Raw genomic sequence first — 41,273 nt, forward strand, 5'->3', positions numbered from 1 at the left:
TCTTTAGGAGAATATATTCAGACCCCTGTTTTTAAACAAGGACAAAATATAGTAGAACCAGATTCTATTCGTTTTAACTTTGATACAGAAAAAGCCCTAATTTATAACTCTAGAACTGAGCAAAATGGGTTCAAAATCAAGAATGAGATTTCTAAACGTGAAAACGACTCGGTTGTTTACATGAAAAATGTAAAGTTTACCACTTCGGAAAACATAGAAGACCCTGAGTACTATTTTTATGCCCGTAGAATCAAATTTGTTCCTAAAAAGAAAATTGTAACAGGTCTGGTAAACATGTTTATTGCTGATGTACCTACTCCATTAGGTTTACCTTTCGGTTATTTTCCTCTAACAGAAGACAGAACCTCTGGTTTTATACTTCCTAGTCCTGGTGAAGAGAATAATAGAGGCTATTTTTTACAAAACGGAGGGTACTATTTTGCAATTAGTGATTACATTGATCTTACTATAACCGGGGATTACTATACTAATGGTAGTTATACCCTTGCTACAGAATCGGCATATGCAAAACGTTATAAGTTTAGAGGCAATTTGAGATTTAGGTATGAAAATAATTTGCAAAGTGAAAGAGGCTTTCCCGATTTTTCTAAATCAACAACATATAATATTCAATGGTCACATAACCAAGATGCTAAAGCTAATCCCAATTCAAGATTTTCGGCTTCAGTTAATTTTGGTAGTAGTGATTATTTTCAGCAGTCCACAAATCAACTTAATACCGGAAACTTTTTGAACAATCAATTGAGTTCATCTATATCCTACTCCAAAACATTTCAGGGAGATCCACAAGTTAATGTTAATGTTGCTGCTTCGCATAATTCTAATACCAATACTGAGGTTGTAAACTTAAAACTCCCGGTTGTAAGTGCTAGCGTATCCAGAGTATTTCCTTTTGCTCCCAAAGTAGGGGTCAAAAAGGGAATTATCCAAAACATAAATACGCAATATAATTTTAGTGGTGAAAATGATATTACTACTGTTGATAGCCTACTATTTAAACCCAAAATGTTTAATGATGCGAGAGTTGGAATGCGACACACAATACCAATAAGCACCAATTTTAAAATATTTAAATACCTAAGTGCCACAGCCGGAACAAATTTTCAAGAGAATTGGGTTTTTGAGACCATAGAACAAAGTTATGATGCTAGTGCTAATAATGGTGCCGGAGAAGTTGTAAAAGATACTATACAAGGTTTTGATTCTTTTCGAACGTATAACTTTTCTGCAAGTTTAGGAACTACAATTTATGGTACTTTTCCTTTTAAGAAAGGGAAGAAAATAGAAGCTATCCGACATACAATGAGACCTTCTATTAGTTATAGCATTAATCCTGCTTTTGATCAGTTTTATGACACTTATAGAAAAGAAAATGATGATCCTTCAACTCCTGATGTTGATGAAACTGAAGATGTAGAGTATTCTAGATTCGAGGGAGGATTCTATGGCGCTCCGAGTAATGTATTTTCAAGTAGTATTGGCTTTTCTCTTAGTAATAATGTAGAAATGAAGGTAAAAAGTAAAGATAGTACGGATACAAAACCCCGAAAAGTTACCTTACTTAATAATCTTAATTTTAGCACAGCTTATAATATTGCCGGAGATTCATTGCAATTAAGCCCATTATCAATTACAGGAAATGTTCCTATAATCCAGAATAAGCTTGATATAAATTTTAATGCCACCTTAGACCCTTATGCTTTGGATAACAATAACCGTAAGATCGATGTATGGAATATTGAAAACGGGGGTAGCTTGTTTAGATTAACAAGAGCTAGTGCCAATTTTGGATATTCTTTCTCTAGTAAAGATTTTGAGAAAGGAAAAACTAATGAAGATCCTTACGAAAATCAAAACTTTAGAAACGAAGGTAGACCAGATAATCTATTCGGCGGAAACACTGATTTTGGAAATGCCCAGTCCTACGATAAGACTAAGGAAAGTAAAGACGATAAGGATGTAAAACATTATAATTACAAAATCCCTTGGTCCCTTAGACTATCATACAATGTAAATTATAACAATAGTGCCAGGCAAAATGAAATATCATCACATTCGATTATGTTTTCTGGTGATGTAGAGCTTGCCCCGAGATGGTCTGTTGGAGTTTCATCTGGGTATGATCTTAAGAATCCTGGATTTACTTATACCAACTTAAGATTTCAAAGAGATTTAGAAAGTTGGGTTATGAACTTTAATTGGATACCTTTTAGTGATAGGACTTCTTGGAATTTCTTTATAGGTATTAAGTCATCAGTACTTAGTGATATTAAATGGGACAAGAGAAGAGAACCAGATAGACAACTCTAATAGATATATTATAAAATTTTGGACTAAGTGTTTATTTTTACAAGAAATAAAATTAACTAATAAATTCTTCTTCACATGAAAAAAATTGTTACTACCACCAAAGCTCCTGCTCCAATAGGACCATATAATCAAGCTGTTTTAACGGGAAATATGCTGTATACCTCTGGGCAAATTGCAATACATCCAGAAACTGGTGATCTTATTCTAGATGATATAAAAACAGAAACAGAGCTAGTTATGCAAAATCTTAAAGCTGTTCTTAATGAAGCTGGGATGACTTTTGAGAATGTGATTAAAACTACCATTTTTTTAAGTGATATGAATAATTTTACTGAAGTAAATGCCATCTATGGTAATTATTTTGATGATAATACAGCTCCTGCCAGAGAAACGGTTGCTGTCGCTGCTCTCCCGAAATTTGTGAATGTAGAGATATCGGTTATTGCAGTACAATAACTTATTCATATAATACAAAAAAGTCTGAGTCTTCTTATTGGATAACTCAGACTTTTTTCTTTTAAAAGTCTCTATTCATTATTTGATACTAATTTTTCTGCTTACCTTTAAGTCGCTTGTTTCTATAACAACAATGTAATTGCCTTTTTTTGTACTACTAGCATCAAAAGCAAGATTATAAATCCCCTTTTCCATTTGTCTATTTTCTAATCTCTGAATCATCTTTCCACTCAAATCGTAGAGTGAAACTAATACCTTTGTATTTTTATTAACCAAATAATGAATATTACCTTCATTCTCCATTGGATTTGGATATACTCCAATAATAATCAAACCTTCTTCGGAAATTATAGTTTTAGGATTTTTAGTATTTAATAATTCTTGATTAACATCTCTTGTTTGAGCTACTGCAGCAACAGAAGTTTTTCTTACTGTACAATTATCAGTATTCACGTACCAACTTCTAGATCTTCGTTCACCCAACACAGGCTTTGTTATATCATCAATATCAAACCAGTCTGCCTGCACTTTATCCTCTCTTACATCCAAAATAAAATATCCGTGGTTATCCATATCTACATCCTTGATATGTTTATTTAACAACTTGATGTAAAATTCTGATACACCAGCAGCAAATCCACCTAGAAAATCCAAATTTTGCGAAGTTATACTTGGAACAACAAATTCGCACATTTCGCACTCTCCTTTATATTTTACTTCTCCAACGAAAGTACTATGTATATCTCCTGTAAGTACAACAACATTATTTATTGAGTTTGTTTTTATATACTCTAGTAGTCGCTCTCTTTCCTCTGCGTATCCATCCCAAGCATCATTAGATGGTACCCCATTCCAGGGCATTACCATTACCTGATTGCCTATTATTCTCCATTTTGCATCAGAATTAGACAATTGATCTTTTAGCCAATTAAATTGTTCTGACCCTAATATTGATTTATACGTAGCTTTATTTTCTTTACTATTAAACTGCTTGTTATATACAATTCCTTTTTTTAATAGAGTTTCTAATTCTAATATCTGTTTGCTATTTGAGTTAGTAGTTTTCTTCTCTACGATTAGGTCTGTAAAACTATTAACGACCGTATTAAATTCTTTTTTTGATAACCCATTCTGATTTTTATTACTTTTATCAGACACCAAAAGTATCATTGGCAACACTTTAGCTAGTATTTCCTTAACATCAGTCTTACTCTCCAGATTTTTCTTCGCTATCGTGTTTTTTGCATATTTCTTAAACTCTTCATTAGAAGAAGCCGCACTAATTAAGTTTTTAGATGTACTAATTTGAGTTTCTCTACCTTCTATCCTAGTGTCTAACATAATAAGATCCATAAGCTTGCCGTAAGAAATAGTCCTATATAATCGATATTGTTCGATTGTATTTGCTCGTACTGGCATCCATTCAAAATAAGCTTTATATGCATTGCTTTTTCTAACTTCCCAACTACCTTCTGTTTCTGGATTATGATTTTCTGCTCCAAATTTATTAGCATCATTTGCAAATTCGTGATCATCCCAAATGTTAATAAAAGGATGTTTTTGATGTACATTACGGAGCATAGGATCTAATCGATAATACGAATAACGCACTCGATAATCATCTAATGTTATAATTTCATTTTCTGGAAGGTGTCCACGTCCTATTTCATCATTATATCCATATCCCCCAGACTCATATTCGTAAATATAATCTCCCAAATGAATCACTGCGTCTATATCGTTACGTTCAGCTATTTGATTATAGGTATTAAAATATCCATTTTGATAATTAGAACATGAGACCACGGCAAAACGTAAATTATCTACAATTGTATTTTTTGCTGGAGCGGTTCTTGTTTTACCAATAATTGACTTTACACCCAAGGCTTCAAACTGATAATAATATGTCTTAAAGGGACTCAATTCTTTTACGTCTACCTTAACCGTATAATCTTTATCCTGATTTGTAATCACCTGACCTTGTTTTACAGTTTGTGTCATTGCTGCATCAGTAGCTACTTGCCAGTCTACCAATACAGAAGTTACATTAGCTGTCACTCTTGTCCAAATAATTACCGAATCTTCTAAAGGGTCGCCAGAAGCAACACCGTGATAAAAAGGAGCTAGATTTGTATCAAAATAATTTTCAATTACCCCTTTTGTATTTCCGTGTTCTATTTTGGTTAATCTAGTTCCTATATCTTGGGCATAAAAACATTGAGTCATAAAAATGAATACTATAAATTTTTGTAAGAAGAATTTCATGTAATTTTTGTTTAGTTGGTTTACGATTGTTCACTACGAAATTACACTAACGACTATGCAAAAATCATGGGAGGTTTCTTATTTAATACAACCTTAATTTTGATAACAATATTTTTTTGTTTTGAAACAAAAAATAACTTTTTACTAATCAGTACACCAACTAATTTTATTATGCACGCATAGCTAATTGAATAATCAAACTAGTTAACCAAATTTCTCTGATATTTGGAATTGTTAATTTTTTCAGATCCTTTCCGTTTTTTTGAAGTTAAAAGCTTATTCAACTAACTACACTAATACTCTTTGAATAGAACCCAAACCGAAACCCCACCTCTTCTGCATAAACAAAACTTTGAAGCGTAAAATCATATTTTAATGGAGCATTCAATTCTTTCATTATATTAAGGATACGATATAATTTGGTTTTAGAAATTCTTAATCTATACGCAAAATCTTCTGGTGTACCTGTGGCCTGTAAACGAATAAGTTGATCCATTCGTTCTATAAGTTCTATTTGTCTGATAACACTATTCATAACTAAATATAGATTAAAGAATGAGGAGCTCTAATAGTCATTGTCTAATAGCAAATATGAAAGGAGTTAGTTATTTACGTGCTTTATTAATTCTGTAGAATGTACGACCCTTTTTTCAAGTTTATTAAATACGCTAGCAGTTATGAAGTTTCCTTTTTTAAAATTCCCACAATTATTTACATTACACTTTTTCATTTAGTCAAATGTAATAGTATCGATCAATCAAAAGCAAGAAAAGCAAGTCGGTTTTTATAAAAGTCGACCTGTTTAAAAACAACACAAAAACCTGATTAACAAAGTTTTAAATCCAATCCGTAGGTTTAAAACAAAACGGGACAAAAAATAAATATTTATCCCGTTTTTATGACTGTTACGAAAAGTAGTCATTTTCTATCTCTTTAGTTTCTTTTCGTATTTAATCAAAATCTATTATTATAGTTTAATAAGTTCTTTTCTATAAAACATCACTTGCTTATACCCTATATAAAACAATAAAAACAATTTAATAACTTCTAAAAACACATACATACGATGTTCTGTATTTGATGGTGAAGAATTTCCATTTATGACAAGTTCTGCGTAACCATCCAAAATAGGTAATAGATAAATAGATTGAAACCCAACGATCGCAAAAAGAATAAGCAAGCCAACAAAAAGTTTAAAATCTGTTTTTTGAACATATCTTATATGACTCAATAAAAACACACTAAAAACAACTTCAATTTTGTTAAGCATATTAAATACTATTATTCCAATTTCTACTCCAATCGCGGTTGTTACGGAAGGTGCCCTAAATTTTAATGGTGCTTCCATAAAGCTTATTGCCAATACAAATCCAATCCAAATAAATACTAAAACAAAGCTATAGTTATATACTGTTTTCATCAATAGATAATTTTAATTCCTAATCGATCTTTTTAAACTACTTATCATCCTTAGCAAAACACTTTAAGGTTTCTTTAATAGTAAACCAGCAAAAATATCCGATCCCTACAGAAAAAATTACGTCTCCTATAATACGTAACCATTTAATTACCTGAAATATTGGAGAATACAATAACTCTGAACTTCTTGCATACCAATACCCATGTTTAATAGAGGCCAAAGCTTGTATGATACCTTGTGGTAATAAACTAAATACAACCATAGCCATTAAGCCTATATTTAAAGACCAGAACGAAATTTTCAATATTTTATCGCTCCAAACAGTTTTTGATATCATTCTTAAACAGAAAAGTATTAACCCCATACCAAGTATACCGTAAACTCCAAACATTGCAGTATGTGCATGTACCGCAGTTGTATTTAACCCCTGGATATAGTACAAAGCAATAGGAGGATTTATCAGAAAACCAAATACGCCGGCTCCTAACATATTCCAGAAGGAAACTGCTAGAAAGAAATAAATAGGCCATTTGTACTCTTTTACCCATTTTTTTGCTTTTAATAAACTCCAATTTTCCCATATCTCATATCCAATTAATGTTAATGGCACCACCTCTAATGCACTAAATGTTGCTCCCAAAGCTATAGCATGAACAGGTGTACCTGAAAAATAGAGATGATGTAATGTTCCTATTATCCCTCCAGAGAGAAAAATGATAGCGGACAGAACGGTTACTCTACCTGCTGTTTTACCTTTAATCAGTTTCATCTTTGTAAATAGGAAAGCAATAACTACCGTGGCAAAAACCTCAAAAAAACCTTCTACCCATAAGTGAACTAGCCACCATCTCCAGTAGTTTATTACAGACAAAGATGAGTTTTCTCCATACATTAATCCTGAAAAGAAAAATGATCCAATAGCAATAACCGAAATCAAAAATAAAATTAGTAGGTTTCTTGTATTATCTTTTCGTCTAATACCTATCATAATATGCCTTCCGACTAGAAATACCCATAACACTAAACCTACCGCCAATAAAATTTGCCAAAACCTACCCAAATCCATATACTCGTATCCTTGATGACCAAAGAAGAAGTTAGTTGTCAACTCCAGATATTGCTTTACGCCTAACCATTCTCCTACCATAGACCCGAGAACTACAATTAATACAGCGATAAACAAAAAATTGATTCCAAATTTCTGGAATTTCAATTCTTTATTACTGACTAATGGCGCTATAAACAAACCTGTCGATAACCATGCCGCTGCAATCCAAAAAATAGCTAGTTGAGTATGCCAGGTTCTACTTATAGAATAGGGAAGGTATTTGGATAATTCGAATCCAAAAAATGCCTGCCCCTCTACACTATAATGAACAGTAACGATACCAAGAACTACCTGTAAAGCTATCAAAAGACTAATAACAAAAAAGTACTTTAATGTTGCTTTTTGAGAAGGAAATAGTTTGATTTTTTTCAAAGGGTTAGTCTCCGGAATTTGATCATTATCATTTTCACTATGACTACTTCTAATATGATACCACACCATAACAGAAATAAATAGTAAAAGTAAAATAATAGAAAAACCAGACCATATTTGAGCATCTACGGTGATATTATTGTCTATCAGCGGTTCGTGTGGCCAATTAGAGGTATATGTAATAGTATCACCTATCCTATTGGTTGAAGCTGCCCATGAAGCCCAAAAAAGAAAAGCGTTTAGATCATTAAGTTTTGATTCATCAACGAGCATATCTTTAGGTATTGCATATTTCTCATGCCCTTTTGAAAATATGCCTTTATAATATCCAGAATTAGAAAAAATAGCTTCCTTTCTATCTTCAGAAATCAATATGTTTTTTGTTGTTGTATTGTAAGTATTGGTTTTAATCTGATCTACTAAACGACCTTTTAACAGTCCTTTATTTTCTACTGATAAATCTTCATATTTCTTGTCATAGGATAACGCCCATTTTTCTAATAAAAACACTGCTTCTTTATGAATCCAGTCAGCTGACCAATCAGGAGCAACATAACTTCCGTGCCCCCATATTGATCCTACTTCCATTCCTCCTATTGATTCCCAAACGTTTTGTCCTCTTTGAATATTTTCTTTTGTAAATATTACTTCATCTGTTCCTGTGACCAATACTTTTTCGGGTATTGGAGGCTTTTCTTGGTAGATTTTGACTCCTACCCAAATCAGTGCTGCAAACGAAAGCACTATTACCGTAATAAACCCTATCCATATTTTTTTCATTGTTCTAGTTTTGATTTCTATAAATTTTAGAAGCAAAACTACTATGACAATAACTCCATATTTTATGATTCAGATCATGTTATCTAAATCGAGTCTAAATAATTAATCTCCTCCTATGATTTCTATCTGCATCTTATCAAGATCTTCATTCAAAAGAACTTGACAAGCTAATCTACTATCGGGGTAATTATCTAGCTGGCTTTTCAACGTTTCTAACTCTAATTCTGTAGGATGATGACTTAGAATAGTTGATGATTTTATCCGAATATGACATGTCCCACACAATCCTCTCCCTTTACAATCCCCAATATCGTCAAATAGTCTTTCTACTAGTAACTCTATCAATGTTGGATACTCAAATTTTTTAAACTCTAAGACATGCTGAACTCCAATAGAATCGATAACAAATATGCTGTACATTTTACAAATTTTAATTGGCAAGCTACTATCACATGTTTATTTTGCTTTATGATTTAACTCATAAAACAAAAAGAAAACAACACTTAATTTTGTAATAACTTAAAAATAGAAAATCATGCAATTAACCTCATTATCTAAAGACCTTACATACGGAGATAAAAAACCGGTAATAACAAAATTAATAGAAAACGATGCCACGAAAGAGATTAGAATAGTCTTTAAAAAAGGGCAAGAAATGAAAGAGCATAAGACTATGTTTCCTATAACAGTTGAGATTTTTGAAGGCGAAATAGGTTTTGGAGTTAATAATGTTACACATATCTTAAAAAAAGGCGATATTATATCATTAGACCCAAATATCAGTCATAATCTAGTTGCATCTGAAGATAGTATTGTAAGGCTTTCTCTTTCCAAAAATGATTCGGTTCAAAGAGTAAAAAACGTAAACAAATAATTATGTTCTACAATCCTTTAAGCAATAACTCTGCTGTCGCTGGGTTAGTAGCAAGAGGTACATCATAAACATCACAGAGTCTCATTAACATAAAAATATCAGGCTCATGAGGATGCTTTGCCAAAGGGTCTCTAAAAAAGATAACCATATCTACTTTTTTCTCTGCTACCGCTGCAGCTATTTGTGCATCTCCTCCTAATGGTCCTGATAATAGCGCTTCTACTTCAAAGCCTGCTCTTTTTGCCTTTTCACCAGTGGTGCCAGTGGAGATTAGTTTTATATTTTTTGAGTGAAGTAATTGGTTATGTTCATTAAGAAACTGAACCATCTCTGCCTTCTTGCCATCATGTGCTATTATTGCTATTATCATATGTGTGCGTTTACAAGTTTGTTAGTTTTCAATAATTTAGTGGGCTTAAGTAGAAAGAATATCTGAAATTCGTAATAGTTCCTTGTTAATTTCATGTGCTTCTTTAAAATCTTTATCAAAACTTGTAAAGGTAATTCTATTGTTTACTATTCCCACCATTACATTTTTTTCACCATCCAGAAGTAACTCTACAGCTTTTACACATAGCCTACTTGCTAATGTTCTATCAAAACATGAAGGAGTTCCTCCTCTTTGCATGTGCCCTAAAACAGTAACCCTCACATCATAATCTGGTAAATTCTCTGTCACATAATCGGCTAGTTCATATACATTTTTTCCTATTTTATCACCTTCACTAACAACGACTATACTAGAAGATTTTCCTGAGCGTTTACTACGTTTTAGGGATTCTAATAGTCGATCGAGTCCGAGATCTTCTTCTGGAATAAGAATCTCTTCTGCTCCTGCTCCAACTCCACTATTTAAAGCTATAAATCCAGCATCTCTCCCCATGACTTCAATAAAAAAAAGTCTATTATGCGAACTGGCAGTATCTCTAATTTTATCAATAGCATCTACTACAGTATTTAAAGCAGTATCATAACCTATAGTAAAATTAGTACCGGAAATATCATTATCAATAGTTCCAGGAACTCCTATAACAGGAATATCAAATTCATCACTAAAAACTTTACCTCCTCTAAAGGTTCCATCACCCCCGATTAACACCATAGCATCTACCCCAGCTTCTTTAAGGTTAGCCGCCGCCTTTTTTCTACCTTCTACTGTCCTAAAATCTGCAGATCTTGCAGATTTAAGTATGGTTCCGCCCTTACTAATAATATTACGAACACTACGGGCAGTCATCGTGCAATAATCTCCTTCGATCATTCCTTGATAGCCTCTATAAAAACCAATACATTTTACATTATAGTATGCACAAGCTCTTGCAACTGCTCTTATGGCAGCATTCATACCAGGTGCATCACCTCCTGAGGTCATGACACCAATTGTTCTAATTTCTTTGGCCATTTAATGTTTTATATAGTATAAAAATTACTCCTTCTTATTGGTAAAGTTAATAAAACTTGGAGTATCAATTTTGGTAGTATCCTTTGGCTTAGGAATAGAATCTTTTGCCTTTTTATTTTTGAAAATCTTTGTCCAAAGTTCATTAAAATTATCAAAATCTACTGAGTAAGACAATCCTATTCCTTGTTCATATCCTTGATTTCCTGTACCGACAAATTGAATTGTATTTTCTCTATTAAAAATTTTACCTCTCAAGGATCCATCTTTATTAAAAAGATATTCTACCTCTACATCTCCAACGACATTAGATTCATTAACTCCTCCTATCGGAACTCCTACCCTGCCATTAATAAGAATACGATTACTAATCTGGGTAGAGAGTGTCAAACCAAATTGGTCGGCATCTTCTTGATCCAAAGAGCGCACTCCTTGCACATAATTTAATCCCACTTGAAACTTATCATCTTCGTCAGAAAATATTCCATTAAACAAGCTAGATGCTCTTTCTGCAACCAAACCACCTGTAAGTGCATTAGCATCAAAAGTTCCGTTATAAAATTGCCCTGAAGAAACCAAAGAAAGCGCTTGTAGCTCCTTATTAGATTGATCACTCAATATATAATCCAATTCGCTTTTTATTACAGAACTCAAGTTAGGAAACTCTATATTAAAATTAACATCTGGTTGAATTAATTCTCCCTGTAGATCTATAACTACTTCTATAGGTATTTTTCGATTTATTGAGGAATTCTCCAACAATATAGCTGGGTTAGCTTCAGTTTTATATACAGCACTAAGATCCAAAACTGCTCTGGTTGGGCTTCCGTCCCAGTTAATTGTTCCACCATCTCTTACGGTAAATAATTTCTCTACAAATGCTCCATATCTAAAATTATATGTTCCTTGGTATGCCACAAAATCCCCCCACATATTAAATTTTCCATTAGTATTGATTTCTATAAGTAGAGTCCCAGCTCCACGCCCTTTTAATGAACTACCTGTATTTTTATCAACAACAATCTCTACCTCAGCATTATCATTAACATCCAAATCAAATTTCAACTCTAATCCCTTTATATCGTCAAGTACAATTTCTTTTCCTTCTAATCTAGCGCGTTTTTCTTCTGGACTTAGAAAATGTATATACGAGTTATCACCAATGGTTTCTAGTTCATTAAGTGGTATTTTAAACACTGTTCCTTTTTCTGTAGTAGCATTTACTTCTATTACTAATTCATCAGTTAACCCTTTAATAGTTGCCTCCCCACTAATAAACCCTGTACCATAATATAAAGATTCTTCATCTTCTTGTGTATCTAAAACCAATAATCTATCACTAGCTAATAGTTCTAAGCCGAGTTCCCATTTAGAAAAACGATGATGTCTTATATATCCCCCGAGCACCCCTTTTGTCATATATTTTGTATCAGTGATATTGATATTGTCAAAATTAAAGCTCTGATTTTGTAAAATTACTCTGGAGTTATTATCAAAATCAAGATCTACATTAAGATATGGCACCATAAGACCAGCCTTATCCAAATTAAGAACACCATCAATCGAGGGGTTTTTATAACTCCCAGAAATTCTAGCTTTTCCCGAAACATATCCTCTTATATCTGAAAAAACCCCAGCTGCTAGGGGACTAAACTCCGAAATATCAAATTCATCTAACTCTAGATCCACATCAATAGAAGAATTATCTTTTGAAACATTAATAATTCCTATTGTCGATAACGTTTTATGTTTTTCATTGTTAATCAGTCGAGTATTAATATTATATTCTGTAAGGTCAGCGTTTCCGGCAACATTAACTCTTAACTCTCCCAAAGGTGTTTTATTAATCCCCAAATCTTTAATAATAATTCGAGAACTAGGAAAATAATTACCATTTTCTTGAAGAACAGATAAATCCCCATCTATTCTACCATTAAAATTCAAACTATCAATATTGGGAGTAATCTTATTAAGATCAACATTCTCAAAGGTAGCTTTTAGATTCTTATAATCATTCCCTTCTGTAATACCATTGACCTTTATTTCTTCATCCATATAGCTAAGGATTATTGACCTTATATCTATACTTTTAAAATCATTATCAAAGATAATTTTATTGTTATCTTTTCTTTTGTCTTTATTGGCATACCAAGTATATCCTTTATAGGTAAAATCTGATTTTCGCAAACCAACTACAGAATTATTATCCTGATTTATGGTATGATAAAATTCGAGATTAAAATTATCCTTATTGTTTTTTCCTCCTTTAAATTCTGAGTGCATAAACAAAGTATCCTTCAAGGTAACATTGATTAAGCTAAATTCAGAAACATCATAAAACTTAGAATCAATACTATCAATGGCTATATAGGTATTAAATAATGGGTTTTTATTGTCGATCTGAACATCGACATCTTCCATAAAATTATCAAACGCCTTGATAGAGGGAGACTTAAAAGTAAGCTTAAACTCTGATTCATTACTCTCTACTCTTCCTTTTATAATAGTATTGGGAGCGAATTCTATTTCTGGAAAGAATACGTCGACAATTTTATTATAAATATTAAAATCAAACTCCATAAACTCATCATCCGTAATTTCTGTAGCTTCAAAATTAGCATATAAACTTCCTATAGAGTTTCTAAACAAATCATAAACATTTTCGAATCTAAAAATTCCTTTTACACTTCCTTCTACAATATCAGTACTATTAATAGTGATTGTTCGTATGTTATTTTGGTCAAAACTTGAGGTTATGTCAAAATCTTCAAAATAGTATCCTGCATCCCCGTTAGCATATAAGGTTTTCTCAAAAGAAATGGTTCCAAAGGCATCATTAATCCCAGTACCTTTCATATTCATATATACATCTCCATTAAAAACAGAAACTTCGTCTCTTGTAAATAAGTTAAGTTGGTGAAGATCCATATGATCAACATAAGCAACAAAATTATAATTATGTATTTCTTCTGACAGATCAGCAACTCCATTAAATTCAAATCTTATATTAGGATCATCAGAATTCAGCTTCCCATCAAATACTCGCTCTTTAAGATTCCCTATTGCTTTTAGATTTGTATATGTATATTCATTAAATTCTAATTTACTTATATCACCTTCGATCTTTGTATCTAGGCTCTCCAATGTAAACCCACTTCCATCTACATGGATATCAAAAGAAGCATTTCCTATTGATTTCTTACCTATTAATTGACCAATATTAAAGTTATTAGAAATTACATTTCCATTATATGTTGCATTTCGGTCATCATTTAAATTTTCTAGTAATACAAAGGCGTTAATTTTGCCTAATTGAGAAGACAGATCCATATCGATATCGACTGCTTCTCGGGTAACAATTGCATTACCAGTTCCTCGTACACTTCCGAATTGATATAATTGTCTTGGCAAAGAATTTCCTAGTACATTAGGTAATAGGTTAACCAGGTCATAATAATTACTTGTTAAGTTTTCAAAATCTCCTTCTAATTCAAATTCTGAAACATTAGATACGGCATTTTTAATTCTGATATCTCCTTTTACAAGAGACCGATCCAAACCAAAAATATCTGCATTAATTACCTTAAAATCGTTTAATGTCCCAATTACAGAAGTATTCTTTAGTTGTAACCTTTGATTTTCTCCAAACTCTCTATAAAAAGGAATCAAATCATTTGTAGAAACGGTAGCATTATAAAAATCTGCCTTAATATTTACTTTATTCTCAAAATCTTCAAGTCCTCCCACGGCGTAAGAAAATAGTATCTCACTTTCAATTCTAGAATCTTTGGTTTCTATAACAAGCTCCTGAAGGTACATACTATTAGGAGTTATCGAGAAACAAGTTTGTAGATTCGAAACATTTAATCCTCTAAAATCTTTAAATGATAATGCGTCTATATTTATATATACATCACCTCCATCAACCAAAAGACTTTCAGCATCAAGAGTTATATCACTATAGTCAACTGCCTTTGGGTTGTTTAAATTTTCATTCGTAAAACTGTACTTCCCCCTTATGATTCCAATATTTTTGGTGGATAACACGAACTCATCATTAGAAGAAGTTTTTTTTCCAGTATTAAATTTTCTAACAAATGTCATCAGATTATCACTGGTCTCTTCTTTATAGATTTTCATTTTAAAATTAAGATCCTCTATAGTCACCTGTCCCAATTCTGGTTTCCCTTTAGCAATCTTAGAAATACCAAGAATAGAAGTTTTTATGTTACCTGCATATATCAAAGTATCCCGGTGATGATCCTTTATCAAAACCTGTTTGATACCAACATTGCCGGCATAGGTCAATCCTATTTTTTCAATATGGATATCAACACCATAGGTTTCATTAAGGTTATTTGTTACTTTTTTGGCTATATATGTTTGAACTGCAGGAATAGAAAACACCACAAACAAGAATGCAACTAGTGACAAAAGGACAAGAAATATCCTCCATAATATTTTCCTAAATTTCCTGATATGTTTTATTGTTTTAACTTTGTTGACAATATTAACAATTTCTATGCCCTTTTCCTCATAATGAATCCACAAAAAATATACATTCTAGGTATTGAATCCTCATGCGATGATACTTCTGCCGCTGTGTTATGTAATGGACAGGTTTTATCCAATGTTGTTGCATCTCAAAAAATACACGAATTGTATGGTGGTGTCGTTCCCGAATTAGCGTCCAGAGCACACCAACAAAATATAGTTCCTGTAATTGATCAAGCTATCAAACAAGCAAATATTAAAAAAGAAGATTTGCACGCTATCGCTTTTACCAGAGGGCCTGGTTTAATGGGATCATTATTAGTAGGAACTTCTTTTGCTAAATCATTAGCTCTTGCCTTAGACATCCCACTAATTGATGTTAATCATATGCAAGCCCATATCTTAGCTCATTTTATTGAAGAAGACGAATCCGATATTCCTAATTTTCCATTTTTAGCTATGACTATAAGTGGAGGACATACACAGATTGTTAAAGTAAATAGTCACTTTGATATGGAAGTCATTGGAGAAACAATTGATGATGCTGTTGGTGAGGCCTTTGATAAAAGTGCTAAAATATTTGGATTACCATACCCTGGCGGACCATTGATTGATAAATATGCTCAAGCTGGTGATCCAAAAGCTTTTCAATTCCCTAAACCTAAAGTTGGCGAACTAAACTTTAGTTTTAGTGGTCTTAAAACTGCGGTATTATATTTTGTTCAAAAGAAGATAAAAGAAAATCCTAATTTCATAGAAGAGAATCTTAATGACATTTGCGCCTCTCTTCAATATACCATTATCAATATTCTTATTGACAAATTAAAAAAAGCTTCGAAACAAACTGGTATTAACAGCATTGCTATTGGTGGTGGGGTTTCTGCTAATTCTGGTATCAGAAAAGCGCTAAAAGATGGTGAGTACAAATATGGATGGAAAACATTTATCCCTAAATTTGAATATACCACCGACAATGCTGCTATGATAGGGATTGTAGGCTACTTGAAATATCTGAACAAAGATTTTACAGATATGAATGTTGTTGCTAAAGCAAGAATAAAATTCTGATAAAAAAGCAAATAAGGCTAAAACAAAAATTTTAATATCTGGAAGGAAAAAATGCAACTATTTTATAACAATACGCTAACAGAATCTGATACCGAATTAAAATTTTCGAGGGAAGAAAGCAAACATATCAATAAGGTATTAAGAAAAAAAGAAGGAGATATTCTACACATTACCAACGGATTAGGATATTTATTTACCGCTTGTATTACTTTTTCTAGTCCATCTCAATGCTTTGTTAAAATTGAAGATTGTAAAAAACAACCTCAAAGAACACACAAATTACATCTTGTGGTAGCTCCGACCAAAATGAATGATCGCTATGAATGGTTCTTAGAAAAGGCTACCGAGATTGGTATAGATACAATTACTCCAGTTATTTGTGATCATAGTGAAAGAAAAGTTATCAAACCAGAACGCTTTGAACGTATATTGCAAAGTGCTATGAAGCAATCCTTGCAATGTTATTTACCTAAGCTAAATCCAGTAATTTCCTTTGTTGATTTTATAAAGAAACAACCCGAGGGACAATTACTTATAGCACATTGTGAAAAGAAGCAAAAAAAAACGTTAAAAGATATAGTAATCCCCGAATCAAACGTCACTATCCTTATAGGTCCTGAAGGGGATTTTTCTACAAAAGAAATAGAATTGGCCTTATCTTATGGATATATCCCAATCACATTAGGAAATAACAGATTACGAACAGAAACAGCAGCCATTGCCGCCGCACATAGTGTTTCTTTTATTAACTTATAAAAACTGAGCTACCTCAATATTAAAATATTTGAGGCAGCCCAATTCCAATAATCAAATTACACAAATGAATCTTACTATTTTTTTAGGAATTTTATCATATTGATTTTACCGTTTTCCATTTTTATTTTAGCAATGTATACTCCTGGACTTAAAGCTTCTGTCGACAGAACCACGGTTCCTTTTTGGTCTACATCTATATTATGCATTACCATCTTTCCTTGCATATCAAAAACCTCAACTTGAGTTACTGAAGATGTTTTTCCAATATTAAGGGTAAGAAGGTTATTTACCGGATTAGGAAACAACGCTACGCCAAAATCTTTTTCAGGCATTTTAATATCTTCTGCTTTAAAACCAGCTCCTTTTCCGCAGAAGTCTACAGGATATTCTATTCTCTTCACCGGGCTATCAATCCTTCTATATTCATCCACAAAAATCTGCTGCGCACTTTTGGTAACACAAGGTTCTTGTTTTATTTCTTTTAAATCTATTTTTAACTCACAGATAGTTCCTGTTTTACCTGTATCTGTAGTTTCTACCAAATAAATGTCTGTTGCTCCTGCTCCTAATGAAGTGGTGTAACCTGTAAAGGCAAAACCATTATTATACTTATCGGTTACCATTTCTAGCCCTCCTTCTTGACCATTTTTTCCATATTGGCGCGCCCATAACAAAGTCCCTCCTGCGTCTGTTTGAAACATTATTGCTTTACGTGTAGAGATCGCTTGTTGCCCGACAACTGTATACATAGAGTTTCCATTAGAATCAAAAGTCTCTTCTAAACTAGCTCCTAACTCTGTTCTTTCTGTTCCATATGTTTTCATTCCTAAAAAATTACCACCTCCATCGAGAAATAATAAAAAGGCATCATGTGAATTATTGATCCCAAAACTATTGGTATATCCTGTAAGCACATAATTTCCTTGTCTATTTTGCTTCACACAGGTAGCTACATTTCTATACCCCATAGTAGGATCCAAATCCTTTGGATACCCAAAAATCCTGTTCCACTCCATGGTAAGGTCTGGTTTCAATTTAATCACAAAAAGATCTGTCGGTGGATTTGCCAATGCTGTACTTGCACCACACCAATAATTAGTTGTAGAGCCCGCAATAATATATCCTCCATCTTTGGTTTGTTCTATCCACATACCTCGCTGATCACCATGTCCACCGATAACAGTTGCTTTAACAAGGTTTCCTTGAATATCTGTCTTTACTACATGTATATTTGTTCCTGGAAAAGCCGTGTAACTTCTTGTTTCTCCTACCAGAATATATCCTGGTTTTCCTGTTACATCTTTGTTATTCTGTACGCAATGAGCTATATCATATTGATTACGACCATATACTGTAGAAAAAACTGGAACACCATTAACATCTACTCCTAGGAGGTACGCATCTCCTCCTCCAAAACCATAACTTCTGGTAATCCCTGCCGCAACATAAGCAACTTTATTATTAGGACTATAATAATTAGATTGTCTTACAGAATTAAAATACTCATAATCTTGTCCTCCATATACCCGAGACCAAACTTGGTTACCAGCAAGGTCGGTCTTCACAAGTGTAGCTTCAAGACTTCCAAAATAATTTTTGGAGGTATAACCTGCGATTAAATATCCACTCTCTACATCTCTGAGTTGAGTTAAAGATCTACCAACTTCTGATTTTTCAGTACCAAATGTGTGTTGAAATTGTGAGAAGCCCAAACTTATCATAAAGCAAAAGACTACACTACATAAAATAGTTTTCATGATGATTTGTATTTAAATTGGTTAAAAAAAATATTTTCACAACTAGTTGTAGCATATATATTCATAATCTACAATCTATATTCATTCATTTTTTTATATCACAAATAGAGTAAGCCAAAGGTAAATCCTAGTATTTCACTAGAATATTACATAACTCTAATTTACAAAATAACACTATGATTATCAAGAGGTTACACCTTTAAAATAGAGAGGAAAAAACTTGTTTATCGTTATGGATTTACCATTATTACTCAACGTTCATTTGTGTGTTGATAAGATCAAAATTTCAATTCAAATCAATATCTTTATCAATAAATGAGAATCATCATGATACAGATGCTTAAAAATTTCTTTCTTTTTGTTTTGGTTTTTTGTAGTTGTTCATCAACTAATAATGACTCAGAAACGAATATAGATACTGACCCAACTCCTACTACACCTGTTAATGAGCAAAGCACAATTAGTTCTTTAGAATATATTGATGAATATATAATCCCAGATCAAGAAATAGGCGGTGTGCCAATTGGTGGCTTCTCTGGTATTGATTATCAAAATGGTAAGTGGTACATCATTTGTGATACCTCTACACCTCCTATACGGTATTATGAAGCAGACATCACTTATGATAAAGATGCTTTTATGAATGTTGATATTACTAAAATGATAGAGATTAAAGATGAATCTGGATCTCCATTAACACAAAACATTGTTGATCCCGAGGCTATACGATTAGACAATAGAACCGGTACCATTTTATACACTAGTGAAGGTCCCGTAAGCAATGGTATCGATCCTGCTTTGTTTGAAGTTTCACTAACAGGTACTCAAATAAAAAAGTTTACATTGCCTGATAATTTTAAAGCCAATACTATTGATGATACATCTGGACCTCGAAACAATGGAACCCTAGAGGGTTTATCATTAGGTTTTGAACAAAAGGGATATTGGATATCTTTTGAGCTCCCTCTTATCGAAGATGGTCCTGAACCAACGACTACAGATACGCAATCACCTGTGCGCATTACTTTTATTAACAAAACCTCTGGCTTAGCCGAACGACAATTTGCATATGAACTTGATCCGGTAGCGCGTGAGCCTTTATTAGGAACTACTTTTGCTGTAAACGGTTTGGTAGAAATACTAGAATATGATACAAATATGTTTTTGACCTTAGAGCGTTCTTTCTCTTCTGGCCATCTTGATGGAGGTAATACCGTTAAGATATATAAAGTAGATGCTACCAATGCAACCAATACCCTTTCTGTGGACTCACTTATAGAAGCTAATTACGTTTCGGCAAAAAAGACTTTACTTTTTGATTTTGATACTATTAGAAATCAATTAACAAACATAGATAATATTGAAGGAATTACATTTGGTCCTAAACTAAAAGATGGAAGCAGAACAATCGTAGTGATCTCCGATAATAATTTTAAAGCATTTTTTCCACAAATTAATCAATTGATTGTTCTTAAGATAATCCCATAATAACCTTTCTGTAGTACAAAAAGGTTATTGTGTTTCATACATTCATTTTTGTATTCATTACATCCTGTTATTTTTTTCTCTAACAAATTGCATTGTTAATTTTTTCATAACACTATAGTATCATGCTATTTTTTTTTAAACGCCTTACCATATACGACAATTTAAAACTAATTTTTCTTCATTTTTAGTCTTTAGATTAGTAAAAGAGAAAAAGTACAACTGCTTCATAAGAAATTTTAAATCTTTAGTAGTATAATTTGTCGTTTAACAAAATGAAACATGTTATTTGTAGTAAAAATCACGTTGTTTGCAGATATTATTTGCCATAAATCCAGTTAACAAATATATTTATATCTCTATTTCTTATCTCATATTTATTTATTATTTAGAATTAGTCTTAATAAAAACAAATTGTTACCATTCTTTAATTCAGCAGATTAAAGAATACCCCTAACTTTCGAGATAAGATTGGGTAATCACATTTTTTTTAATTAACCCCCCTTGAATTATGAAAAAAAAATTTCTTTATGTACTAATAAGTATAGGAATACTTTCATGTACAACAGATAGCATTGATGAAAATGCTACTGATTTGTCCCCAAAAGAACAACAAGATAAAAAAGAAGTGTCTTTAATCTTTAAAGATGATGACCCCTTATCGAATTCAATAGTAAACATTAGTGAGAATACAATAGAATTTAAAAAGGATACTGACATCGATTTTAGTAAACTAGAATATATCGTTTCTGGTCAAATTAGTAAAGCCCCAGAAGGCTTTCTAAGAAAAATAGTTGACATTACCCATACTGACGATAAGATTATTGTAGGTACAGAATCAGCAGAACTGAATGAATTAACACCTCATGTAGAATATCAGCATATTTATAATTATGATAATTACGATCAGAATTTTAAAAGTAAAACTGCTAATGGAGATTTAATAGAATATAGCCTAATATCGGATAGGACTAAAAAAGATATTTCATTAGGTACATTTAGCATTAGTCTTGATAGAGTGATCTATGATGCTGATGGTAATCATTCAACTACGTACGATCAAATAAAGGCTCGAGGAAATGTAACAATACAACCTTCGCTAGATCTTAAATTAGACGTTTTTTTTGGTCATCTAAATGAGTTTAAAAATGTAGTAACTTTTAAAAACCAAACAAATTTGGATTTGATATGGTCCGCTAATCATAGTTTATTTAGTCAGTCAATTCCCATTGCAAATTTAAACCTTCCTCCTACTACGATTTGGGCGGGATGGGTTCCCATAGTTGTTACTCATACTATAAAGGTAAGCTTAGATGCATCTGGAAATGTTAGTGCTAGCATATCAGCAGGTGTTGTAGGAACCATGACAGTTCGTAAAGGAATGCATTACAAGAATGATAACTGGAATGTGATTCATGATTTAGATGTTTCCGAAATCAAATTCAAACCTATTACTGCAACTGCAAACTTTAACGCCTCATTAGTAGTTAATGCAGGTTTTGAATCTGCTTTTTATGGCTCGATAGGGGCTGGAATCAAAGGAGGTGCTGGTTTATATACTGATGGAAGTATCAGTGCCAATACTAATGGTGTTGCACAGATAGATTGGTTCGGTGGTATCAAAGCTAGTATAGGTGTCTATGCTAAGGCTGGATTGTTTGACATTCCGGGATTAACGCTTAGGTACGATTATCCAATTTATGATTTCAAACATGTTTTATCTGAAGGGAGTATTCTTTTAGACTAAAGCTTGATAAACCTTATTAGGCTTAATCATAGGCTTTACTAAAAGCACATTTACCTTTCTGTTTTTCGATTGAAATTTATATTAAGAACAATTACAATATCAATCATAAAACGATGATAAGATATAGGCTTGCTAAACTCCTTTTTATACAAAATAGATTTTGATTCCATCTCAGGAAAAAAATAATTTATACACCATCTTTGTGATTATCCATTGTAGTTTATAAAAGGAGTTTAGTATGCTAATATTATTAAATAAGGAAGCCTAAATAACATCCTTTAAACAACATTATTGATACATCCATAAAATAAGAATGTATCCAAAAACTCTACTTCTCTATATAAATTAGAAACTCAGAACACTCCACTTAAAAAGGAATGTGTTACTACTAATTTTGAAAGCAAACTCTTTTTTAAAACATTTATAACTCATAATACCTAACTAAAATAAAAATGAAATCAAACAATAGATTTTTAATAATCACACTTGTGATAACTACCTTAATTGCTACATCATGTACCAATAATGATGAAATCATCGCAGAAGGAACGATAATAAAAACATTAGAATATACAGATCTTGATTATTCCTCTATAAATTATGAAAACGTAAATCCAGAGGATTTAGTTATTACTAATCTGGATACAAGTCCATTACCACCCGAAATACAATATAAAGAAGGATATATAGGCACAAATAAAATTCATTACCAAACTAATGATCATGGAGAACATGTAATCAATGGAGATATAATATTGCCAAAAAGCATAACGATTACCAACAAACCAGTGCATACAGCCAAAGGGGCAATAGCCATTAGAATTAGACCTTGGACCAATGGTGTAATCCCTATTCGAATTCATCCAAATGTTCCTAGAAGAAATCGAAATAGTATTATTAAAGCTGCTGGAATATGGGCTGAGCGTTTAGGTGTCCGTTTTGTAGAGTTTAACTCTTTTGTTCATCGTGATTTTATTCATGTAGTTCGAGGAAACGGAGATAGTTCCTATCTTGGAATGGTAGGAGGAGAACAAATTCTAACAACTTATGACCCATATGTACCAGTTGCGGTTCATGAATTGGGGCATGCTTTGGGTCTTGTTCATGAACATCAAAGGTCAGATAGAAATAGGCACATTGTTGCATATGTAGGTGGACCAAATATTAGTGCTCAACATTCTCATAACTTAACTCCTTTTGATTGGTCATCAATTATGCTATATTCTTCTAGATATTTGGGAAGAGGAAAATATGATATGGTAAGAAGAAAAGATTACAAGCCTTTTATCAATACTATAGAATATGGTAGAAGAAATGGAATAATTTATGGTCCCAGTCAATTCGACGTACAAGCACTACGCAGATTTTACCAGAATTAATCATTTTTATTAAAAGAATTCGCTCTAAATTAAGTACCATAGAATTCTATAAAAGTTTTTCAAGACCATTCACTTAGCAGTGAATGGTTTTTTTTATTAGTATGAAATATGATAATATTTTTAATAAAATGAATCTTCTTCTACTACAATTGTGGTTAACTCTACAGTATGACCATCAGGATCTTTGGTATAAATAGAATGAAAATAAAAATGATCTTGAAAATTATACTCTACTCCTAATTCTTCATATCTGCTTATTGCTTTTTTAAAATTCTCTCTGGTAACATTAAAAGCAAAATGATCAATCTTTATGTTTTTGGATTTTATCTCTAACTCTGGATCATCAATCTTTGCAGGAAACAAAGCAACACCAGATTTATTGGTGAGCATAAAAATTGGGAAATCCCCCCATTCAGGCATCTTATACCTCTTAAGACCAAGGACTCTTTTATACCAATCGGCTGAAGCCTCTATATCTTGCACTCTTATTGCTACATGATCCAAAAATTCAATTTTAAACTCTGACATTTTAATAATTATTTCTTCATTATACATTTTTATTAATAAATACAATACTTATAAAGATAGTTTGCAAAAAACAAAAGACCTCATGAGTTTGCAAAAATCTATGAGGCCTATATAAAAAAGATAAAGATACTCTTACCGGCTATTGGCTATGTCATCCAAAAATTAAGAGTAAGAAAAATTCATTACGCTTTATTCATTATTTAAACTGTTTATTTTTTGTAACGCAAACCTTGGGGCGATTCTGGTTAATGCATACAATATTTTGACTCCTCCAACTTTTATTTCTGCCTGACCTTTCTCTAATCCTCTTATCATTTCATTGACAGCTTTTGAAGTAGAAATAGCTATTTTGGGAGGGTTTCCTTTATGCCATGGGGTATCAACCGCAGGATACATAACTTCGATTACCTTTATTTTGGTTTTTGATAATTGCATTCTTAATACTTGGGTAAATGAGTGTAAGGCTGCTTTTGTTGCGTTATAAAACGAGTAATCTACTCTTGGGGCATAGATCAACCCAGTAGTAACATTAATAATGGTCGGATTACTATTTCTTTTTAAGATTGGGTACATATATTTTATTAATCTTAGAGGGGCTAAAAAATTTACTTGTGTCTCTAGTTCTGCTTTTTGTATAATATTATCTCCTTCCAGAAATGGGGTAACATGCACAATAGCTGCATTATTAATCAAAACATTAAGATCACTATGGTTTTTTTCTATCCAGTTAGCCAAATCAATACACTGATTATTTTCTGATAAGTCGCACTGAAATATCTCTAACTCTGGATGTTTCTTCTGGGCTTCCAGTAGTTTTTCTTTTGTACTACCACAGATGATTACTTTATTTTGTTTGTCTAATAGTCGTTTGCTTAATTCTAATCCTAATCCCGAACTTCCTCCTGTAATCAAGACCTTGTTGTTTGAAAAATTCATTCTAATTTACTTTTATATATTGCGATATCGCAAATGTAAATCACCAAAACTCCTCGGGCATTGATCTATGTTAAGCCTGTATTTTTCTTTTTATTCTACTTAACGATTCTGGTTGAATCCCCAAATATGATGCAATTATATTCTGCTTTATTCTACTTTCTAAACCTGGATATTCTTTCAGAAAATTATAGTACCTCGTTTCTGCATCAAGCAATAAAAATTCTCTTTCTCTTTTTTCTTTGATACAAAATCCTTTTTCTAATATTCTTATTAAGAAACTATTCCAAAAAGGGCTTTTTTCTCTTAGATCGCACCACTCTTGATACCCTATTTCCAGGATTTCAGACCTTTCTAACGCTTCAATAAAAAAATGTGATGGTGTTTTGGATATCATTGCAGAATAAGAGGCCAAAAAATTATACTCGGTTATAATTCCTTTTGTAAACTCATCTCCCTTGTCATTTATATATACGTATCTAAAAAGTCCAAACCCAAAAAACCCCAATTTCTTTGGTACTTCTCCTTCCCTAATAAAATATTCCCCTTTGCCAATAACTTTATACTTTCCGATGGCAATTAATTCATCAACACGCTCTTGAGGCATGATTTTCTCTAGCTTCTCTCTCATTAGTCCATTTATACTTTTTATATCATTAAGTTAATTCTTGTATACATGAATAATCTATGTTGTGTAAAATAGCGGTTTTATCTTATTTCAGGAATAATACTTCAAGGTTTATCATATTATTTTTTTTATTTCCTGTACCAAATAAGGAAATGTCGTATAACCATCTCTATCGATAAAATGTTTTCCTTCATCTAATAAGATACATTGTGCTTCTAGTCTTTCTGCTAAAGTTTGTGAATAGTAATATGGAACGATATCATCATCTTTTGCAGTAATTACCATTCTGTTTATTGTAAGTTTCTTTATTTTATCGTAGTTCAACTTAGGCAGGATAAACTCTTCCAGTTCAGTAATTGGGGTCTTTTCGACAAATCCAGAAATTAGAAAAAGCCCTTTAATTTCTTTTGAGTTTAGATAATTAAGAATAGTAACACATCCTAGACTATGACCTATAAAAATAGAATTTTGATCATATAATCCTATTGATTTTTCTATATGATCAATCCATTCTTTAAGAATAGGTTTATGAGAGTTAGGCATGTCCAAAACGATCACTTCTACCTTTTCATTATCTAATTCATTCTTTAGATATGAATACCAATTCGCTTCTGCAGAAGCCGTATATCCATGAATAACATATATTTTGTGTTTATTTACCATTGTTTTGTTTCTATTACATTTCAATAAACCTGAAGATTCTTTTTTTGGTTTTTAATTCATGATCTCTAATTTCTTTAATTCTTATCTAAATGTATTGTCATATCTTTTTTAAGATAATAAAAACTAAGGTATCATACCATAACAATACTATTGCACGATGACTTGAACGTTTCGGCATTTGCCGGAAGCTCTTGCACAGTGACTTGAACATTTCGGCACTTACCGGAAGCTCTTGCACAGTGACTTGAACGTTTCGGCACTTGCCGGAAGCTCTTGCACAGTGACTTGAACGTTTCGGCACTTGCCGGAAACTCTTGCACAGTGACTTGAACGTTTCGGCACTTGCCAGAAGCTCTTGCACAGTGACATACGAAGTTTTGCAAGACTTTTCTTTTTCTTAACAATTTCTTGAAAACATTTTCATAGATTCGTAACTTCTTAAAACCTATACAGATATGAGTACAATCAAAACTGCTCTCACCGTTAAATACAGAAACGGTGAAATGATTCAATTCTTAGATGATATTTTAATTCTTACACAAAAAAGAGGTCCTGTTCATCCAAAATTAGTTACAAAATACGATAAATTACATACTGCTACCAGAAATGCTTTTAATGCTTTTGAACCTAGTAGAAAACTAATCAATACAGAAGTTCTTATTGCTACTGATAAGGAACGTGATGAACTTACTGTTGGTCTTCGAGCTACATTATTAGGGCTTAGCAAGCATCCAGACATAGTACACCAAAAGGCTGCAAAATTGTTATTAGAAAAGCTTGATAGCTATGGCAGGAGAGTGTATCGTTTAAATTTTCAATTACAGACGCATGTGACCAGAGGTTTTCTGGACGCTGTAAAAAACGAGCCTGCTTTGGATACTGCTGCCGATACATTACTAGTAGTTAAAGTGTTTTTAGATGCATTACAATCTGCCAATGATCAATTTGCAGATCAATACTTAATGCGTACGCAAGAAAAAGGGCAACATATAGAAGCCGAAATGGAAACTCTAATTAAAGAAGCCGAAATCGCTTATCGCGAATTTATCACACGACTTAATGCAATTGTAGAGATAGATGAAAGTGGTAATTATGACAACCTTGTCAGAGACATCAATGCCTCTATTGATCAATATAACCAAGTAGTTCTAGATCGTAGAGGAGTTAGGTCTATAGAACCAGATGATGAAGAGGAGGATATTATAGATCAACTAATAGTAGAGTGATCTCATATATTTTATTAAAAGTTGAAAGCACCTTGTATAGGTGCTTTCAACTTTTAATAAAATAATGATACCAAAATTTGAATAAATACTACCTTTACAGTATAAATTTAAACCACCAAACCCTCGTTATCTGGTCAGTTCTCTATATTAAAGTCTAAAAAATAAACTATATTAGTAAGTATATCTATAACTCTTTGACCAAATAGCTAAGTAAAACATTGTATAATCTATTTTTTATATATGAAGAAACTACTACTTTTTTTTATGGTCATATCTTATCAAATGTTGTCAGCCCAAATAGATGCAACCTCGGTAATGGTATTGCCCGTTCTTACTAATGCAGAGATGAATAGTGTAATTACCCCAAATCAAGGAAGTATAATATATAACAGTACCGATGATTTAATCTATAAACATGATGGTACAAATTGGTTGCCTTTGCAATCAGTAATATCTACAGTCGAAGAGCTTAAAATTATTCGGGGAAATGTTAATGCCAATGGAACCATTGCTCAGGGATCTGGGTTTACGGTAACCGCTCTTACAAATGCTAGATATCAAATAGATTTTACAGTACCTTTTAGCACTATACCCAGTGTAACGTTTACCACAGGTGAGCCTACTGCATTAGCCGGAAACACTTATGAAGATAATACTGCCAATATAATCTTTATTTCTAATAGTAGAGTCGTAATCGTCACTATGGACGCTCCTAATGAAAATGGTCGAGAAACTTCATGGTTCTCTTTTATTGCAGTTGGTCCTCGTTGATACATTGCTTTTAGTTTGATAAAAAAGGGTTGTCTCAATAGTACATAGTGTATTGCTTCCTTAATTCCATATTTCATTTGATTCAGTAAGAATTATAGGTTTATGATCAGTGATCAATATGGTATGCTCGTGCTGGGTTACATATCCACCCTTATTACCAATGAGGGTCCAGCCATCGGCTAATTCGATAGCTTCGGTAGAATTAGTTGAAATAAATGTTTCTATTGCTACAACAGAATTTTTCTTAAATCGTTCTTTATTAGAGCGAACTCTATAATTCAAAATGTTTTCTGGCTCCTCATGTAAACTTCTACCAACTCCATGACCTGCCAAGTTTTTAATCACTTTATATCCTGTCTTTTTTGCTTCAGTTTCAATAAGGTGTCCAATATCGGCAATTTTAACTCCTCCTTTGATATTATGAATTGCTTTATGTAAAATTTGCTTAGAGGCATCAACAAGAGGTTGATGATTGTATATATCTTCTCCCAATACAAATGATCCTCCATTATCAGACCAAAACCCATCTAACTCTGCAGAAACATCTATATTTATTAAATCTCCGTTTTTCAACGTTTTTTTGTTTGAAGGAATTCCATGAGCCACTTCTTGATTTACACTAATACAGGTATACCCAGGGAAATCATAAGTTACGTAAGGGGCTGATTTTGCTCCAAAGCTTTTTAAAATATTTCCACCATATTCATCAAGTTCTTTGGTTGTCATGCCAATCTTGGCATATTCTCTCATTTTTTTTAAGGTTTCCCCTACAATTTTACTTATATTTTTCATTCCGATTAATTCGGATTCTTTTGATATTGACATCTATTCTTTTTTTTATAATTAAATGAGCTCTTCTACAGAATTTTGTCTGTTCCTTTTTTTGAAGGTACTTCTATTTTGGTTTTTATACTTCAAATTACAAAATTAGATTATGCTTTACTCAATTGGAATACATAAATCTACAATACATTTTCTTTGAGGGTGTTTATTATAATCATTATAATAAATCTCAAACGGGTTTTGCTCGGATTTTGTATATCCTTTTTCGTTCATCCATATAAATAAGCTACTCCATGATTTTTCAAACTCGCCAAGTCCTATCTCTAGGCGTGCGACAATGTGCTTTCCTTTTTTGATGGTTGTTAAACCAACTTCTCCACTAACTTTTATAGGCTCATCCAGGATTATACAGGCGCTCATTCTTATTTTATCGGCTGCAGTTACTTTATAGCTATCATAATAAATTGTAGCCATTTTTAGATCAGGGTTATCCATAAGCCCCTTTGGTGTTGCCCATCTAATCAATTTGTTAAAGGTATTATTTAGACCATTCTCACCAATATGTGTAATATATGCAAGATCTAATTGAGGTATTTCTTTAATTTGTACTGTAGCATTCATATTAATCCATTTTTTGTGATTATTAATGTTGCAAATGTACTCTTCAAAGATGGGGCGTTCTTGCCCATTCTTGCTTTCCGTTTTACATATCTTGCTATATTTACTCGGGCTTATTTTTCGAAATTCGGTAGGAGATACTCCATAAAACTTTTTAAATGCTCTGGTAAAGGAAGAGCTACTGGTATACCCAAATTTTAACGAAATTTCAGAAATCGGAATCTCTTTTCTTCTAAACAAAATCGAAGCTGTTTTCTCTATTCTCTTTCTATTTATATATGAATTTAAAGTTTCGTTAGTAATAGCTTTAAAAATTCTATGAAAATGAAATGGAGAATAACAGGCTATTTTAGAGATCGTTTCTAATGACAGCTCTATATCCAAATTATTGTCTATATAATGCAATGCTTTATTAACTCTACTGATATAGTCACTTGTCATCTTAATTTTGTAGCCTTTATTGTTTTACATTAAAATATTGGTAGGTTATCCTATTTTTTCAATATGATACATTTTCATCATCTGTTTTTTCATAATACTTTGGGGAGCATTCTTTAAAACAAAATTCCTTAATCCTTTTCCATATTTCCAATGGGCTATTTTACCCATACTCCAAGATTTTTTTACAATCTGATTTACTTTAGTTTTTCTTTTCTGTTGGAATAGTCGAAACGTATTTTCTCCTGCTTTGTCATTAATAAGATTGCTCAAATAGTATGCATCTTCTATTGCCTGTGCTCCTCCCTGTCCCATATTTGGCGTTGTAGCATGACCCGCATCTCCTATTAAACAAATACTATTTTTGTACCAATTATCCAGCGGCGCCAAATCGATGATGTCGTTTTTTACTATTCTTTCATGGGGTGTACCACTAATCAACCTCTCGATCAATGGGTCAAAATCAGAGAATTTTCTTAATAATGTATCCTTTGTTAGCTCTTTCTTATCTTTTTTATTAACGTTACTTAGCACTACTGCGAACCAATATGTTTTATCTTTTGCTACTTTTGATATCCCAAAACGAATTTGATTTCCCCATAGTTCTATTCCTCTATGTTCAAAATCAGGAGGTATTTTATAATCAGAAATTCCTCTCCAACAGGTTTGACCAGAGTATCTTGTTTTACTTTCCGGAAAAATCTGATTCCGTACTTTAGAATGAATCCCATCTGCTCCAATAACAAAATCAGTTTCAAAGGTAGAGTTATCATCAAAAGTTATTTCTATTCTGCCAGAATTTAGCTCTTTGGACTCTTTAAAAGCTTTTCCTAAATGGATTTTTTCTTGAGGAAGTTTTTCTATAAGTAATTGCTGCAAGGTTGCTCTATGAATAGCAATAGTAGAATATCCAAATGTATCTTTTACTTCATTCTGCAGCGTATCGGATAATGATGATAAATCTGGTTTTCCTATAGTTATTCTATCAATAGAGTTTCCTTTGGTTTTTATTTCCTCTAATATATCAAGATGCTCCAGTACCTGCAAAGCATTAGGGGCTAGCCATATTCCCGCTCCTACTTCGTTTAATGCGGGTGCTTTCTCAAATAATTGATATTCTATACCATATTTTTCGAACGCTATGGCTGTGGTTAACCCTCCTATTCCTGCTCCGATTATTGTGTATAACATATTTGATTGATATTTAGCGTCATTTATTATGCTTGTTCTAATTTAAATAAGGTTATTTCGGGTCGAACATTAAATCTTACTTGCCACAAATGCCCTAAAGCTCGATTTATGTATAACGTTCGTCCATCGCCTAGGTCAATCTCTCCAGATGAGTATTTTTTATTTTTTACAGGTAGCATCGGTGGGGTAAGAAATGGAGCTTTGCATTGTCCTCCATGGGTATGTCCTGCCAAAATCCATCCTTCATAATTATTCCAAACATCTAGATCACACACATCAGGGTTATGGCACAATAGAACATTTGCTTTATCGCTTTTGTATTGGCTCATTACTTTTTCGGGGTTAAAATTAAGTCCCCAATAGTCATCCAGTCCAATAAAATTTAACCCACTAATTTCTTCCTGATGATTCTTAAGTACGGTAACACCTGCTTTTGATAATTGATCAGATATCTTATCAGCTACATTCTGTTCTTTCCAGTTTTCGCCATAGTCATGATTTCCTAAAACACCAACGGTTCCTATTTTACCTTTTACAGTGTATTGAAGAACTTTGTCTAATTGACCAAATTGTTCTTCATTTTCATAACTCACATAATCTCCTGTATACACTACAAAATCAGGGTTTAATTTCTGAGCCTTTTTAAAAGAGTCAATGATATATTGATAATCAAATCGATTACCTACATGAACATCACTTATCTGCATTAAACTTTTTCCAACCAAATCATTGGGTAAGTTTTTTATTGGCATTTTTTTGTTTACAAATTCGAGCCAAAAAGGCTCTACCTGCCATGTATATAATCCTGTAAATAGGCTTACTCCAGCCAGTCCTAAGAAATTTTTTTTAAGAAATTTTCTTCTTTTCATTTTTTATTATGGTATCAAGTAATTACTTATATCAATCTAAAATATTTAGATTTTTTGGTACTATAATTTTAATAGGGTTTCTTTATTATAATCACATCTTGTGTTTTCCTTTTTCTATAACTTCTTCAGAAGTCAAGCCAAATATAGGCGGTGTTTTGATATCCAACATTCCTAAATAGGTATAGATCCCCCTCTATGATGAATTTCATGCTCCACCATAGCTCTTATCAATTTCCATATCGCTATTTTGTGTCCACCGGGAGCCTCACATTTTTTATATAAATCTTCTTTGGTAAGTAATGACAGGATTTTTACTGATTCTTCATGTAATATATCATATAAATTAATGCTTTCTTTATATCCTTTTGCAAAATTCTCTCCGCACCCCTCATACAAACTTGGTCTTAATTGAACATTTTCTACATACATATATCTTTCTGTAAGAGCCAGATGCCGTATTATATCACCTATAGTAAACTTTCCTTTTTTATAAGTCCATTCAATTTTATCCTCAGGAATATATTGAAATAATGCTCTGGTTCTACCTTTTATCCTAGCGTAGTAGGTCAAAAAAACATTTATGTCTTGTATTTCCATTTTACCTATGGTTGAGTTACACTACTATAATATAGCATAAATCTGTTAAGTAATGCTCCATTTAAAAATTCCTTTAATATCTAATTGAGCCCCTAATCTCTTATAAAAATTAATAGCTCCTATATTGTCTTTTTGTACTTCCCAACGTATTTTATTTACTTCTTTATCTTCACAAATCTGCTTTGCTTTTTGCATTAAGGCTTCTCCTATTTTTTTGCCACGATATTCATCCCATACAAACACATCATCAATATTCATATACTCGCCTCCTGCCCAAATTGAATAGTTCCATGTGTAAGAAACATAACCGGTAACTTTTCCATCAAAACGAGCTATTAAGGCTCCAAACTTAGAAGGTTCTTCAAACCCAGACTTTAACATTTCTTCTTTATTAGTCAAAACATATTGTTCCTGATGATGATACTTTGCAATGCCGATTATCAAATCATATAGTGCATCAATGTCTTTTTCTGAAGCTTTTTCTATTTCTATCATTGTATATTTTGTAATCCGATATCTTACAATAATACAATGCAGAAAAACATATCACTCTTAATTAAGTTATAAATTTATGATCTACGTTTTTTTATTGGAAGCAATATTACCTTTTTTGACATATACCATTATAGCATATATTTTTAATTATTTCTTTAATCGAAATACACTTTTTGATCACCTTTGATTACACTAGTATGCAGCTGTTCTATTTGGGATTGTAGAATTCTGTCTTCAGAAAGCTCTGGTAATTTATCAATATCAAAATAACGAGCTTCTTCAATATCAAAACTGGTATCTATCCTTCCTTCTATTACCTCACATAAGAACACCATTTTGTATACATAAAATGGTTGTGGCGGATGTGGGTGACATTTTTTATCATATAGGGCTAAAAGCCTGGACACCTTTGATTGTAAACCCGTTTCTTCTTCAATTTCTTTTATAATCACTTCTGATGGTGAAAAACCAATATCTCCCCAACCACCAGGTAGTGACCATTTTTGATCTAATTTTTCTTTAACTAGCAGTATTTGGTTTTCTTTATTCAGTACTATCCCTCTAATATCGATTTTTGGAGTAGGATAGTCTTTATTAGGCATAAAAAAGTCATTTAATGCTACCAAGGGTTTATTGGATATAATACCAAGAAGTTCAAGACTTATTGAGTGCAGCTCTTCATAGCGTTCTTTATCATATTCATCTTGTGCATATACTAGTCCGATTTCTGATAATGATTTAACTCTTTTTATAAGTTCAAGTGAATTCTGCTCAAGCATATTTGATAAGGTTTATTTTATCAAATTTACTGTTTTGCACAAAATATGAATGCTCAAATTGTTAGTTATTATAGCATAATTTGGATTGCTCCTGTAATTTTTAATGCTTTTCCCTGAGTATATGCAATTATAGAAAGTTCATCTTGTTCTCTAACCCAATCAGCAATTGTAATTGATACCTTACCAAAGTTTTCTTTTCTTACCAGACGATTGGCAACAATATTTGTGTTTTTTAAAGTTCTGCTACGATTTTCTCCTTTAGATATATTAGTAGTGCGATCTGACACCACCAAAGCCAAAGTAAGATTATCAAACTGTTCTCCTTTTATATTATAATCGAAAGAAATTGCACTTCCTTCTTTTCGCACATTTTTTATAGCAATCATAGTACTGGCCTTAGTTTTTGAATATTTTTCTAAGGCGCTATCTGTTTTGTAACGATTTGATCCTGTAAAATGTTCACTACCATTGACTACTAATTGAGGAGTGTATATTGATCTGATATCAAATCTTTTGGCGTATTTCCTTTGGTAATCACTGTATTTAGATGAACTAAAAGGGTCTTTCCATCCTAATCTATTCCAATAATCTACATGATATGATAATACATAGACATTTTGTTTTTTATACTTTTCTTTAATTTTATTCAGCAATTTATCTGCAGAAGGACAGCTACTACATCCTTGAGAGGTAAATAATTCAAGTACTACTACGGGGTCATAGTTTTGTTGAGCATTTATATTAACAGAAAGAATAAGCGTTAATAGCATCACAAGCTTCTTTATCATGTGCATAATTTTAGTACTTTTAGGCTTAATTTTTTAGACGGGTATTATGATGAAACTTACGGGCTTCGCTTTCTTTTTTTTGATTTCTATATCGATCTATAGTCAAGATATTGCTATTCTACAATATAAAGGAGGCGGGGATTGGTATAGTAACCCTACGGCTTTACCCAATCTTATTTCTTTTTGCAATCAAAATATAAACACTACCATAAGTGCTAAACCCAAAACAGTAAAACCAGAAAGTGTAGATATATTTCAATATCCATATATTCATATGACAGGACATGGCAATGTTTTTTTTACAGATGTAGATGCCGAAAACCTAAGAAATTATCTGTTAAGTGGAGGTTTTTTACATATAGATGATAACTATGGGATGGAGCCTTATATTCGAAAAGAGCTTATTAAAGTTTTTCCTGATAAAAAATTAGTAGAGTTGCCTGCAACGCACCCTGTTTTTTCTTCTAAATACAATTTTCCTGAAGGTCTACCCAAAATTCATGAACATGATGGAAAGCGCCCAGAGGCTTTGGGTATAATACATGATAATAGGTTAATATTGCTTTTTACATTTGAAAGTGATCTGGGTGATGGATGGGAAAACCCCGAAGTACACAATGATCCCCAGGAGGTTCGTACAAAAGCGCTTAAGATGGGGGCAAATATTATTAAATACGCTTTTGAGAATTAATGGCTAAACAATTATACCACGATAACACCCGGTTTGTTAAAAAACAATTTCCGATTACCATTATATGTGATCGTGTAAATTCTCCTGCAAATATTGGAAGTATCTTTAGGATTGCTGATAGTTTTGGCATTGAACAAATTTATTTTTGTGGAGAAGATATTACTGTGATTAGCAAACGAATGCAGCGTACCTCAAGATCCACTCATGAGAGTATTGCATATTATCAAATAGAAGATGTTATTGATACGGTACAATCATTTAAATCTAAAGGATACACCCTTTTGGCTTTAGAGATAACAGATGATAGTATTCCAGTTTTTAGATATAAACCTGAAGTCGATGAAAAAATAGCACTTGTTATTGGAGAAGAGAGTTCTGGCGTATCTGATGAGGTATTAAAATTGGTAAAAAAGAGCATCCATATTAATATGTATGGTAATAATAGTAGTATGAATGTAGCTACGGCTACAGGAATAGCTATCTACGAACTAACAAAACAATTATCTTTGTAATATGAACTCTAAAACAATTGCATACGGTATTCTAAGGGCAGTAGCAGTACTTATTGGTATTCTACTATTACTATGGTTTCTTTATAAAATACAATCTGTTCTTATTTATATTGCTTTTGCAGCAGTGATTTCATTAATGGGACGACCATTGGTATTGTTTCTTAAAAATAGGCTTAAGTTTAAAAATTCTTTGGCTGTAGTTGTAACTCTTTTAATAACGATAGGGTTGTTTTTAAGCATTTTTATGTTATTTGTTCCTATTGTTAGTGAGCAAGGGCAATTGATAGGTGAAATAGACATCAATAAAGTGGGAGATGATCTGGATAGACTTACTCAAGAAGTTAGTAATTACTTTAATATACAGAAACTAGACTCTATCGAGTTAATCAAGCAAACAGATTTAATGCAGTTCTTTGACCTAAAAGCTATTCCTAATGCTATTAATACTTTTTTAAGTGGTTTTGGAGCTCTTTTGATTGGATTATTCTCTGTGCTATTCATCTCTTTTTTCTTGTTAAAAGATAGCCTCCTTTTAGAAAACAGCTTATTGGTTTTTGCTAAAAAAGAAGATGAGAATAAATTCATGACGGCATTTACAAAAATCAAAAACTTACTCTCTCGGTATTTTGTTGGTTTACTACTACAAATTTTCATTCTGTTTGTCTTATATACCATTCTTTTATTAGTATTTGGCGTTCATAATGCGATTGCTGTGGCTTTAATTGCCGCAATTTTTAATCTAATACCATATATTGGTCCTTTATTTGGTGGAATATTTGTGCTTATACTGGCTACAACTAGTAATCTTGGTCTGGATTTTCAAACCGTCATTTTACCCAAATTATCTTATATTCTAATAGGTTATCTGATTATTCAGTTAATAGACAATTTTTTAAATCAACCACTAATTTTTGGCAACAGTGTAAAGTCTCATCCGTTAGAAATATTTTTAGCTATACTTATTTTTGGACTTCTTTTTGGTATAGGAGGACTTATTGTTGCGGTACCTTTTTATACTGCTATTAAAGTGATCGCTAAAGAATTTTTATCAGAATATAAGATTGTAAAAAAATTGACCAAAGATTTATAATTGAACACATTACTGTTACATAAAGAAGTTCAGGAGTTTATTACTGAAAAATCTCAAAGCACAATAGATATAAGTACTTTAGTCTTAAAAGGAAGTCCTTTTAAAGATATTACGGCAAAAGAACTAGCACAACAAGTTATTGGAAAACGTAAAGCAAAAGAAAAACTTTCACTGTGGTATAATACAACCAATATCTACTACCCTCCTACACTTAATCTTGAGCAAACTTCTTCTGAAGCTACTGCTTTGTATAAAAGTAAACTCGTATCAGGAGAAACTCTAATAGATCTGACTGGTGGTTTAGGGATTGATGACTATTATTTTTCGAAAAAAGTAAAAAATGTAATCCATTGCGAGCTTAATACAGAACTAAGTGAAATAGCGAAGCATAATTTTGGTATTCTCGATCAAAAAAATATTAAAACTATTGTCGGAGATGGAGTGGTTATACTAAAAGATCAATCTACCATAGATTGGATATACATAGATCCTTCGAGAAGGCATGATAGTAAAGGAAAAGTGTTTTTTTTGGAAGACTGCCTACCTAATGTTCCGGCGAATTTGGATTTTTTGTTTAGTAAGTGCAATAATATTTTGCTTAAAACCTCTCCGTTATTGGATTTACAAATTGGAATTAAAGCCCTTCAAAATGTAAAAGAGATCCATATTGTTGCAGTAGATAATGATGTCAAAGAATTGTTATGGATTCTTGATAAATCATTTACCGGAGATATAACTATCAGGACTACTAATATCCTAAAAACGAACAACCAAAGTTTTTCTTTTTTATTAAAGGATGAAGTAGATCAATCTGTTGATCTTGGATTACCAATGAAGTATCTTTATGAGCCCAATGCTGCAATTCTAAAAAGTGGTGGTTTTCTATCTGTATCTGAAACCTATGGAATAAAAAAACTTCATATCAACTCACATCTATATACTTCTGATCTTAAAATTGATTTTCCAGGAAGGAAGTTTGAAATAACGGCTATATACCCCTACCAAAAGAAAGTGCTTTCTAAGACAGGTATTACCAAAGCTAATATTACAACACGCAACTTCCCTGAAAGTGTCGCAGCACTTCGCAAAAAGTTCAAAATAAAGGATGGAGGCGATAACTATCTCTTTTTTACTACAGACTGTGAGCAAAATAAGAAAATAATTGTTTGTAAAAAGCTTCTTGTATAAAGTATCCTTTAGGTTACTCAGCCAGAGATATTTTAAGCAATAAGTTATTTTTTTTGCCATCAGAAACCTCCATGATCATATCCTTATTAGGTAATGTAGCTGCCTTGGTAAGTTCTAAAATATCTAAACGAGAATTTCTAATATCACTTCCTGTAAGAATTGCTTCTTTAGTTGTTTCTCCCGTAACATCATCAATTACATAAGAGGTTAGGTAAATAAATTCTTTTTTACCATCAAAATAACGTCTGGGAGTTTCATCAAATGATCGCTTAAGATTGGTAAAATCATCTACATAAAACAGGTAGTGTTTTCCTTTATCTTCAAAATTCAAATAAGACATACTGCGTTTACTACTGGTACCTATTTGGTTTTTGGGTAATTTATGCATCCACCCGATTGTATTATTTGACAATAGTTTAAAGGCAAAAATATCTCTATAGTAATATTTATAGGTAGTTCGGGAACCCGAAGAGCTCGATGTAGTAAACGACTCTACATAGCGCTGTTCTCCAAACAAAGTTGTGCTACCATCAGCGTTAAACATAATATCATTAACCCTAAGTTTCTCGAAATCTTTTAAATCTTTTTCCTTTTGTGTCCCTTCATTTATTCTTTCTTCTCTTTTTAGAGCCAAATCCTGCAGGGTTTCAAGAGGAATATCGCTCTTTATTACCTTGTCTATCTCGCCATTATCCGATAGTGTGGCAGTAAAAACACCAGAAACTTCAGCCTTATTGCCAGAATTAGCATAAAAACCTGATACTTTTATTTTACCATTTTCATCTGCTTCTATAGCAGCATCTGTGATAGATCTACCAGGAATATCAATTCTACTACTAATAACTTCACCACGATTCTCCGTGATCTTAAAAAATTCTGTATGATAGGTATCTTCTAATTTATTTTTGTTATCCGACCCAGCGTTAAAGATAGATGCTGTCATATAAAAATTGCCATCATTACCTATCGCAAAGCTTTCATTTTGCATCTTATCAGATGCATATGGCATGGTAGCTTTTCTTTTCCAGAGAAGGTTTAGATCATCACTATATACAGCAATTCCTACTTTATCGCCTTTATTATCTCCTGTTTGCACTCTAAATACCACCGCCAAATATTTACCATCAGCAGATTTTTTAAAAGCAAATTTGTTTATTCTTCCTCCTGCATCAAAACCATATGTACTTTTAAAACCAAAATCTCTATTAATATTCTCTTTATCATTAACAAGTTGAATTGGTTTTTCTACTACTATCCCTGTAAGTGATACTTTTTGAGCATATGCCCTATCATTAATAGAGTAAAACACCACCGCTTTTTCTCCTAGTTTCATTACAGTCTCAAAATCTCCTCTATCTTCGACGATTTGTCGCTTCTTTACATCCTCTTTAAGATTATCTAGAGAATATCGTTGTATGGTCATCGAATTACGTCCTTTTTTTATAGAAACCAACCTATTTCCCGAAGCAACATGATATGTGTTTATACTTTTTATCCTTTTGTACTTTTCTCCTACCTTAAAATCAAAATCTTTAAGCAGAATTGGTTTTTGGGCGTAGGTATATCCAGATGTGAACAGGATTAAAACAAGAAGAAATTTAAAATTCATCTTTACATTATTTTTATAGGTCTCCATAATAAGCAATAATAGGTCAATTGTATACAAATATATAAAAGAAGTATTTAAGGCTTCTGTTACTTAACGAGCATTTTTTTTTGTTATTTTTCTTAATTGAAAAAAACTGATTTTCAAGTTTTTAAAAAGAACCTTGAATTAAATAAAAAATAATGCTAAAAAAATGTTGCATTGTAGATTGATAAAACCTACATTTGCATCCGCATTTGAAACAGTAGTGCGACGTTCATAACAACATTTTTAGGAGAGGTGCCAGAGTGGTAATGGAGCAGATTGCTAATCTGTCAACGCGCAAGTGTTGCCTGGGTTCGAATCCCAGTCTCTCCGCTTTATTTTATTTAGATTTTTTATTCTAAAGAATCGGGGTGTAGCGTAGCCCGGTTATCGCGCCGCGTTTGGGACGCGGAGGTCGCAGGTTCGAATCCTGCCACCCCGACAATAAAATAAAGATACATACTGGTCGCGTAGCTCAGCTGGATAGAGCATCTGCCTTCTAAGCAGACGGTCACAGGTTCGAATCCTGTCGCGATCACAAGGATAACAAGGCTTTCAGGAAACTGAAAGCCTTTCTTGTTTTTGATTCTTATGATAACTTTTATTCTAGTGATCCAAAAAATAAAACCCTCTAGTTAGGGCTCTAGAGGGTTTTACTAAGATCACAACAATCACTTAAATAACAATTAAACTAAATCATATTGTAAATATAACTCGTATTTGAATGCCAATGTTACGGGTTTCCTCAGGGAGTATATCTTGCAAGAAGATCTTATAAGGAGATGATTTATTACTATACTTCTATTTTATAATTAGATACTAAGCTATATAACAAAACCCTCTAGACGGGGTTCCAAAGGGTTTAGTTAATATCGTAATCTCTTAAAAATACATTATAGCATAAAATTAGTATGTTTTTAAATACCGATGTTACGGATTTCCTCAGAGGGTCAATTGCCTCTATTTTATATTCTCAAAGCATCGTATTCTTATTATTCTTTCCTACTAAATGAAAAGATAAACATGATAAGGCTTTAAACCTGAATTCGACGTAAGAAATTGAGTTTTAAATCATAGAAAAAGCAGAATATTTAGTAAATTAAGGCATTGATTTTCAACTCACTAAAATTATTCTGCTTATGATTTCTAAAGATAAAATTACTG

General features: G+C 32.3%; 36 protein-coding genes and 3 tRNA genes (1 of these 39 cut by a window edge). 17 read left to right on the plus strand and 22 right to left on the minus strand.

Annotated features, from left to right (window positions below):
- Together C1X07_RS04330 and C1X07_RS04335 are read left to right on the plus strand one after the other, a co-directional pair.
- Window positions 1-2,331: the 3' portion of a putative LPS assembly protein LptD gene (locus C1X07_RS04330; RefSeq protein WP_103068716.1), read on the plus strand. The gene continues 453 nt to the left of window position 1, outside the view; 2,331 of the gene's 2,784 nt are visible here — the last part of the coding sequence; its start codon lies beyond the left edge, outside the window; the stop codon is at window positions 2,329-2,331.
- A gap of 75 nt (window positions 2,332-2,406) precedes the next feature.
- On the plus strand, window positions 2,407-2,787 hold the full coding sequence (locus C1X07_RS04335) for a RidA family protein (protein ID WP_103068717.1): 381 nt from the start codon (window positions 2,407-2,409) through the stop codon (window positions 2,785-2,787).
- A 78-nt stretch (window positions 2,788-2,865) separates the two neighbouring features.
- Here the strand turns inward: C1X07_RS04335 and C1X07_RS04340 are convergent, their stop codons facing one another.
- From C1X07_RS04340 to C1X07_RS04360, 5 genes are all read right to left on the minus strand, one after another.
- Window positions 2,866-5,052 (minus strand): alkaline phosphatase D family protein, encoded by a 2,187-nt coding sequence (locus C1X07_RS04340; protein ID WP_128755194.1) that lies wholly within the window; start codon window positions 5,050-5,052, stop codon window positions 2,866-2,868.
- Between the two features lie 280 nt (window positions 5,053-5,332).
- Window positions 5,333-5,587 carry a hypothetical protein gene (locus tag C1X07_RS04345; protein WP_103068719.1) on the minus strand — a complete coding sequence of 85 codons (255 nt, stop codon included), beginning with the start codon at window positions 5,585-5,587 and terminating at the stop codon, window positions 5,333-5,335.
- 432 nt (window positions 5,588-6,019) lie between these two features.
- A complete protein-coding gene (locus C1X07_RS04350) occupies window positions 6,020-6,472 on the minus strand; it encodes a hypothetical protein (RefSeq protein ID WP_103068720.1) in 453 nt (150 codons plus the stop codon).
- 37 nt (window positions 6,473-6,509) lie between these two features.
- Window positions 6,510-8,732 (minus strand): nitric-oxide reductase large subunit, encoded by a 2,223-nt coding sequence (locus C1X07_RS04355; protein WP_103068721.1) that lies wholly within the window; start codon window positions 8,730-8,732, stop codon window positions 6,510-6,512.
- A 102-nt stretch (window positions 8,733-8,834) separates the two neighbouring features.
- The gene (locus C1X07_RS04360; protein WP_103068722.1) at window positions 8,835-9,152 is read right to left on the minus strand and encodes a 2Fe-2S iron-sulfur cluster-binding protein; all 318 of its coding nucleotides are present in this window, start codon (window positions 9,150-9,152) and stop codon (window positions 8,835-8,837) included.
- A 115-nt stretch (window positions 9,153-9,267) separates the two neighbouring features.
- On the opposite strand from C1X07_RS04360, the gene C1X07_RS04365 reads away from it, so the two are divergent.
- Window positions 9,268-9,606: a cupin domain-containing protein gene (locus tag C1X07_RS04365; protein WP_103068723.1), complete on the plus strand. Its 339-nt coding sequence runs from the start codon at window positions 9,268-9,270 to the stop codon at window positions 9,604-9,606.
- Between the two features lie 7 nt (window positions 9,607-9,613).
- On the opposite strand, the gene C1X07_RS04370 is transcribed toward C1X07_RS04365, so the two are convergent.
- From C1X07_RS04370 to C1X07_RS04380, 3 genes are read right to left on the minus strand one after another with little or no spacing between them, the layout of a single operon-like run.
- Window positions 9,614-9,976 carry a methylglyoxal synthase gene (locus tag C1X07_RS04370; RefSeq protein WP_103068724.1) on the minus strand — a complete coding sequence of 121 codons (363 nt, stop codon included), beginning with the start codon at window positions 9,974-9,976 and terminating at the stop codon, window positions 9,614-9,616.
- Between the two features lie 45 nt (window positions 9,977-10,021).
- Complete coding sequence (pfkA, locus tag C1X07_RS04375) at window positions 10,022-11,008, minus strand: 6-phosphofructokinase (protein ID WP_103068725.1); 987 nt, start codon at window positions 11,006-11,008, stop codon at window positions 10,022-10,024.
- A 24-nt stretch (window positions 11,009-11,032) separates the two neighbouring features.
- Entirely contained in the window at window positions 11,033-15,439 is a 4,407-nt protein-coding gene (locus C1X07_RS04380) for a translocation/assembly module TamB domain-containing protein (protein ID WP_241507184.1), read from the minus strand.
- A gap of 105 nt (window positions 15,440-15,544) precedes the next feature.
- Between C1X07_RS04380 and tsaD the strand changes: the two genes are divergently transcribed.
- Both tsaD and C1X07_RS04390 read left to right on the plus strand, forming a co-directional pair.
- The gene (gene tsaD, locus C1X07_RS04385; RefSeq protein WP_103068727.1) at window positions 15,545-16,567 is read left to right on the plus strand and encodes a tRNA (adenosine(37)-N6)-threonylcarbamoyltransferase complex transferase subunit TsaD; all 1,023 of its coding nucleotides are present in this window, start codon (window positions 15,545-15,547) and stop codon (window positions 16,565-16,567) included.
- Between the two features lie 51 nt (window positions 16,568-16,618).
- On the plus strand, window positions 16,619-17,323 hold the full coding sequence (locus tag C1X07_RS04390) for a 16S rRNA (uracil(1498)-N(3))-methyltransferase (protein WP_103068728.1): 705 nt from the start codon (window positions 16,619-16,621) through the stop codon (window positions 17,321-17,323).
- Between the two features lie 74 nt (window positions 17,324-17,397).
- Here C1X07_RS04390 and C1X07_RS04395 read toward each other — a convergent pair whose 3' ends face one another.
- Entirely contained in the window at window positions 17,398-19,080 is a 1,683-nt protein-coding gene (locus C1X07_RS04395; protein ID WP_103068729.1) for a T9SS type A sorting domain-containing protein, read from the minus strand.
- A gap of 327 nt (window positions 19,081-19,407) precedes the next feature.
- Here C1X07_RS04395 and C1X07_RS04400 point away from each other — a divergent pair, with 327 nt between their 5' ends.
- The 3 genes from C1X07_RS04400 (at window position 19,408) to C1X07_RS04410 (ending at window position 23,691) form a co-directional block, all read left to right on the plus strand.
- Window positions 19,408-20,568, plus strand: a complete 1,161-nt coding sequence (locus tag C1X07_RS04400; RefSeq protein ID WP_206604209.1) for an esterase-like activity of phytase family protein — start codon at window positions 19,408-19,410, stop codon at window positions 20,566-20,568.
- Window positions 20,569-21,076: 508 nt separating this feature from the next.
- Complete coding sequence (locus C1X07_RS04405) at window positions 21,077-22,312, plus strand: hypothetical protein (protein ID WP_103068731.1); 1,236 nt, start codon at window positions 21,077-21,079, stop codon at window positions 22,310-22,312.
- Between the two features lie 452 nt (window positions 22,313-22,764).
- On the plus strand, window positions 22,765-23,691 hold the full coding sequence (locus C1X07_RS04410; protein ID WP_103068732.1) for a M12 family metallopeptidase: 927 nt from the start codon (window positions 22,765-22,767) through the stop codon (window positions 23,689-23,691).
- Window positions 23,692-23,811: 120 nt separating this feature from the next.
- On the opposite strand, the gene C1X07_RS04415 is transcribed toward C1X07_RS04410, so the two are convergent.
- The 4 genes from C1X07_RS04415 to C1X07_RS04430 all read right to left on the minus strand — a co-directional run bounded on the left by C1X07_RS04415 (window position 23,812) and on the right by C1X07_RS04430 (window position 26,443).
- Complete coding sequence (locus C1X07_RS04415; protein WP_103068805.1) at window positions 23,812-24,219, minus strand: VOC family protein; 408 nt, start codon at window positions 24,217-24,219, stop codon at window positions 23,812-23,814.
- A 189-nt stretch (window positions 24,220-24,408) separates the two neighbouring features.
- Window positions 24,409-25,155, minus strand: a complete 747-nt coding sequence (locus C1X07_RS04420; RefSeq protein ID WP_103068733.1) for an SDR family oxidoreductase — start codon at window positions 25,153-25,155, stop codon at window positions 24,409-24,411.
- Window positions 25,156-25,225: 70 nt separating this feature from the next.
- Complete coding sequence (locus C1X07_RS04425; RefSeq protein ID WP_103068734.1) at window positions 25,226-25,783, minus strand: Crp/Fnr family transcriptional regulator; 558 nt, start codon at window positions 25,781-25,783, stop codon at window positions 25,226-25,228.
- A 111-nt stretch (window positions 25,784-25,894) separates the two neighbouring features.
- Complete coding sequence (locus C1X07_RS04430; protein ID WP_103068735.1) at window positions 25,895-26,443, minus strand: RBBP9/YdeN family alpha/beta hydrolase; 549 nt, start codon at window positions 26,441-26,443, stop codon at window positions 25,895-25,897.
- Window positions 26,444-26,898: 455 nt separating this feature from the next.
- On the opposite strand from C1X07_RS04430, the gene C1X07_RS04435 reads away from it, so the two are divergent.
- Together C1X07_RS04435 and C1X07_RS04440 are read left to right on the plus strand one after the other, a co-directional pair.
- Complete coding sequence (locus C1X07_RS04435) at window positions 26,899-27,669, plus strand: DUF6261 family protein (protein WP_103068736.1); 771 nt, start codon at window positions 26,899-26,901, stop codon at window positions 27,667-27,669.
- A 240-nt stretch (window positions 27,670-27,909) separates the two neighbouring features.
- Window positions 27,910-28,440, plus strand: a complete 531-nt coding sequence (locus C1X07_RS04440; protein ID WP_103068737.1) for a hypothetical protein — start codon at window positions 27,910-27,912, stop codon at window positions 28,438-28,440.
- Window positions 28,441-28,500: 60 nt separating this feature from the next.
- Here C1X07_RS04440 and map read toward each other — a convergent pair whose 3' ends face one another.
- The 8 genes from map to C1X07_RS04480 form a co-directional block, all read right to left on the minus strand.
- Window positions 28,501-29,265, minus strand: a complete 765-nt coding sequence (gene map / locus C1X07_RS04445; RefSeq protein WP_103068738.1) for a type I methionyl aminopeptidase — start codon at window positions 29,263-29,265, stop codon at window positions 28,501-28,503.
- 114 nt (window positions 29,266-29,379) lie between these two features.
- Complete coding sequence (locus C1X07_RS04450; RefSeq protein ID WP_103068739.1) at window positions 29,380-30,282, minus strand: AraC family transcriptional regulator; 903 nt, start codon at window positions 30,280-30,282, stop codon at window positions 29,380-29,382.
- A gap of 45 nt (window positions 30,283-30,327) precedes the next feature.
- Window positions 30,328-31,470: an FAD-dependent monooxygenase gene (locus C1X07_RS04455; protein ID WP_103068740.1), complete on the minus strand. Its 1,143-nt coding sequence runs from the start codon at window positions 31,468-31,470 to the stop codon at window positions 30,328-30,330.
- A gap of 26 nt (window positions 31,471-31,496) precedes the next feature.
- Complete coding sequence (locus tag C1X07_RS04460; RefSeq protein ID WP_103068741.1) at window positions 31,497-32,339, minus strand: metallophosphoesterase; 843 nt, start codon at window positions 32,337-32,339, stop codon at window positions 31,497-31,499.
- 171 nt (window positions 32,340-32,510) lie between these two features.
- On the minus strand, window positions 32,511-32,936 hold the full coding sequence (locus C1X07_RS04465; RefSeq protein WP_103068742.1) for a DinB family protein: 426 nt from the start codon (window positions 32,934-32,936) through the stop codon (window positions 32,511-32,513).
- Between the two features lie 45 nt (window positions 32,937-32,981).
- Entirely contained in the window at window positions 32,982-33,431 is a 450-nt protein-coding gene (locus C1X07_RS04470; protein WP_103068743.1) for a GNAT family N-acetyltransferase, read from the minus strand.
- A 155-nt stretch (window positions 33,432-33,586) separates the two neighbouring features.
- The gene (locus tag C1X07_RS04475; RefSeq protein WP_103068744.1) at window positions 33,587-34,210 is read right to left on the minus strand and encodes an NUDIX hydrolase; all 624 of its coding nucleotides are present in this window, start codon (window positions 34,208-34,210) and stop codon (window positions 33,587-33,589) included.
- A 68-nt stretch (window positions 34,211-34,278) separates the two neighbouring features.
- Window positions 34,279-34,998 carry a DUF1223 domain-containing protein gene (locus tag C1X07_RS04480; protein WP_164914084.1) on the minus strand — a complete coding sequence of 240 codons (720 nt, stop codon included), beginning with the start codon at window positions 34,996-34,998 and terminating at the stop codon, window positions 34,279-34,281.
- A 46-nt stretch (window positions 34,999-35,044) separates the two neighbouring features.
- On the opposite strand from C1X07_RS04480, the gene C1X07_RS04485 reads away from it, so the two are divergent.
- Genes C1X07_RS04485 through C1X07_RS04500 form a run of 4 tightly spaced genes read left to right on the plus strand, consistent with a single transcriptional unit; the run spans window position 35,045 to window position 38,479 of the window.
- Window positions 35,045-35,689, plus strand: coding sequence for a DUF4159 domain-containing protein (locus C1X07_RS04485; protein WP_394335660.1), 645 nt, complete (start codon window positions 35,045-35,047; stop codon window positions 35,687-35,689).
- On the plus strand, window positions 35,689-36,201 hold the full coding sequence (locus C1X07_RS04490; RefSeq protein WP_103068747.1) for a TrmH family RNA methyltransferase: 513 nt from the start codon (window positions 35,689-35,691) through the stop codon (window positions 36,199-36,201). Before C1X07_RS04485 ends, C1X07_RS04490 begins: the two co-directional genes overlap by 1 nt.
- Window position 36,202: 1 nt before the next feature.
- Window positions 36,203-37,291, plus strand: a complete 1,089-nt coding sequence (locus C1X07_RS04495; RefSeq protein WP_103068748.1) for an AI-2E family transporter — start codon at window positions 36,203-36,205, stop codon at window positions 37,289-37,291.
- The gene (locus tag C1X07_RS04500) at window positions 37,292-38,479 is read left to right on the plus strand and encodes a THUMP-like domain-containing protein (RefSeq protein WP_103068749.1); all 1,188 of its coding nucleotides are present in this window, start codon (window positions 37,292-37,294) and stop codon (window positions 38,477-38,479) included.
- A gap of 13 nt (window positions 38,480-38,492) precedes the next feature.
- Here C1X07_RS04500 and C1X07_RS04505 read toward each other — a convergent pair whose 3' ends face one another.
- Window positions 38,493-40,088 carry a hypothetical protein gene (locus C1X07_RS04505; RefSeq protein ID WP_128755195.1) on the minus strand — a complete coding sequence of 532 codons (1,596 nt, stop codon included), beginning with the start codon at window positions 40,086-40,088 and terminating at the stop codon, window positions 38,493-38,495.
- A gap of 270 nt (window positions 40,089-40,358) precedes the next feature.
- Between C1X07_RS04505 and C1X07_RS04510 the strand changes: the two genes are divergently transcribed.
- The 3 genes from C1X07_RS04510 (at window position 40,359) to C1X07_RS04520 (ending at window position 40,647) form a co-directional block, all read left to right on the plus strand.
- Window positions 40,359-40,442, plus strand: a tRNA-Ser gene (locus C1X07_RS04510).
- 34 nt (window positions 40,443-40,476) lie between these two features.
- Window positions 40,477-40,551 (plus strand) — tRNA-Pro (locus C1X07_RS04515).
- A gap of 22 nt (window positions 40,552-40,573) precedes the next feature.
- Window positions 40,574-40,647 (plus strand) — tRNA-Arg (locus C1X07_RS04520).
- Window positions 40,648-41,273 lie beyond the last annotated feature (626 nt).

Origin of the sequence: Aquimarina sediminis (genome assembly GCF_002895435.1) — a bacterium.
GTDB lineage: Bacteria > Bacteroidota > Bacteroidia > Flavobacteriales > Flavobacteriaceae > Aquimarina > Aquimarina sediminis.

Bases quoted from the DNA above. Each gene is read 5' to 3' on its own strand.
- C1X07_RS04460 (WP_103068741.1), bottom strand. From the start codon at position 32,339: ATGAAAAGAAGAAAATTTCTTAAAAAAAATTTCTTAGGACTGGCTGGA.
- C1X07_RS04350 (WP_103068720.1), bottom strand. From the start codon at position 6,472: ATGAAAACAGTATATAACTATAGCTTTGTTTTAGTATTTATTTGGATT.
- C1X07_RS04465 (WP_103068742.1), bottom strand. From the start codon at position 32,936: ATGGAAATACAAGACATAAATGTTTTTTTGACCTACTACGCTAGGATA.
- C1X07_RS04470 (WP_103068743.1), bottom strand. From the start codon at position 33,431: ATGATAGAAATAGAAAAAGCTTCAGAAAAAGACATTGATGCACTATAT.
- C1X07_RS04355 (WP_103068721.1), bottom strand. From the start codon at position 8,732: ATGAAAAAAATATGGATAGGGTTTATTACGGTAATAGTGCTTTCGTTT.
- C1X07_RS04480 (WP_164914084.1), bottom strand. From the start codon at position 34,998: ATGATAAAGAAGCTTGTGATGCTATTAACGCTTATTCTTTCTGTTAAT.
- C1X07_RS04495 (WP_103068748.1), top strand. From the start codon at position 36,203: ATGAACTCTAAAACAATTGCATACGGTATTCTAAGGGCAGTAGCAGTA.
- C1X07_RS04450 (WP_103068739.1), bottom strand. From the start codon at position 30,282: ATGACAAGTGACTATATCAGTAGAGTTAATAAAGCATTGCATTATATA.
- C1X07_RS04370 (WP_103068724.1), bottom strand. From the start codon at position 9,976: ATGATAATAGCAATAATAGCACATGATGGCAAGAAGGCAGAGATGGTT.
- C1X07_RS04490 (WP_103068747.1), top strand. From the start codon at position 35,689: ATGGCTAAACAATTATACCACGATAACACCCGGTTTGTTAAAAAACAA.
- C1X07_RS04360 (WP_103068722.1), bottom strand. From the start codon at position 9,152: ATGTACAGCATATTTGTTATCGATTCTATTGGAGTTCAGCATGTCTTA.
- C1X07_RS04345 (WP_103068719.1), bottom strand. From the start codon at position 5,587: ATGAATAGTGTTATCAGACAAATAGAACTTATAGAACGAATGGATCAA.
- C1X07_RS04505 (WP_128755195.1), bottom strand. From the start codon at position 40,088: ATGAATTTTAAATTTCTTCTTGTTTTAATCCTGTTCACATCTGGATAT.
- C1X07_RS04340 (WP_128755194.1), bottom strand. From the start codon at position 5,052: ATGAAATTCTTCTTACAAAAATTTATAGTATTCATTTTTATGACTCAA.
- C1X07_RS04425 (WP_103068734.1), bottom strand. From the start codon at position 25,783: ATGAGAGAGAAGCTAGAGAAAATCATGCCTCAAGAGCGTGTTGATGAA.
- C1X07_RS04410 (WP_103068732.1), top strand. From the start codon at position 22,765: ATGAAATCAAACAATAGATTTTTAATAATCACACTTGTGATAACTACC.
- C1X07_RS04335 (WP_103068717.1), top strand. From the start codon at position 2,407: ATGAAAAAAATTGTTACTACCACCAAAGCTCCTGCTCCAATAGGACCA.
- pfkA (WP_103068725.1), bottom strand. From the start codon at position 11,008: ATGGCCAAAGAAATTAGAACAATTGGTGTCATGACCTCAGGAGGTGAT.
- C1X07_RS04430 (WP_103068735.1), bottom strand. From the start codon at position 26,443: ATGGTAAATAAACACAAAATATATGTTATTCATGGATATACGGCTTCT.
- C1X07_RS04395 (WP_103068729.1), bottom strand. From the start codon at position 19,080: ATGAAAACTATTTTATGTAGTGTAGTCTTTTGCTTTATGATAAGTTTG.
- C1X07_RS04420 (WP_103068733.1), bottom strand. From the start codon at position 25,155: ATGAATTTTTCAAACAACAAGGTCTTGATTACAGGAGGAAGTTCGGGA.
- C1X07_RS04365 (WP_103068723.1), top strand. From the start codon at position 9,268: ATGCAATTAACCTCATTATCTAAAGACCTTACATACGGAGATAAAAAA.
- tsaD (WP_103068727.1), top strand. From the start codon at position 15,545: ATGAATCCACAAAAAATATACATTCTAGGTATTGAATCCTCATGCGAT.
- C1X07_RS04475 (WP_103068744.1), bottom strand. From the start codon at position 34,210: ATGCTTGAGCAGAATTCACTTGAACTTATAAAAAGAGTTAAATCATTA.
- C1X07_RS04405 (WP_103068731.1), top strand. From the start codon at position 21,077: ATGAAAAAAAAATTTCTTTATGTACTAATAAGTATAGGAATACTTTCA.
- C1X07_RS04440 (WP_103068737.1), top strand. From the start codon at position 27,910: ATGAAGAAACTACTACTTTTTTTTATGGTCATATCTTATCAAATGTTG.
- C1X07_RS04485 (WP_394335660.1), top strand. From the start codon at position 35,045: ATGATGAAACTTACGGGCTTCGCTTTCTTTTTTTTGATTTCTATATCG.
- C1X07_RS04390 (WP_103068728.1), top strand. From the start codon at position 16,619: ATGCAACTATTTTATAACAATACGCTAACAGAATCTGATACCGAATTA.
- C1X07_RS04455 (WP_103068740.1), bottom strand. From the start codon at position 31,470: ATGTTATACACAATAATCGGAGCAGGAATAGGAGGGTTAACCACAGCC.
- C1X07_RS04400 (WP_206604209.1), top strand. From the start codon at position 19,408: ATGATACAGATGCTTAAAAATTTCTTTCTTTTTGTTTTGGTTTTTTGT.
- C1X07_RS04415 (WP_103068805.1), bottom strand. From the start codon at position 24,219: ATGTCAGAGTTTAAAATTGAATTTTTGGATCATGTAGCAATAAGAGTG.
- map (WP_103068738.1), bottom strand. From the start codon at position 29,265: ATGTCAATATCAAAAGAATCCGAATTAATCGGAATGAAAAATATAAGT.
- C1X07_RS04435 (WP_103068736.1), top strand. From the start codon at position 26,899: ATGAGTACAATCAAAACTGCTCTCACCGTTAAATACAGAAACGGTGAA.